General features: G+C 72.0%; 28 protein-coding genes, 1 tRNA gene, 24 pseudogenes and 1 riboswitch (1 of these 54 running past the window's edge). Of the genes and pseudogenes, 16 read left to right on the top strand and 37 right to left on the bottom strand.

Annotation, left to right across the window (positions count from 1 at the left end; translation table 11 throughout):
• Positions 1-155, bottom strand: partial view of a pyridoxal-phosphate dependent enzyme gene (locus tag RBJ77_RS04895; RefSeq protein WP_372343839.1) — the 5' portion only. It extends 28 nt beyond the left edge of the window; only the first 155 of its 183 coding nucleotides appear in the window; its start codon is at positions 153-155; its stop codon lies off the left edge, out of view.
• Positions 156-436: 281 nt separating this feature from the next.
• On the opposite strand from RBJ77_RS04895, the gene RBJ77_RS04890 reads away from it, so the two are divergent.
• From RBJ77_RS04890 to RBJ77_RS04875, 4 genes and pseudogenes are all read left to right on the top strand, one after another.
• Positions 437-1,447 (top strand): SGNH/GDSL hydrolase family protein, encoded by a 1,011-nt coding sequence (locus tag RBJ77_RS04890; protein WP_372343903.1) that lies wholly within the window; start codon positions 437-439, stop codon positions 1,445-1,447.
• Between the two features lie 304 nt (positions 1,448-1,751).
• Positions 1,752-2,618, top strand: a pseudogene (locus RBJ77_RS04885) (hypothetical protein); the annotation flags it as partial.
• A 136-nt stretch (positions 2,619-2,754) separates the two neighbouring features.
• A complete protein-coding gene (locus tag RBJ77_RS04880; RefSeq protein ID WP_372343838.1) occupies positions 2,755-3,075 on the top strand; it encodes a hypothetical protein in 321 nt (106 codons plus the stop codon).
• A gap of 259 nt (positions 3,076-3,334) precedes the next feature.
• Positions 3,335-4,131, top strand: a pseudogene (locus RBJ77_RS04875) (hypothetical protein).
• Positions 4,132-4,778: 647 nt separating this feature from the next.
• Here RBJ77_RS04875 and RBJ77_RS04870 read toward each other — a convergent pair.
• Positions 4,779-5,018: pseudogene (locus tag RBJ77_RS04870) on the bottom strand (hypothetical protein); the annotation flags it as partial.
• 88 nt (positions 5,019-5,106) lie between these two features.
• Between RBJ77_RS04870 and RBJ77_RS04865 the strand changes: the two are divergent.
• A pseudogene (locus RBJ77_RS04865) lies at positions 5,107-5,338 on the top strand (DUF4287 domain-containing protein).
• A 93-nt stretch (positions 5,339-5,431) separates the two neighbouring features.
• Here RBJ77_RS04865 and RBJ77_RS04860 read toward each other — a convergent pair.
• From RBJ77_RS04860 to RBJ77_RS04845, 4 genes and pseudogenes are all read right to left on the bottom strand, one after another.
• Positions 5,432-6,332, bottom strand: a pseudogene (locus tag RBJ77_RS04860) (Bax inhibitor-1/YccA family protein); the annotation flags it as partial.
• A 154-nt stretch (positions 6,333-6,486) separates the two neighbouring features.
• Positions 6,487-7,502 (bottom strand): annotated as a pseudogene (locus RBJ77_RS04855) (4-hydroxybenzoate 3-monooxygenase).
• Between the two features lie 49 nt (positions 7,503-7,551).
• A complete protein-coding gene (locus tag RBJ77_RS04850) occupies positions 7,552-7,665 on the bottom strand; it encodes an FAD-dependent monooxygenase (protein ID WP_372343837.1) in 114 nt (37 codons plus the stop codon).
• Between the two features lie 307 nt (positions 7,666-7,972).
• Positions 7,973-8,055 (bottom strand) — tRNA-Leu (locus tag RBJ77_RS04845).
• Between the two features lie 378 nt (positions 8,056-8,433).
• On the opposite strand from RBJ77_RS04845, the pseudogene RBJ77_RS04840 reads away from it, so the two are divergent.
• Together RBJ77_RS04840 and RBJ77_RS04835 are read left to right on the top strand one after the other, a co-directional pair.
• Positions 8,434-9,204: pseudogene (locus RBJ77_RS04840) on the top strand (ABC transporter ATP-binding protein).
• Positions 9,205-9,410: 206 nt separating this feature from the next.
• Positions 9,411-11,948 (top strand): annotated as a pseudogene (locus RBJ77_RS04835) (ABC transporter permease).
• 83 nt (positions 11,949-12,031) lie between these two features.
• Here RBJ77_RS04835 and RBJ77_RS04830 read toward each other — a convergent pair.
• The 15 genes and pseudogenes from RBJ77_RS04830 to RBJ77_RS04760 form a co-directional block, all read right to left on the bottom strand.
• Positions 12,032-13,312, bottom strand: a pseudogene (locus RBJ77_RS04830) (class I SAM-dependent methyltransferase).
• Between the two features lie 235 nt (positions 13,313-13,547).
• Positions 13,548-14,892, bottom strand: a pseudogene (locus RBJ77_RS04825) (NAD(P)/FAD-dependent oxidoreductase); the annotation flags it as partial.
• A 535-nt stretch (positions 14,893-15,427) separates the two neighbouring features.
• Positions 15,428-16,372, bottom strand: a complete 945-nt coding sequence (locus tag RBJ77_RS04820; RefSeq protein WP_372343836.1) for an exopolyphosphatase — start codon at positions 16,370-16,372, stop codon at positions 15,428-15,430.
• Complete coding sequence (locus RBJ77_RS04815; protein ID WP_372343835.1) at positions 16,369-16,893, bottom strand: DUF501 domain-containing protein; 525 nt, start codon at positions 16,891-16,893, stop codon at positions 16,369-16,371. Before RBJ77_RS04815 ends, RBJ77_RS04820 begins: the two co-directional genes overlap by 4 nt.
• A gap of 23 nt (positions 16,894-16,916) precedes the next feature.
• Positions 16,917-17,414 carry a septum formation initiator family protein gene (locus tag RBJ77_RS04810; RefSeq protein ID WP_372343834.1) on the bottom strand — a complete coding sequence of 166 codons (498 nt, stop codon included), beginning with the start codon at positions 17,412-17,414 and terminating at the stop codon, positions 16,917-16,919.
• Positions 17,415-17,505: 91 nt separating this feature from the next.
• Positions 17,506-18,786: a phosphopyruvate hydratase gene (gene eno, locus RBJ77_RS04805; RefSeq protein ID WP_372343833.1), complete on the bottom strand. Its 1,281-nt coding sequence runs from the start codon at positions 18,784-18,786 to the stop codon at positions 17,506-17,508.
• Between the two features lie 511 nt (positions 18,787-19,297).
• Positions 19,298-19,981 carry a transglycosylase family protein gene (locus RBJ77_RS04800; protein WP_372343832.1) on the bottom strand — a complete coding sequence of 228 codons (684 nt, stop codon included), beginning with the start codon at positions 19,979-19,981 and terminating at the stop codon, positions 19,298-19,300.
• 4 nt (positions 19,982-19,985) lie between these two features.
• A riboswitch (cyclic di-AMP (ydaO/yuaA leader) is annotated at positions 19,986-20,187 on the bottom strand.
• Between the two features lie 136 nt (positions 20,188-20,323).
• Positions 20,324-21,316: a transglycosylase family protein gene (locus RBJ77_RS04795; protein WP_372343831.1), complete on the bottom strand. Its 993-nt coding sequence runs from the start codon at positions 21,314-21,316 to the stop codon at positions 20,324-20,326.
• Between the two features lie 303 nt (positions 21,317-21,619).
• Positions 21,620-23,542 carry a recombinase family protein gene (locus RBJ77_RS04790; RefSeq protein ID WP_372343902.1) on the bottom strand — a complete coding sequence of 641 codons (1,923 nt, stop codon included), beginning with the start codon at positions 23,540-23,542 and terminating at the stop codon, positions 21,620-21,622.
• Positions 23,543-23,791: 249 nt separating this feature from the next.
• Positions 23,792-25,075 (bottom strand): cytochrome P450, encoded by a 1,284-nt coding sequence (locus tag RBJ77_RS04785; RefSeq protein WP_372343830.1) that lies wholly within the window; start codon positions 25,073-25,075, stop codon positions 23,792-23,794.
• On the bottom strand, positions 25,072-27,624 hold the full coding sequence (locus tag RBJ77_RS04780) for a hypothetical protein (RefSeq protein ID WP_372343829.1): 2,553 nt from the start codon (positions 27,622-27,624) through the stop codon (positions 25,072-25,074). The genes RBJ77_RS04785 and RBJ77_RS04780 overlap by 4 nt, the downstream gene beginning before the upstream one ends.
• Before the next feature lie 53 nt (positions 27,625-27,677).
• The gene (locus RBJ77_RS04775) at positions 27,678-28,655 is read right to left on the bottom strand and encodes a nucleoside triphosphate pyrophosphohydrolase (RefSeq protein WP_372343901.1); all 978 of its coding nucleotides are present in this window, start codon (positions 28,653-28,655) and stop codon (positions 27,678-27,680) included.
• A 68-nt stretch (positions 28,656-28,723) separates the two neighbouring features.
• Positions 28,724-29,401 carry a SurA N-terminal domain-containing protein gene (locus tag RBJ77_RS04770; RefSeq protein ID WP_372343828.1) on the bottom strand — a complete coding sequence of 226 codons (678 nt, stop codon included), beginning with the start codon at positions 29,399-29,401 and terminating at the stop codon, positions 28,724-28,726.
• A 140-nt stretch (positions 29,402-29,541) separates the two neighbouring features.
• Entirely contained in the window at positions 29,542-30,366 is an 825-nt protein-coding gene (locus RBJ77_RS04765; protein ID WP_372343827.1) for a glycoside hydrolase domain-containing protein, read from the bottom strand.
• Between the two features lie 93 nt (positions 30,367-30,459).
• Positions 30,460-31,935 (bottom strand): protein kinase, encoded by a 1,476-nt coding sequence (locus RBJ77_RS04760; protein WP_372343826.1) that lies wholly within the window; start codon positions 31,933-31,935, stop codon positions 30,460-30,462.
• A 486-nt stretch (positions 31,936-32,421) separates the two neighbouring features.
• Between RBJ77_RS04760 and RBJ77_RS04755 the strand changes: the two genes are divergently transcribed.
• Entirely contained in the window at positions 32,422-32,667 is a 246-nt protein-coding gene (locus tag RBJ77_RS04755) for a hypothetical protein (protein ID WP_372343825.1), read from the top strand.
• 1,190 nt (positions 32,668-33,857) lie between these two features.
• On the opposite strand, the gene RBJ77_RS04750 is transcribed toward RBJ77_RS04755, so the two are convergent.
• The 5 genes and pseudogenes from RBJ77_RS04750 to RBJ77_RS04730 form a co-directional block, all read right to left on the bottom strand.
• Positions 33,858-34,100 (bottom strand): hypothetical protein, encoded by a 243-nt coding sequence (locus RBJ77_RS04750; RefSeq protein WP_372343900.1) that lies wholly within the window; start codon positions 34,098-34,100, stop codon positions 33,858-33,860.
• 533 nt (positions 34,101-34,633) lie between these two features.
• Positions 34,634-34,945 (bottom strand): hypothetical protein, encoded by a 312-nt coding sequence (locus tag RBJ77_RS04745; RefSeq protein ID WP_372343824.1) that lies wholly within the window; start codon positions 34,943-34,945, stop codon positions 34,634-34,636.
• Between the two features lie 1,055 nt (positions 34,946-36,000).
• Positions 36,001-36,690 (bottom strand): annotated as a pseudogene (locus RBJ77_RS04740) (N-acetyltransferase).
• A gap of 77 nt (positions 36,691-36,767) precedes the next feature.
• The gene (locus RBJ77_RS04735; RefSeq protein WP_372343823.1) at positions 36,768-37,463 is read right to left on the bottom strand and encodes an HNH endonuclease family protein; all 696 of its coding nucleotides are present in this window, start codon (positions 37,461-37,463) and stop codon (positions 36,768-36,770) included.
• A 77-nt stretch (positions 37,464-37,540) separates the two neighbouring features.
• Positions 37,541-38,374: pseudogene (locus tag RBJ77_RS04730) on the bottom strand (hypothetical protein).
• 93 nt (positions 38,375-38,467) lie between these two features.
• Between RBJ77_RS04730 and RBJ77_RS04725 the strand changes: the two are divergent.
• Together RBJ77_RS04725 and RBJ77_RS04720 are read left to right on the top strand one after the other, a co-directional pair.
• Positions 38,468-39,233 (top strand): annotated as a pseudogene (locus RBJ77_RS04725) (SDR family NAD(P)-dependent oxidoreductase).
• Between the two features lie 28 nt (positions 39,234-39,261).
• A pseudogene (locus RBJ77_RS04720) lies at positions 39,262-39,694 on the top strand (MerR family transcriptional regulator).
• Positions 39,695-40,150: 456 nt separating this feature from the next.
• On the opposite strand, the pseudogene mfd reads toward RBJ77_RS04720, so the two are convergent.
• From mfd to RBJ77_RS04700, 4 genes and pseudogenes are all read right to left on the bottom strand, one after another.
• A pseudogene (mfd, locus tag RBJ77_RS04715) lies at positions 40,151-43,680 on the bottom strand (transcription-repair coupling factor).
• A 192-nt stretch (positions 43,681-43,872) separates the two neighbouring features.
• Positions 43,873-46,460: pseudogene (locus RBJ77_RS04710) on the bottom strand (ABC transporter permease).
• Positions 46,457-46,606 (bottom strand): hypothetical protein, encoded by a 150-nt coding sequence (locus RBJ77_RS04705; protein ID WP_372343822.1) that lies wholly within the window; start codon positions 46,604-46,606, stop codon positions 46,457-46,459. The pseudogene RBJ77_RS04710 and the gene RBJ77_RS04705 overlap by 4 nt, the downstream one beginning before the upstream one ends.
• Before the next feature lie 90 nt (positions 46,607-46,696).
• On the bottom strand, positions 46,697-47,116 hold the full coding sequence (locus RBJ77_RS04700; RefSeq protein ID WP_372343821.1) for an ATP-binding cassette domain-containing protein: 420 nt from the start codon (positions 47,114-47,116) through the stop codon (positions 46,697-46,699).
• A gap of 494 nt (positions 47,117-47,610) precedes the next feature.
• Between RBJ77_RS04700 and RBJ77_RS04695 the strand changes: the two are divergent.
• From RBJ77_RS04695 to RBJ77_RS04685, 3 pseudogenes are all read left to right on the top strand, one after another.
• A pseudogene (locus RBJ77_RS04695) lies at positions 47,611-49,129 on the top strand (MFS transporter).
• A gap of 121 nt (positions 49,130-49,250) precedes the next feature.
• Positions 49,251-49,550, top strand: a pseudogene (locus RBJ77_RS04690) (DUF485 domain-containing protein); the annotation flags it as partial.
• Between the two features lie 76 nt (positions 49,551-49,626).
• A pseudogene (locus tag RBJ77_RS04685) lies at positions 49,627-51,311 on the top strand (cation acetate symporter).
• Here the strand turns inward: RBJ77_RS04685 and infA are convergent.
• Positions 51,259-51,464, bottom strand: a pseudogene (gene infA / locus RBJ77_RS04680) (translation initiation factor IF-1). The pseudogenes RBJ77_RS04685 and infA overlap by 53 nt on opposite strands.
• A 128-nt stretch (positions 51,465-51,592) precedes the next feature.
• A pseudogene (locus RBJ77_RS04675) lies at positions 51,593-51,730 on the bottom strand (GNAT family N-acetyltransferase); the annotation flags it as partial.
• 795 nt (positions 51,731-52,525) lie between these two features.
• Between RBJ77_RS04675 and RBJ77_RS04670 the strand changes: the two are divergent.
• A complete protein-coding gene (locus RBJ77_RS04670; protein WP_372343820.1) occupies positions 52,526-52,816 on the top strand; it encodes a hypothetical protein in 291 nt (96 codons plus the stop codon).
• Positions 52,817-52,891: 75 nt separating this feature from the next.
• A pseudogene (locus RBJ77_RS04665) lies at positions 52,892-52,957 on the top strand (hypothetical protein); the annotation flags it as partial.
• A gap of 333 nt (positions 52,958-53,290) precedes the next feature.
• On the opposite strand, the pseudogene def reads toward RBJ77_RS04665, so the two are convergent.
• Positions 53,291-53,891 (bottom strand): annotated as a pseudogene (gene def / locus RBJ77_RS04660) (peptide deformylase); the annotation flags it as partial.
• A gap of 68 nt (positions 53,892-53,959) precedes the next feature.
• Here def and RBJ77_RS04655 point away from each other — a divergent pair.
• Positions 53,960-54,400, top strand: coding sequence for a winged helix-turn-helix domain-containing protein (locus tag RBJ77_RS04655; protein ID WP_372343819.1), 441 nt, complete (start codon positions 53,960-53,962; stop codon positions 54,398-54,400).
• Between the two features lie 15 nt (positions 54,401-54,415).
• On the opposite strand, the gene RBJ77_RS04650 is transcribed toward RBJ77_RS04655, so the two are convergent.
• The 4 genes and pseudogenes from RBJ77_RS04650 to RBJ77_RS04635 form a co-directional block, all read right to left on the bottom strand.
• A complete protein-coding gene (locus RBJ77_RS04650; protein WP_372343818.1) occupies positions 54,416-54,799 on the bottom strand; it encodes a hypothetical protein in 384 nt (127 codons plus the stop codon).
• Positions 54,800-55,476: 677 nt separating this feature from the next.
• On the bottom strand, positions 55,477-55,599 hold the full coding sequence (locus RBJ77_RS04645) for a hypothetical protein (protein WP_372343817.1): 123 nt from the start codon (positions 55,597-55,599) through the stop codon (positions 55,477-55,479).
• Between the two features lie 138 nt (positions 55,600-55,737).
• Positions 55,738-56,094 (bottom strand): hypothetical protein, encoded by a 357-nt coding sequence (locus RBJ77_RS04640; RefSeq protein ID WP_372343899.1) that lies wholly within the window; start codon positions 56,092-56,094, stop codon positions 55,738-55,740.
• Between the two features lie 475 nt (positions 56,095-56,569).
• Positions 56,570-57,671: pseudogene (locus RBJ77_RS04635) on the bottom strand (SUKH-4 family immunity protein); the annotation flags it as partial.

The following is a 57,671-nucleotide window of genomic DNA, read 5'->3' as shown; positions in this document are numbered from 1 at the left end:
ATCATGCGCAGCGCGATGCGGTCCTTCACGGAACCGCCGGGGTTGAAGTACTCGACCTTGGCCAGGACGGTCGCCTGCAGCCCTTCGGTCACCTTGTTGAGCCTCAGCAGCGGGGTGTTGCCGACGAGACTGATCATCGAGTCGTGGATCTGCACGTTGTCTCCGGGTCTCCTGCGTAGGGGATGTGGTCAGCGTATTGCGCGTGTACCAGGCCCTTCATCTCCCGTTGCGAGTGGCCGACGGGGATTGCGGGCAATGAGTTCATGCTGGCCGTAGGAACGGCGATCTTCGTACGTCGCTGAACAGAGGCAGGTGGCCGCGAACATGTCGAGCAGGGCGAGTGGCACGGCGGATCGCCGCGGGGCGGCGGCACGCGGCGGGCATCGGGCTGCGCTGCGGCGCGGCCGCCGTCGGCGTGGTTCTGGCCGAGGTCCAGATGGCGCGCCGCCAGGTCGGCAACCACGGGACGGACCGGTGCACGTCCCGTCGGCGGACGGCGCTGTCGCGGCAGGGCGTACGCGCTGTCGGGGCGCAGCCTGCGCTCACCATGCTCGGCGACTCCACGGCCGCAGGGGCAGGGCGTGCACCGCGCCGGCAGACGCCGGCGCGCGCTGCTCGCGTCGGGACTCGCGGCGGTGGCCGAGCGCGCGTGGAGCTGCGCAACGCGGCGCTGCCGCGGCGCCCAGTCCGACGACCTGGACCGCCAGGTCGCGCTGAGCTCGCCGACCCGGCCTGGCAGCCGGACGTCTGCGTGATCATGATCGGCGCGAACGACGTCACGCACCGCATCCCCGCCGCGCAAGTCCGTACGCCACCTCTCCGCGGCCGTCCGCAGGCTGCGCACGGCCGGTGCGGAGGTGGTCGTGGGCACCTGTCCCGACCTCGGCGCCGTCGAGCCGGTGCAACAGCCGCTGCGCTGGCTGGCCCGGCGAGGCGTCGCGGCAGCCCGCCGCCGCGCAGGCGATCGGCACGGTGGAGCAGGCGGGCGCACGTCTCGCTGGGCGATCTGCTGGGCCCTGAGTTCTCGGCGGCCCGCGCGGAGCTGTTCGGCCCGACAACTACCACCCCTCGGCGGAGGGTACGCGACGGCGGCGATGGCCGTCCTGCCGACCCTGTGCGCCTCCCTGGGCCTGTGGCCGGAGGAGAGCGCGGACGTCGCCCGCGCCGAGGGTTTCCTGCCGGTGGCCCGTGCGGCGGCCCAGGCGGTCAGGAGGGCGGCACGGAGGTCACTGCCGCGATGCCGACGGTCCGGGGCCCGTGGGCATTGCTCAAGCGACGCCGCCGCCGCCAACTCTCCGCAGGACGCGGTCGGCCACGTCCGGCGACTGAGACCACCTGCCCTCGACCGACCGCCGGCGGGCTGGTCGCGCGGTTCCCCGCGCCCTGGGTCGCAGATCAAGCCCTCCGGCGAGCGAGAGCGGGTCCGGCGGAGCCCCGAGGCCGTTGACCGGGTGAGCGCCGGTGGGGAGCTGGCGCAGCAGTACGCGCCCTGGCGCCCAGATCGAGCCCCTCCGGCGATTGAGGAGCGGGACCGGGCAGAGCCGAGGCCGGTGCCCGACCGACCGCCGGTGGGGCTGGTCGCGCAGTTCGCGCCTAGGGGCGCCCAGATCAGCCCTCCGGCGGTTGAGGAGCGCCGCGGAGCCCCGAGGCCGTTCGCCGGGTGGGGGCTGGGCGCGCAGCTCCCGCACCCCCGGGGGCTACCCGGATCACTCACCCGTTGGACGCAGAGCGCTGAGCAAGCGCTTAGAAAGATGCTGGCGGGGTCACACACCCATGCCGGTGACCTGAGCAGTACGTACAGGGTAACTTCCCAGACGGTCCCGCCTGAAAAGGTCAACGAACCCTCTGGAGCCGTGATGCCCGAAGCAGTGATCGTCTCAGCCGCCCGCTCCCCCATCGGCCGCGCCTTCAAGGGCTCCCTGAAGGATCTGCGACCGGACGACCTGACCGCCACGATCATCCAGTCCGCCCTCGCCAAGGTCCCCGAGCTCGACCCGCACGACATCGACGACCTGATGCTCGGCTGCGGCCTCCCCGGCGGCGAGCAGGGCAACAACCTCGGCCGCATCGTGGCCGTGCAGATGGGCATGGACCACCTCCCGGGCTGCACCATCACCCGCTACTGCTCCAGCTCCCTGCAGACCACGCGCATGGCGCTGCACGCCATCAAGGCGGGCGAGGGCGACGTGTTCATCTCGGCCGGCGTCGAGATGGTGTCGCGCTTCGCGAAGGGCAACTCGGACTCGCTGCCCGACACGCACAACCCGTTCTTCGCCGAGGCCGAGGCCCGCACCGCGGCCGTCGCCCAGCAGGAGAACACCACCTGGCACGACCCGCGCGAGGACGGCCTGGTCCCGGACGCGTACATCGCGATGGGCCAGACCGCCGAGAACCTGGCCCGCCTGAAGGGCATCACCCGCGAGGACATGGACGCCTTCGGCGTGCGCTCGCAGAACCGCGCCGAGGAAGCCATCAAGAACGGCTTCTGGGAGCGCGAGATCACCCGGTGACCACCCCGGACGGCACGGTCGTGTCGAAGGACGACGGCCCGCGCGCCGGCGTCACGCTGGAGGGCGTCTCGGGCCTCAAGCCGCGTCTTCCGCCCCGACGGCCTGGTCACCGCCGCCAACTGCTGCCCGCTGAACGACGGCGCCGCCGCCCTCGTGATCATGTCCGACACGAAGGCCCGCGAGCTGGGCCTGACCCCGCTCGCCCGCGTGGTCTCGACCGGCGTCTCGGCCTCTCCCCGAGATCATGGGCCTGGGCCCGGTGGAGGCGTCCAGCGCGCGCCTGAAGCTGGCCGGCCTGTCCGTCTCGGACATCGACCTGTTCGAGATCAACGAGGCGTTCGCCGCGCAGGTCATCCCGTCCGCCCGCGACCTCGGCATCGACGAGGACAAGCTGAACGTGAACGGTGGCGCCATCGCCGTCGGCCACCCCTTCGGCATGACCGGCGCCCGGATCACCGGCACGCTGATCAACTCGCTCCAGTTCCACGACAAGCAGTTCGGCCTGGAGACCATGTGCGTCGGCGGCGGTCAGGGCATGGCGATGGTCATCGAGCGCCTCAGCTGACCGGAACCGACCAGAGCTGAGCCGGAGCTGACCTCGAGATCCGTCTATGCAATCGTGATCCAATCTCCCCCAGGATGTGACATGCATCTCGGGGAGATGGACTTTCGCAGCGTCAGCCCGGTACCCAGAGCCATATCGGGGCTAAACGCCCGGCCAAAAGCCCTGTCCAATTCGTGACGTAATGCACTGACAGCTGGTTCGTCCAGGCTTCAAGCTGATGTAGGAAGTCGGGGGTCGACTTGAAACCGGGAGTACGTCAGTGAGCGCCATCCCCTCTGCATTGCTGCTCGCCACGGCCGCTGCCACGCTCGTCGGCGCCGCCACCCTGCACAACGTCCGGGGCCTGCGTCGGCAGATCGCGGACCTCGCAAGGAGCTGGCCCGTGATCGCGCGGATGCCGTGCGCCCGGGCGTGCCGGCGGCTCGCACGACTCCCGACACGGACGCCATACGCGGCGCCGTCGCCGACGCACTCGCCGAGGAGCGGGAGCGCGAGCTGGCGGAGGCGCGGGCGTTCTGGGCGGCGCAGGAGGCGCGCGACACGTCCGACCTGCCGCCGTTCCTGACCGGTGGCGGTGCGCTCGGCGACGAGTTCTTCATGCCGCGCGCAGGCCGACTTCGCCGGCCTCGAGCCGGTCGTCGATCGGCCGGCCCTGGAGCCGGAGGACGAGTTCGCCGGGGAGTCCGCCGAGCTGGCGCGGCCCGCCGCCGCCACCCCTCGCACCCGGACTTCGTCCCGGTCCAGTCGCCCGTCTCCAGCGACCACGAGCGCACGGTGGCGTGTCTGGAGGAGCTGGCGCAGGCGCGCACGGCGCTGTCCGACGTCCGCCCCGGCCCGCTCGGCACGCTCGACGTCTACGTCTTCGCCGACGGCACCACGCTCTGCATGACCCCGGGTCACCGGAGACCGCGGAGCAGCTCGCCGCGGCCCTCCGTGACGGCGACACCCCGGTCCTCCTCGGCGGCTCCGGCGTCTCCGGCGCGTACGCTCCCGACCTTCGAGTGCGCCGGCGCCAGCGTCTGCATCCTGGCGGACCGCGTCATAGCCTCCGCCTGACCCGTTCAGCCGACCGCGGCCCGGTGGGGGCCGGTCGCGCAGTTCGCGCGCCCCTGAGACGCGCACTCCGTGCGCCATCTCAGCGGCGCGCTGCCATGACGGCGCGGTATCTCTCGGGCGAAGACGCGGCAAAGCCGCGGCGCTCAGGCCCGCGAGCAACTGCGCACGAAGCCCCACCGGCCCGCAGCCGAGATCGGGTTTCAAGGGGCGCGAGGAACTGCGCGAGAAGCCCCACCGGCCCGCAGCCGAAATCGGCCTCCCAGGGGCGCGAGGAACTGCGCGAGAAGCCCCACCAGCCGACAGCCGAAGTCGGTTTCAAGGGGCGCGGGGAACTGCGCGAGAAGCCCCACCAGCCGACAGCCGAGATCGGGTTTCAAGGGGCGCGGGGAACTGCGCGAGAAGCCCCACCAGCCGACAGCCGAGATCGGGTTTCAAGGGCCGCGAGGAACTGCGCGAGAAGCCCCACCGGCCCGCAGCCGAAATCGACCTTCCAGGGCGCGGGAACTGCGCGACCAGCCACGACGAGACCCGCACCCGGCAGCACCACACCAGGCGCCACGGCGAGACTCCCGGAACCGCTCTACACCCGGCCCGCTTCATCGCCGCCTCGACCAGCTCCACGGCCTCCGCCAGCTCCCCGGCCCCCGCAGGGACACCGCCAGGTCCCGCCCGGCCACCGTGATCTGATCGGCCGCCGCGAACATCCCCGCGTCCGGCATCTCCCGGACGGCTCGAGGGTCGTCCAACAGCTGGGCCCGCGCCGAGAGTTCCCTGGCCAGCGCCAGCGCCTCCGCGGCGGCCCCCCGCTGCAGCCGACTCTGCGGCGCGGCTCTGAGCCGGTCCGCGAGCTGATCCACCGCTGCGGTCAAAGGCGTCGTATCAAGCACCCGGCGAACTGTAGCTGTTTACAAGGCCCCAACGCTCAGGCACGGTGGCGTGAAGCGACCGGCCACATCGAAGCGTTCCGAGGCGCCGATGTCCCAAGTCTTCTCCGAGGAGACCCACCGCAATCTGCTGGCTCGAATCCCCACTGCACCGGTCGTGAAGTCTCCGACTGGCTGCGCACCGTCGAAATGATGGCCCCTGCTTCCTTCGCTTCGAAGAGAAGGTCAGCTGGTTGCGCGGGGAGCACGATCTCGCGTACGGCCATGCCAAAGCGATCATCCACGAGTACGACCTGAGGCGCGCCGCCCGCCGATTCGGCTGAGGCGGGCCGAGCAGCGCCGCCAACTCCCCATGAAGCCAGGGCCCGCGCGCGAAGGGTGCGCGGGCCCGAGGCAGCTACCGGACGACCGGCTAGTCGTTGCCGCTGCAGGATCGCGATGAGCCGCAGGAACTCCATGTGAGATCCAGACCAGGGTCAGGGTCAGACCGAAGGCGGCGAGCCACGCCTCTTCCTTCGGGGCGCCGTACGCGATGCCGTCCTCGACCTGCTTGAAGTCCAGGGCCAGGAAGCAGGCACCGAGCAGGATGCCGATGATGCCGAACAGGATGCCGAGGCCGCCGCTGCGGAAGCCGAGGCCGTCACCGCCGCCGAAGACGGCGAACAGCAGGTTCACCGCCACGAGCAGGATGAAGCCCATGGCCGCGGCCATCACGAAGCCGTAGAGAGCGACGGTTGACGCGGATCCAGCCCGCCTTGTACGCGACGAGGACCGCGACGAACACGGCCATCGTGCCGAGCACGGCCTGCACGGCCGCACCGCTCGCTGATGTAGTTGTCGACGATGCTGGAGAGCACGCCGAGGAAGACACCTTCGAGGGCGGCGTACGCCAGGATGATCGGCGGGGACGCCTTGCGCTTGAAGGCCTCGCACGAAGCCGAGCACCATCGCGACGAGGCCGGCGCCGATCGCGATGCCGTACGACTTGTTGATGTTGGCCTCGTCGACCGGGAGCAGCGCCCAGGCGAGCGCGGCGGTCACGACGAGGAGACCGAGGGTGGTCGCCGTGCGCATGATGACGTCGTCCATCGTCATGCGGCCGGTGGTGGTGGGCGCCTGCGGAGCGCCGTACTGCAGATCCTGCTGCGCGTAGGGGTTCTGCGCGTACGGGTTGCCGGCGGGGGCCTGGCCGTACGGATTGGCCTGCGTCCCGACTGCGGGGCCCCCGGCCTGCGGCTGCTGCGCGGTGTTGAACTGCGCGTAGCCGTTGTCGCGGCTGAACCCCCGTCGCGAGAAGACCGGGTTGCTGCTCCTCATTTCACTCCTCCATGGCCACCGTGTATGGCCTTGCCACAAGAGTAATAGCTTGGCAAAGATCCGGCCCTAGTGCTCAGGGAGGATCTTTCTCATCCTGTTACCCCTTTCTGCTTCTACGAACGTGGCAGCCCCGTGATGTTCCGCCCGGCGGCGATCACAGCGGGAAACCGGTGTACGCCTCCGCGAGATCGGCTTCCGCGGCCTTCGACGTGGTCAGGCGGTCGAGCCGGGCGAGCTGGATCTTGTCGTCGAACGCGGTGGCGTCGGGCGCGCGGTGCAGCATCGTCGTCATCGCGTAGGAGAACCGCTCGGCCTGCCAGACGCGGCGCAGGCAGGTCTCCGAGATACGCGTCGAGGAGCGCGGTGTCGCCCTTCTCCGTGGCCGCGACGAGGGCGCGAACGCGCACGTGACGACGTCGCCGACGGCGAGGTTCAGCCCTTCTGCGCCGGTCGGCGGGACGATGTGCGCCGCGTCACCGGCCAGGAAGAGCCGGCCGTGCCGCATGGGCTCGTGGACGTAGGAGCGCATCGGGGTGACGGACTTCTGCGTGATCGGTCCGCGGGCCAGCCGCCAGGCCGGGTCGTCGACCGCCAGGCGGCGGTCGAGCTCGTCCCAGATCGCGTCGTCGGACCAGTCGGCGGCGTCCGTGCCCTCGGGGACCTGGAGGTAGGCGCGGGTGACCGAGGGCGAGCGCATGGACAGGAGCGCGAAGCCGCGGTCGGAGCGGGCGTAGACCAGCTCGTCGTGGGACGGGGCGACGTCGGCGAGGATGCCGAGCCAGCCGAAGGGGTACGTGCGCTCGTACGTCGCGGACTCCGGCGCCGGTATCGCGTTCCTGGCCACGCCCCAGAAGCCGTCGCAGCCGACCACGTAGGCGCAGTCGAGGACGTCCTCGCGGCCCTCGTGCCGGAACCGGACGCGCGGCGCGTCCGTGTCTCGCCCTCCACCGCCAGCGCCTCCGCCTCGAACAACAGGGGCCCGCCGTCGGCCAGTTGGGCCGCGATGAGGTCCTTGCAGACCTCGGTCTGGGCGTAGACCATGACCTGCTTCCCGCCGGTCAGGGCCGGGAAGTCGACGCGGTGGCGGCGGCGGTCGAAGCGCAGCTCGATGCCGTCGTGGGGCATTCCGTCGCGGTCCATGCGGGCGCCGACGCCGGCCTCGCGCAGCACGTCGACGGTGCCCTGCTCCAGGATCCCGGCGCGCTGGCGCTGTTCCACGCTACGCGCGGTCGCGGCTCTCCAGGACGACGGAGTCGATCCCCGCGTCGTGCAGGAGCCTGGCCAGGAGCAGTCCGGCCGGGCCCGCTCCGATGATGCCGACGGTGGTGCGCATACGGATCCTCTCGCGTCTGTGCGTTCGTTCCCTCGCGTTCGCCTGGTGAACTTTCGTTCATTGAGGCTCTGGCGGGATCCTCCGCCCCGGTCGCATCGGGTGTCAATGGTCCGGTGGCGGACGGGCGCGGGCGGCGGCGGCCGACGGGGTGCGTGCGCACGCCAAGACCCGCGCCCGGCAAGGGAGTTGGCGATCTTCGGCCCCCTCGCGCACGGCGGATCCCGCGCCGGGCACACATACCTGTGGCAAGGCCCGCAAAGGCGACGGGGCGGGAAACGAGGGGGAAACGGGGAGGAGAGGACGGAGGTGCCCGGAACCGGACTTGAACCGGTACGCCCGCGAAGGGCGGCGAGGTTTAAGCTCGCCGTGTCTGCATTCCACCATCCGGGCAGGCTGTGGGGCTCCGCGTCGACCATCCGAGCCTATCCGGCGGCATCCCCCGATCAGCGGAACAACAGCCCGATGTTGTCTTATTTTATTGACGTCTGAGGGTGCATCAGCCCACTACAAGCTCCATCCGCACTTGCCGGAGGCCTTGTCACGGCACGGGCGCGCTCCAGGGGATTGACGGGATTTCACCTCCGCCGGCGGTGTCCCGGCGGGCGCCCGGTTCTCAGGGTCCCGTGTCATCCCCAGGTGTATGACACAGCCTCCCCCGGTCCGACCCGAGTCGCCCCTCGGAACGGGAACTGCGACTGACTCCACGGCTCCGATCCGCCGGGACGATGGAACGGTCCCCGAACGCCGCACCGACAGGAGCACCCACCCGTGACCACCACCCCTCTCGCCGGCCGGACCACCACGGCGGCCGCCCGCGCCACGGATCTGTCGAAGGTCTACGGACAGGGTGAGACCCAGGTGGTCGCGCTCGACCGGGTCTCCGTCGAGTTCCGGCAGGCCGAGTTCTACCGCGATCATGGGCCCGTCGGGCTCCGGCAAGTCGACGCTGATGCACTGCGTCGCGGGCCTGGACACCTTCTCCTCCGGCTCGGTCCGGATCGGCGAGACCGAGCTGGGCTCCCTCAAGGACAAGCAGCTCACCAAGCTCCGCCGACAAGATCGGCTTCATCTTCCAGGCGTTCAACCTGCTGCCGACGCTGACCGCCCTGGAGAACATCACGCTCCCCATGGACATCGCGGGCCGCAAGGCCGACAAGCAGTGGCTGGAGAACGTGATCCAGATGGTGGGCCTCGCGGACCCAGCCTCGGCCACCGCCCTCGCAGCTCTCCGGCGGCCAGCAGCAGCGCGTCGCGGTCGCCCGCGCCCTGGCCTCCAAGCCCGACATCATCTTCGGCGACGAGCCCACCGGAAACCTGGACTCGCGCTCCGGCGCCGAGGTCCTCGGCTTCCTGCGCAACTCCGTGCGCGAGCTGGGCCAGACCGTGGTGATGGTCACCCACGACCCGGTCGCGGCGGCCTACGCGGACCGCGTGGTCTTCCTGGCGGACGGCCGGATCGTCGACGAGATGCACGCCCCGACGGCGGACACGGTCCTGGACCGCATGAAGCGCTTCGACGCGAAGGGCCGCACCAGCTGACGCAGGTGCGCCCCGGAAGGGCGCGGGGAACTGCGCGAGCAACCACGACGGCGCAGCACCCGCGAACGAATCATCGGCCCCCACGGCGCGTAGGTCACGGGGCTCCGCCCGGACCCCGCTCCTCAATCGCCGGAGGCAGTGATCCGCACCCGCAGCCCAACGGCCGCAGGGCTGATCTGCCCGGCCCAGACCTAGAAGAGACCCCCATGTTCCGAACAGCCCTGCGCAATGTCTTCGCGCACAAGGCCCGCCTGATGATGACCGTGCTCGCCGTCATGCTCGGCGTCGCCTTCGTCACCGGCACCCTCGTCTTCACCAACACCATCTCCTCCGCCCTGGAGAAGTCGTCCTCAAGGGCTTCGACCACGTGGACGTCGCCGTCACCCCGGCTCCACCAAGTCCGAGGGCGACAGGGTCGGCCGGTCCACGAAGCTGACCGACGCCACCCTGAAGAAGGCGCGGAGCGTGCCGGGGCCGCCGCCGCGACCGGCGTGGTCAGCGGCTACGCGGCCGTCGCCGACCAGGACGGCAAGCTCGTCGGCAACGGCTTCTCGACCAAGGGCGGCAACTACTCGGGCACCGCCGGCAGGCCGACGACCGCTACCCGCTCACCGACGGCGCCGCCCCGCGCGGGAGCACCAGGTCGCCCTGGACGCGGAGACCGCGAAGCGGGCCGGGTACAAGGTCGGCGACCAGGTGCGGATGTCCATCGACGGACCGGTGCTCACGCCCACCGTCACCGGCATCTTCACCACGGACGACGGCAACGTCGCGGCCGGCGGCTCCCTGCGCCCTGTTCGACACGGCGACCGCGCAGCAGCTCTTCCACAAGCAGGGCGCGTACGACGAGATCGACGTGACCGCCGCGGCCGGGACGAGCCAGGACCAGCTCAAGCGGAACCTCGACGAGGCGCTGGGCACCTCCGCGGTCGACACCGACACCGGCAAGCGGCTCGCCGACGACCAGGCCGAGATGATCTCGTCGTCGATGAGCTCCATGAAGACGATGCTGCTGGTCTTCGCGGGCATCGCCCTGTTCGTCGGCATCTTCATCATCGCCAACACCTTCACGATGCTGGTCGCCCAGCGCACCAAGGAGCTCGCGCTGCTGCGCGCCGGTGGCGCCTCGCGCCGCCAGGTCACCCGGTCCGTGCTGCTGGAGGCGTTCTTCGTGGGCGCCGTCGCCGCCGTCACCGGTCTGGGCGTCGGCATCGGCATCGGCGCGGGCATGCGGGCGCTGATGGACGGGACCGGCGCGATCATCCCGGACGGCCCGCTGGTCGTCTCCCCCGGCACGGTCGTCTCCGCGCTCGTCGTCGGCGTCCTGATCACGATGCTGGCCGCCTGGCTGCCGGGCCGCCGCGCCGCGAGATCCCGCCGGTCGCCGCGATGAACGCGGTGCACGCCGCCCCCACCGCCAAGTCCCTGGTGCTGCGCAACACGCTCGGCGCGCTCGTCTCGGCCGCCGGTGTCACGGCCGTGCTCGCCGCGACGACCATGAGCGGCGACTCCGGTCAGCTGCCGATGGGGCTCGGCGCCGGCCTGCTGGTGATCGGCGTCTTCATCCTCACGCCGCTGCTGTCCCGCCCGCTGATCGCGGCCGCCGCGCCGGTGCTGCGCGCCTTCGGCATCGCCGGCAAGCTGGCCCGCCTCAGCTCGGTCCGCAGCCCGCGCCGCACCGCCGCCACCGCCTCGGCCCTGATGATCGGCCTCACCCTCATCACCGGTCTGACGGTGATCGCGGGCAGCGATCCAGTCGGCGATCGACAAGATGGCGGCCGACTCCCTCAAGGCGGACTACGTCGTCTCCATGGCGAACGGGAACGCGCTCTCGCCCGACGTCCTCAAGACGCTCGACGGGACGCCCGGCGTCACCGCCACCAGCGGACTGTCGAACTCGCCCTCGCGCATCGACAACAGCACCGAGTACCTGACGGGTGTCAACGGGAAGACGATCAGCCGGCTCGCCGAACTCCCGGTGGACAGCGGCACGTTCACCGTGGGCGGCAGCGACGTCGTGGTCGACGATCGAGACCGCCGAGGACCACGACTGGAAGGCCGGCTCGGCCTTCACCGTCCACTACGAGGACGGCAAGGAGCAGCGGCTGACGGTCGCGGGCGTCTACGAGGGCAACGAGATGATCCGGGGATCATGCTCGACTCCTCGACCCTGAACCCGCACATCACCGACGGCGTCTCCGACATGCAGGTCATGCTGAAGACGTCCGGCGGCACCTCCGACGCCACCAAGGACAAGCTGACCAGGCGCTCGGCGAGAACCCCGCGGTCAAGATCCAGGACCGCCAGGACATCTCCAACGAGATCGCCCAGATGTTCACGCTGATGCTGAACATGCTCTACGGCCTGCTCGCCATGGCGGTCATCGTCGCCGTCCTCGGTGTCATCAACACCCTGGCCATGTCGGTCTTCGAGCGCCAGCAGGAGACCGGCATGCTCCGCGCGATCGGCATCGACCGCAAGGGCATCAAGCGCATGGTCCGCCTGGAGTCCCTGGTGATCTCCCTGTTCGGCGGCGTGCTCGGCATCGGCCTGGGCGTGTTCTTCGGCTGGGCGGCCGGTCAGCTCATCGGCAACAGCATGTCGACGTACGCGCTGATCCTGCCCTGGGGCCGGATGGGGATCTTCCTCGCGCTCGCCGCGGTGGTCGGCATCCTGGCGGCCCTGTGGCCGGCCGGCGCCGCGCGGCCCGGCTGAACATGCTGGCGGCGATCAAGTCCGAGTAGCCGTACGGCAGTCGTACGCGAAGGGGCCCGCCGGTGTGTCACCGGCGGGCCCCTTCGACGCTACGGCGTGGTGCGGACGCGGGTCAGACGTTCCAGGTACGGGCCCGCAGCGGCATCCCCGAGGCCCCGCTCACCGGTGTCTTCTACCGCGAGGATCTGGTTCACGCCGATGCGGTTGCGCTCGAAGCTCAGGGCGGAGGCCGCCATGTAGAGCCGCCAGATCCGGGCCCGGCCGGGGCTCACCAGCTTCGGGCCTCCTTCCAGCCTCCAGGTGCGCACCCAGTGCCGCAGCGTGAGCGCGTAGTGCTCGCGGATGGCCTCGACGTCGCGCACCTCGAACCCGGCCCGCTCCAGCGGCCGTGGTGGTGCCGACGGGCGCCAGCTCGCCGTCCGGGAACACGTGGCGTCGATGAACTCGTCGACCTCGTACGCCGACTCGTCCTCCTGGGGCCGCCGCGCGACGTCTGGTGGTTGAGCAGCCGCCCGCCGGGCTTGAGGAGGGCGTACAGGTCGGCGGCGTACTCCAGGCACCGCGCGGAGCCGACGTGCTGCCGGCCATGCGCGATGGAGGAGATCGCGTCGCACGGACCGTCGCGCACGTCGGTAGTCCTGGACGCGGATCTCGACGCGGTCGGTGAGGCCCTCGTCGGCGACGCGCTTCCCTGGCGAACGCGGCCTGTTCCTGCGAGAGGGTGACGCCGACGACGCTCACGCCGTGCTCACAGGCCGCGTGCACGGCCATCGAGCCCCAGCCGCAGCCGACGTCGAGGAGGCGCATCCCGGCTTGAGGTCGAGCTTGCGGGAGATCAGCTCCAGCTTGTCGCGCTGGGCGGACTCCGGCGTCGACTCCGGCGACTCCCGGTAGGCGCACGAGTAGACCATCGAAGGGCCGAGGACCAGCTCGTAGAAGTCGTTGCCGACGTCGTAGTGGTGGCTGATGGCCTGTTTGTCTGTCGCCCTTGGTGTGCAGGTGCAGGCGGCCTGCGGCGCATCTCCTCGGCGGGCGGGGCCGGCGGCAGGAACGGTCCTGCGAGCTTGACCAGCTCGCGGGCCGCGCGCGCACCTGGGTCCCTGAGCGCCTCCACGAGGCTCCTGCGCTCCTCTTCGGGGCGCTCCCAGATCGAGCCCGGCCAGTCGACCTCAGCGCGTCGCACAGATCGCCGTCCACGTCCAGGTCGCCGGCCACCCAGGCGCGGGCGAGCCCCAGCTCGCCCGGCTTCCAGAGCGAGTCGGCGCAGCGCGCGGCGGTTGCGCACGACGAGGGCCGGCGTGTCCGGGGCCCGGCCTCCGAGCTCTTCGATCCCAGGCGCGCAGCCACGCACCGGGAGCTCGGCGCCGAGCAGCTGCGTCGGCGGATTCTTCAGCCGCTGTGCGCGTGGCGTCCTGCGCGGCGCACACCTCCGTGACGAGGGAAATCCCGAACGGTCCCAGCGCCGACGTAAGAAGCACCGAACAGGGCGGTTGCGCGGTCGTTATCGCGTCACGGAACGGCAAAATGCTTGGCCAGGGCTTCACGTACTTTGGGCAGGAGAAAACCGAAGGGACCACTCGCACCACGGATGGCAGAGCAGCCCCTTCGCTGGCACTGAGCCGCAGGTCAGAGGCCTTGGCCTCGGCCTTCTTCTCCTCCACCACGGGCTTGGGCGCCGGCTTGGCGGCTCGTCGACCTCCTCGCGCGGAGACGCAGGCACCGAGCGCGGTGATGTCGCGCTTCTGAGACATGTTGATCGTCCGCTCGGCGATCACCCGGACCTGCGGTTCCAGGTCGGCATGGCCAGACCGTGGTAACCACGGTGCATGTACCAGGCGAGACGGCCCTCGAGCTTGATCTTCATCTTGCCCAGCTGACGATCATCGCGACGCCCTTGTGCAGGCCGAGACCCGCGACGGTTCGCCCTGTTGCTGTGGCTGTACCCTCTTCTCGCGGGAAGCCCTGCATGCCGGAGACCACGTTGTCGCCGAGCGACCTTGGCCTGGCGCATGGCGTGCTGCGCGTTCGGCGGGCACCAGTGCGCTCTGTCGTTGCCCGCCTTGCGGCGCCGACGAGGTCCGGCGATCTGGGCGTCGCCGCCCGCGCGCTCCAGATGCAGTCGCTGCCGGCGACCCGGAGTGGCCTGGAGCCACGTGGCCGCGCGGGCCGAGCGCGGGAGACCGAAGCGCGAGAGGGCTGCCCGGGTTCGGCTTGACGCCGGCGGTCCACACGCACGGTGTTCGAGCCTTCTGACCACCTCGAGCCCTGTTGGAGGTTAGCACGACGTGACCAGGCCGACGCAGGACGGCATGGTGGTCTTCAGGTAGACCTCGATGCCGCGGGACTCGGTGCTTGCGGCCGTACTGGCCGAGCTCCGGGCCGACCTCGGGCAGCACCTGTCGGCGGCGTCGACGAGCACGAAGCGCATGTCCTCGCGCTTCACGTTCCTTAGTAGAACTGGCCGCGAAATCGCAGCGCCAGGTCCTCGACCTCACCGATGTGTCTCGGCGCCCGCGAAGCCACCGCGATCGACGATCAGACGAGGTGAGCGCCTTGCGGCGATGATCTCCTCGTCGGTCGTCGATCTCGGCCTTGTCGCGAGAGGCCAGCTCGAGCATCGTGGCAGCGCAGGCCGATGGCCTCCTCGACAGCACCTTCATCACCGATGCCGACCTCAGCGGCGAGGCCCGGCGTCGGGAAGGTGCGGAGTACCGCGCCGAGCGCGATCGCAGGTAGGCGAAGGCACCTGCGTACGCCTCGCCGACGAGCGGGCGACCGTGGCGGCCTGTGCAGGTCCTGGTCGATGGTGGTGACGCGGCCGGTGAGAATCTCGGCGCCCGGCACAGCGCGTCGCAGCGGTACGACGACGTTGCGCGGCGAGATGCTGCCGGCGGCGGTCTCGGGGAGGAAGGGCTGGTACGTCATGTACGAGCGCGGGTCGACGACCGTGACGGTCGCTTCCGCGTAACGCATCTTCTTCAGGATGCGTCGCGCCGCGTACAGGCCTACGTACCCACCCCCGACAATGAGGATCCTGGGACGCTCCGTGGTGCTCATGCCATCGAGTATCCACCCGACTGGAGGGGGTCGCTCGTGCGCCCCTTCACAAGCACGGGTGAGGCCTCTGCTACACTTCGCCGCCCACGTGACCCATGTCATGGTCCACAGAGGGAACCACGGGGCACCCCCGGTCGTTGCTCACCCCTCTTGAGCAGCCACAGTGAGCATTCGGCGGCACTGGACCACTCACGGTTTTCATCCGCGCGTAACACGCGCGGAACCTCGTAAACCCCGGGCAGAAGTGTCCTGCGGCACCCCCGGACGGGCCCACGGGCCCGTAACAGCCGCCAATGGGACCGAATTCCTTGTGAAGAACTTCACGAACTTTCCCGACGGGGTGTCGCCGAAGCGTGTCGGGACCCCCGTTTCCGGTGCTCGGACGGGGTGGGACACGCTCAGGCGAGCCCTCGCGCCAGTCGATTCGTCAGGCGGATCGCCGGGCGAATCGTCAGGCGATGGACCAGGCGATCCCGTCGAGGATGTCGTGCTCGGAGACGACCACCTCGCGGGCCCCGGTCCACTCCATGATCAGGCGCAGCACGAGCGCGCCCGAGGCGATCACGTCGACCCGGCCGGGATGGATGACCGGCTTCAGGGCGCGCTGGTCGTGCGTGGAGGCCAGCAGCCAGTCGGTGAGCTCGGCGACCTTCTCGTAGGGGATCCGGGAGTGGTGGATCGCCGTCGAGTCGTACTCCTGGAGCCCGAGCGCCAGCGCCGCCACCGTCGTGACCGAACCGGCCAGGCCGACCAGCGTGCGGGCGGAGGTGATCGGGACGGTCTGCGTGACCCTGTCGAGGGCCTCGGCGATGTCCGCGCGGATCGCCTCGATCTGGGCCGGGGCCGGCGGGTCCGTCACCTTGCCGTCCTCGCCGACGAGGTGGCGCTCCGTCATGCGGACGCAGCCGATGTCGACGGAGAGGGCCGAGCGCACCGCGTCGTCGCCGACGACGAACTCGGTGGAGCCGCCGCCGATGTCCACGACCAGGTACGGCTTGTCCAGGTCGGCGCGGCCGGTCAGTTCCTTCGTCGCACCCGTGAAGGAGAACTGGGCCTCCTGGTCACCGCTGATGACCTCGGGCTCCACGCCCAGGATGTCCAGGACGCCCCGCACGAACTCGTCGCGGTTCTCCGCGTCGCGGGACGCGGACGTCGCGACGAAGCGGACCTTCTCCGCCCCGTGTTCCTTGATCACCGCGGCGTACTCGCGGCACGCCGCGAACGTCCGCTCCAGCGCCTCGGGGGCCAGCCGGCCCGTCCGGTCGACGCCCTGGCCGAGCCGGACGATCGTCATCCGGCGGTCCAGGTCGACGAGTTCGCCGGTCTGCGGATTCGCGTCCGCGACGAGCAGCCGGATCGAGTTCGTCCCGCAGTCGACGGCGGCCACCCGGGTCACTCGGCCACCTCCGCGGACACGCACGCGCCCCTCTTCCACCACTCGGGCAGCATCGCGATCGCCTCGTCGCCCAGCGGGTTCACGCCCGGGCCCGCGGCCAGCGAGTGCGCGACCAGGACGTGCAGGCACTTCACCCGGTCCGGCATGCCGCCGGCGCTCGGGAAGCCCTCCAGGACCTCGATGGCGTCACGACGCGCGATGTAGTCCTCGTGGGCCGCGCGGTACTTGGCCGCCAGGTCCTCGTCCGTCTTGAGGCGCTCCGTCATCTCCTTCATGACGCCGTTCGCCTCCAGGGTGCCGATGGCGGAGGCCGCCCGCGGGCACGTCAGGTAGAACGTCGTCGGGAACGGCGTGCCGTCCTCCAGCCGGGGGGCCGTCTCGACCACGTCCGGGTTGCCGCACGGGCAGCGGTGCGCGATGGCCCGCAGACCGCGCGGCGGGCGGCCCAGCTGCTCCTTGAACGCGCGGATGTCGGCGTCCGTGGGCGCGGTGGCTTCGGTCTGGGGCGGGGGCGTGTCCATGCGTCTCTTACGTGTCTTCCGTGTCAGTGGTCGGTCTGGTCGGCCTTGTCGACGCCGTCCCAGACGTTCGAGTACCAGGGGCGGTCCGTCTCGCCCTGCTCGGCGCGGCTCGACGCGGTGGCGCGCGGATCGGGCACCACGTACCCGGTCTCGCCCGGCATCACCATGTGCAGCCGCTCGCGGATCCGCTGCTCGGCGTACGCGTCGTCCTGCCAGCGGGCCTTCTCGTCGCGGAGCCGTTCGACCCGCTCCTCGGCCTCCTGCTGCTGGCGCTGGAGGTCCTCGATCTCGCCGCGCTGGGAGACGTACTGCCTTATCGGGTACGCGAGCGCGACCACCAGCGTGCACAGGACGAGGGCGAGGAGCGCCGCGCGGCCGGTGAGGCGGGAGCGGCGGGCCTGGCGCTTGTTCTGCGAGCGGTAGACGCGCTCGGCGGTCTGCTCGCCGAGCAGCCTCAGACGGGTGGCCGTGGAGAACGCGGCGGACCGGTCCTTGTTCCGGTCGCGGACCTTACCGGCCATCGCCTGCTCGCCTCCCCGATACGTACGTACGTCCCCGCACACGGTACGGGACCGAGTGCGGGGACGTACGTAACTACGGCGTCAGGGGAGGTCAGCCCTTGAAGCGGGGGAAGGCGCTGCGGCCGGCGTAGACCGCGGCGTCGTCCAGGATCTCCTCGATGCGCAGGAGCTGGTTGTACTTGGCGACGCGCTCGGAGCGGGCCGGGGCGCCGGTCTTGATCTGGCCGCAGTTCGTGGCGACGGCGAGGTCGGCGATGGTGACGTCCTCGGTCTCGCCGGAGCGGTGGGACATCATGCACTTGAAGCCGCTGCGCTGGGCGAGCTCCACGGCGTCCAGGGTCTCCGTCAGCGAACCGATCTGGTTCACCTTCACGAGCAGGGCGTTCGCCGAGTTCTCCTCGATGCCGCGGGCCAGGCGCTCCGGGTTGGTGACGAAGAGGTCGTCGCCGACGAGCTGGACCTTGTCGCCCAGCTTCGCGGTGATGACGTTCCAGCCGGCCCAGTCGTCCTCGTACAGCGGGTCCTCGATGGAGACGAGCGGGTACGCGGAGACGAGCTCCTCGTAGTACTCCGTCATCTCGGCGGCGGAGCGCTCCTTGCCCTCGAAGAGGTACTTGCCGTCCTTGTAGAACTCGGAGGCGGCGACGTCGAGCGCGAGGGCGACCTGCTGGCCGGGGATGTAACCGGCCTCCTTGATGGCCTCGAGGATGAGGTCGAGGGCCTCGCGGTTCGAGCCGAGGTTCGGGGCGAAGCCGCCCTCGTCGCCCAGGCCGGTGGCCAGGCCCTTGCTCTTCAGGACCTTCTTGAGGGTGTGGTAGACCTCGGTGCCCCAGCGCAGCGCCTCGGAGAAGGACTCCGCACCGATCGGGGCGATCATGAACTCCTGGATGTCGACGTTGGAGTCGGCGTGCGACCCACCGTTCAGGATGTTCATCATCGGGACGGGCAGCAGGTGCGCGTTCGGACCGCCGAGGTAGCGGAACAGCGGCAGGTCGCTGGCCTCGGAGGCGGCGTGGGCCACGGCGAGGGAGACGCCGAGGATGGCGTTGGCGCCGAGGGAGCCCTTGTTGTCGGTGGCGTCCAGGTCGAACATCGCCTGGTCGATCAGGCGCTGCTCGGTGGCGTCGTAGCCGACGAGCTCCGGGCCGATCTGCTCGATGACGGCGAGGACGGCCTTCTCGACGCCCTTGCCCTGGTAACGGTTGGGGTCACCGTCACGGAGTTCGATGGCCTCGAAGGCACCGGTGGAGGCGCCGGACGGAACAGCAGCACGACCCGTGCTGCCGTCGTCGAGGCCGACCTCGACCTCGACCGTGGGGTTGCCTCGGGAGTCCAGGATTTCCCGGGCTACGACGACGTCGATGGACGGCACGAGCATCTCCTTCTGGGATGTGACGCGGGCTATGCGGGGCCGCGATGCACGGCCTCGACCCCTTGAGCCTAACCGGCTCCGGGGCATCGGCCAGCCGACCGCCCGTCTCGTGGACACGGCCGTTAGCAAAATGTTCCCGACCTAAACAAAGCGGGGTGGTGGCGACCGGGTGACGGAATCCCGCCTGCCGGGTCGGCGACCATTGCCGGGTGCGGGCCGGTGGGGGCTTCTCGCGCAGTTCCCCGCGCCCCTGAAGGTGCGCACTCCGTGCGCGACCTTCATCAGGAGAAGGCCGCAGGGCGTTCAGGGGAAAGCGCGGCGAAGCCGCAGGCTTTCAGGGGCGCGGGGAACTGCGCGAGAAGCCCCACCGGCCCGCAGGCGGCGGGCACGCGAAACCCCCCACCTCCGGATTCCGGAGATGGGGGGCGCGCTGAGCGGCCCGTTGGGGGACGGGAGGGGATCTCGGCGTCCGCCGATGCCGGGTTCCCCTATATACGTGCGGCGGCGCTGCTTACTTCAGGTGCAGCTGCTGACCCGGGTAGATCAGGTCGGCGTCGGACACGATGTCCTTGTTCAGCTTGAAGACCTTCTGCCAGGTCGTCCCGTGCGCCTCGGCGATCTTGCTGAGGGTGTCACCGGACTTGACCTTGTACTCGCCGTCGCCCTTCTCGACCTTCTTGCCGGTCGGGGTGGTGACGGTCTCGCGCTTCTCGGACCGCGTGGTCGTCGAGGAGTCGGAGCGCTCCTGCTGCTTCGGCTGAGCCTGCTTCGGCTGGGCCTGCTGCTGCTGGGGCTCGGCGGCCGGCGCGGGGTTGGACGTGGAGGCGCCCGAGAGGCCCACACCACAGCTCGGCCAGGCGCCCTTGCCCTGGGAGGCGAGGACCTTCTCGGCGACCGATATCTGCTGCGCCTTGGAGGCCTGGTTGGCCGTGGACGCGTAGGCGGTGCCGCCGTACGCGGCCCAGGTGGAGGCCGAGAACTGGAGGCCGCCGTAGTAGCCGTTGCCGGTGTTGATGGACCAGTTGCCACCGGACTCGCACTGCGCGACCTGGTCCCACTCGGAGGTGGAGGCGGCGGAGGCGGAGGTGGCGCCCATCAGCGGGACGGCGACGGCGGCACCGGTGACACCGGCGAGCGTGGCGACACGGACGGCCTTGGACGGGCGGCGGTGCTTGCCCTTGCTGGAGAACAGCATGGAGAGATCCCCTCACCGACGCCTACGAGGTGAGCTGTCGGGTTCGGGCCAGTGAGTGCCCGGCCGCGCAACCTTGTGCGCGGCTTAACCCCAAGCCGTCTCGGTCTCCCTCGACGGCGCTTACCTGGGTCCCCCGCTCCTGCCTACGGCGCTGACGCGTCGACTGTTCCCGTACGGACGTTGGCAGGATTCGGCGTGACGTCCATCGGGGCCCGCAGTGGCGAGCGGTGACGACGTTAAGCAGTAGATCCGCCCGATTTCAAAGACGATCAGGGTCTTTGAGACTCATGTCTCACTCGAGCAAAAGTGGACATACGAGTCTCAACCCACCCCGAACTCCCGCTACTTTTCGCCCGATTCGACACCAAGATCCAGACTCTGACCAGGAAGGATGAGGTCCGGGTCGGAGCCGACCGTCCCCTTGTTCAGGTCGTAGAGCGTGGACCAACCGCCTCGCACGTCCTGGGCGTCCGCGATGTCCCACAGGTTGTCGCCGGAACGGACCGTGTAATCGCCGTCGCCGCGCTTCGTGTCGCGGGAGGCGTGACGCCCGTCCCCCGTACGGGAGTCGGCGGTGTCGTCCGGGGCGCGGTCGCCGCGGTGCCGGCCGCCGGTGGTGTCGTCCGCGGGGGCCGACGAGGGCGGCATGGCGGACTCCGAGGCGTCCGAGGCGTCCGGAGCAGCCGGGGAAGCGGAGTCGAGTCGACCCGACTTGTCCGTTTTGCCGCTCGCGTCGTCCGTCGGCTCGCCACTCTCCTTGTTACCGGAGGTATCTCCCGAGGCGTCAGCTGACGGGGTGTCGGACGCGTCGCCCGGTTCGCCGGACTCATCGGCCTTGCCGGACTCACCGGACTTGCCGTGATTCTTCTCTCCCGAGCCGTCCGATCCCTGGCCGTCACCCGCGGAGTCGGACGCCTGCGGGGAGGGGCTCGCACCCGGGTCGACATCGGCGGAGTCGTCGCCCTGGGTCAGGCCCGCCGTGATCGAGCAGCTCGGCCAGGCGAGGGGACCCCGGGCGTCGAGGACCTTCTCGGCGACGGATATCTGCTGCGAGCGGCTGGCCTGGTCGGCACGCGGGGCGAAGTCGAGGCCGCCGTACTGCTCCCACATCTCCTGCGAGAACTGGAGCCCGCCGTAGTAGCCGTTGCCCGCGTCCAGGCTCCACTGGCCACCGCTCTCGCACTCGGCGAGCTTGTCCCAGGTGGTGGTGGAGGCGGCGCTCGCGCTCGTCGCGGCGAGCAGCGGGATCGCGATGGCGCTTCCCGTGACGCCGAAGGCGACGACGAGAGCAGGAGCCTGACGGGGGCGACGGTGACGACCGTTCCCGGAGAGCATGCGGTTGCCTTTCGCGAGACTGATGCTGCACGCGACGGGTGGGAAGAGTGGTGCCTGTTGTGCATGTGTCGCGATGACTGGTGAACGTAGCGGGACTCGAACGCTTGTCACAAGTCGATGCAGCGCAGATCACGTGAAAGTCACAGCTTTGACGGACCGTCAGTTCCTTGGGGCTCGCTTAAGGTGCGAAACGGGACGTGACCGCTATGCCTGACGCGGTGTGAACTCGACCGGCAGGGTGCGCAGTCCACGCATGATGAGGCCGCCGCGCCAGCGCAGATCCGGGAGATCACGCCGCGAGGGTCAGGCCGCACGGCCGCGGGGAGCCCCCTCATCGCCGCCTGTTTCTTCGGCTCCTCCACCGAAGAGGGTCACCAGTCGGAAGGGCGGCAGGGTCGTACGCCGGTGTGCAGGGTCTCCCCGCAGGTCGGCGCCCAGGATCTCCATCACACGGGGCCAGGCCCCCCTCTGCCACCAGGCCAGCTGCCGCGCGCGGACAGCCTCCCTCTGCCCCCGTTCCAAAGGCATGTCGACCCATGCGAGCCCGGTACGAAGCCGGTGGAGCATCCAGTCGAACTGCTTCCGGATGTCGTACTTGCTGGTGAAGTGCTTCTTGGCGAAAAACGGGCGCACAGCCGCGACGACCGCCTCCCACTCCTCATCCGTCGGGTCCGGCGGCACCAGGGTGCCCGTCTCCCGATGCCATTCGGTGACAGGGCATCTCACCCCTGCTTTGCGCTCTTGTCCCCGCGCCACCAGGACGACCTCCACCTCGTAGGCGTCGCACAGGCGCGCCGCCTGCACGGCGGTCAGACGGGGGACGATGTCGGGTCCGGCGGCCACGACGTCGCGGAGGTCGGCCTTCAGGCGATCCTGTTCCGCCCTGACGGCCAGCCACTCGGCAGCCACCGCCCGTTGGCATCGCAGATCGGTCAGCTGCTCCTGCGCCGACGCGATGGAAGCCTGGAGGAACTCCGGGTCCATACCCGCCGCAAGGTACTCGGGCACCTTGGTGAGGAGCAGGTCCTCCTGTCGCGCGATCGCCTCACTGAACTCCGCCACCCTGCGCTCGTACCGATCGCGGTCCCCGGTCTCCGCCTCACGCCGACCGGCCCCGTGCACTACGGAGAGGTCCCTCACCGGCTGCCGGAGGACCACGAAGAGCTCCTCCAGGACGACGGACTCGAACTCGTCGGCCCTCAGATTGAGTTCACGGCAGGCTCCGGACAGCCGTCCGCGACAGCGATACACCCGCCGAGCGTCATCGCCTTCGGTCGCCCCGGTGTAGGTCTCGCCGCACTCACCGGTGATGCGCCCGGACAGGGGGTAGATCCGGTCCTGGCGTCGCCCGTTCTGGAAACCCGTCCTGCGCAGTGACTCCCACAACTCCCGGGCCCGCCCCTCCCCGAGAACGGGCGGCACGCCGATCCTCACCGGTGCCCCGTCATACGGATCGCCGCTCTCGGCCGTCCCCGTCCGGCTCCCCCCGCTCAGCTTGCGATACGTCACGTACCCCTTGTGGAGGGTCTCGCTGCTGAGGCGGGACCGCAGGTTCGCCGCACCCCACGGGCGCCCGCTCCGCGTGAGAAGCCCCCGCCGGTTCAACTCGGCTGCGGCCTGGGCGCAGTTCATGTCGTTGTCGACGAGCAACGCCGCGGCGACGGTGAGCACCATGGCTTCATGGTCGTCCGTCACCAGTACCGACAGGCGCTTGCGCCCCGTCTCCGTCTCCACGACGTCGGAGACGATCCGGTAGCCGTACGGAGCGGGCCCAGCGGGCCAGCCTCCGTAACCGATCTTTGCCTCGCGGCCGGCAACGGTTCTCTCCCGGATGCGGCGCCACTCCATCTCGGCGAAGACGACGTGCCGCCTGAACTCGGCCCAGCCCGATTCGGTACTGGTGTCGATCCCCTCGCGGACAGCGATGAAGTGGACGCCCAGGTCCGCCATGTCCCAGGCCCACTGGTACGCGGCACGCGCCGTCCTTCCCACGCGGTCGACACTCGCCACCAGAATGCGCTGGAAACCGCCGCCGCGGGCGTCACGCATCAATCGCGCCATCGCGGGGCGGCCGTCGAGGGAGCCGGACACCGCTCCGTCCACGTAGTCCCCCGCGAGGACAACACCCTCATGCGCGCCGAGCCATCCGGTGCAGAGCTCGTCCTGGTCCTCGAGTCCGAAACCCTCGAGCTGGTCCCTGGTCGACACGCGGCGGTACGTGACCATCACGTGCGGTTCGTCCCCGGGTGAACTCCCGGGTGCCACAATGGACATGTTCAGCCCTCCACGGCTGTTCCGGTCCCGGGGTGGTCGCACACCGCCGGGACTCTTCCGGCCCCGAGGTTCGCGTCTCGGGGCCGGTCCATTTCGCGCTGAACCTATGTCTGCAGATCTGCGCGCGTAGAGGGTTCAACGAATTTCCCTCGCATGTGGGACATGCAGGAACGATGCTTCGTGGTCCCGGTCTCCGGAAGTTCAGTGCGCCTCTCGCCCCGCCCCGCCGAGAACCGCTTGCGGCGTGAAGGTCACCGGCAGGCTGCGCAGTCCACGCATGATGAGGCCGCCGCGCCACCTCAGCTCGGCGGGCTCCTCGGCCAGCTTCAGGTCGGGCAGGCGGCGCAGAAGGGTCGCCAGGGCCGTTCGCCCTTCGAGGCGGGCCAGCGGTGCCCCCAGGCAGTAGTGGATGCCGTGCCCGAACCCCAGGTGCGGGTTCTCCTTGCGGGCCAGGTCCAGGACGTCCGGTTCCGCGAACCGGGACGGGTCCCGATTCGCCGCGGCGAGAACCACGAGAACCGGATCGCCCACAGCGATGTCCTGCCCGCCGATCTCCAAGGGCTGCGTGGCGAACCGCCAGGTGGCCACCTCGACCGGGCCGTCGAAGCGCAGCATCTCCTCGATTCCGGAATCAAGCAGATGCAGATCATCGCCGTCCACCGCATCCTGCAATGCGGCTCTTTGCTCTTCATCCCTCAACAGCGAATAGGTGCCGTTACCAATGAGGTTGATGGTGGTTTCGAACCCCGCGAAGAGCAGCACGAAACACATGGCCGCCACCTCGTTCTCAGTGAGGTGTTCGCCGTGGTCGGACGCCCGGACGAGGTCCGAGATCAGGTCGTCGCCGAGTGCCTCGCGCTTGCGGTGGATCAGCTCGGCCAGGTAGTCGCGGATCTTCTTGACACCGCGAGCGACACCGCCCCGCTTGCCCCCGCCGTGCCGGATCATCATCGCCGCCCAGTCCCGGAAGTCGTCCTGGTCCTCGCGCGGGACGCCCAGCAGGTCGCAGATCGCGTAGATGGGGAGCGGGAAGGCGAACTCGTGGATCAGGTCCGCTTCGCCGCGGGCCGCGAAGTCGTCGATGAAGCGGTCCGTCAGCTCCTGGACCCGGGGGGCGAATTCGGCCACCCGGCGTGGGGTGAACGCCTTGGAGACGAGGCGGCGCAGGCGGGTGTGGTCCGGCGGGTCGATGTTGAGGAGGTGGGTCATCAGGTCGGCCTTGCGCTCGCCGGGGATGCCCGTCTTGCCCTTGGCGTGGGACGGCTCGTCGTGGTGGTCCGGGTTCTTGCTGAGCCGCTGGTCGGCGAGGGCCTGGCGGGCGTCGGCGTAGCGGGTGACCAGCCACGCCTCGACGCCGCTGGGCAGCGTGGTGCGGTGCACGGGGGAGTGCTCGCGCAGCCAGGCGTAGGCGGGGTACGGGTCGGCGGCGAACTCCCAGGTGAAGAGTTCGGGCGCGGCGGGCTGCGGGGTGGGGCTCTCGGTCACCCGTCGACGGTATCCGGCGGGTCCGGCGCGATCGTCCCGGTGGTCCTGTTCGCGTCGTAGTGGCCCTGCTCCGCGGCCCTGTGCAGCCAGTCGTCCCGGACGGCCGGGTCGTCCGCCATGAGCGCGATCCGGTAGGCGGCCTCGGGGTGGCCCCCCTCGTCGCCCTTCTCGTAGTGGGTGAAGGCTTCCCGCCGGGCGCCCCGCTCCTCCGCGAGCAGGCCGAGGGCGGTCTCCGCCGCGGCGTGGCCCGCCTCGGCGGCGCGGGTGAGGAGGGTGTGCACCTCGGGGGTGCGGTCGCCCGCGTTGAAGAGGAAGACGCCCAGGTAGTAGGCGGCGAGGGTGTCGCCCGCGTCGGCGGCGCAGCGGTACCAGGGCTCGGCCTCCTGGGGTCTGCCCCAGTCGTGCAGCAGGCCCGCGATGCGCAGGGCCGCGTCGCCGACGCCGGCGTCCCAGGCGGCGATGTAGTGGCTCATCGATTCCTCGGCGCGGCCGGGGGTGCCGCTGATCAGGTCGCCGAGGTGCAGCGCCGCCCGCCCGGACGGCACCGACGCCTCCACCGCGCCGGTGAGCAGTTCCTCGGCGCGGGCCCGGTGGTGATCGGCGAGCTCGAGGGCCGCCCAGGTCCTGCCCGCCGCGGCCAGCGTCTCCAGGTAGGGGACGGCCGCGGTGAACTCGCCGTCCGCCACGAGCAGGACGGCGAGGTCCTCGACGGCCTCCTCGTGTCCGGCGTCGGCCGCCTGCCGGAACCACCGCCGTTCCTGCTGGGGGTCGCCGGCCAGCCGGGCCAGCTGGCCCATGCCGTGCGCCGCGTCGGCCTCGCCGGCCTCGGCGCGGGGCCGCAGCACGGCGGCGAGGGCGTCGCCGACGGCCGCCTCCTCGGGGCCGCGGTGCGCCGCCGCGTCGAACACCTGCCAGCGCAGTTCGTCCGTGGCGGGCTCGCCCGCCGTCCGCAGCGTGCCCGCCACGAGCGCCCCGTGGGCGCGCCAGGTCCCGGGCCGCTCCCCCGGCATCAGGAAGCCGACGTTCCCGATCCGCTCCCGGGCCGCCCAGCCGGTGTCACCCGGCGCTCCGAGCTTCCGCAGCAGCTCCAGCGGCACCGGGCCGGCGTAGCCGCACCGCGCCACGTCGAGCGCGGCCCGGACGAGCGCGACGCCGTCCGGGTCGGCGTTCCGCGCGCTCAGCCGGATCCACTCCTCGTGCAGGAGGTGGCCGAGCGCCAGGTACGCGGCCGGGTTCCCGCCGCCGGTCCACAGGTGGGCCTCGTACGCGCGCGGGTCCTCGACCTGCTCGGCGAGCCGGGCGAACTCGGACTCGCTCCAGGTGCGGGGCAGTTCAACGGTGTGCGCGTGGGCGATGACCCGGTCGCCGGGGGTCGATCCGGTCCGCCGCTCGTAGTAGGCGTCGGCGTCCATGGTGGCGAGGATGCGCACCCCGAGTGCCGTGAGCCGCCCCAACAGGCCCGGTTCCAGGCCCCGTTCGCCGAGGTGTCCCTCGATGTCGTCGAGCCACAGCAGGTACCGGCCCGGCTTCCCCTTGAGGCTGCCGAGCAGGGCGCGCAGGTCCGCGCCGCGCTCGGGGGCGTAGAGCTGGTGGCCGTCGAGGTGGTGGGCGGCGTGCCAGGCGGCGTACGACGTGCCGGTGACCGGTTTGCCGAGCAGCAGGACGAGCCCGTACTGGGTGAGGTTCGCGGCGAGTTCGGCGTCGCAGTCGCGGGGGACGTAGGGCGGGACGTCGGGGAGTCCTGAGACGCGGCGGGTGGGGCGCACGCCGAACTCGGCGGGGCCTATGTGGTGCACGGGGCGCCAGTCGGGGCCGTCGTGGGCGGCGCCGAAGTGCTGGTGGATCGCGCCGACGCTGCCGGCCTGGACGAGCGCCTGCTGGGTGCCGCCGGTGACGGTGTTCGTGGTGGTGGGCGCCGGTGGGGCGGGGGCGTCCGCCGGGGCCGTGGGCAGGTGGGGAGCGGTCGGGCGGGGGACGTCCTGGCCGTCGGGCCGGCCGGAGCGGGGGGAGCGCAGGGGGAAGGGGGGCGGGCCGGCGGCGTCCCGCAGGGCGGCGGCGGCCCGGTCCGCGACCTCCCGGGCGTCGGGGGCGGTGTACCACTCCCGGTCCCGGCTGTCGGCGGCGCGGAACAGGGCGTCCCGGGCGGCGTACCACTCCGGGTCCCGGCCGTCGGGCCGGTCGGCCGGGCGCTCGGTCTCCCGGGCCCGGGGCCCTTGCGCCGTCTCGCCCAGGTACCAGGCCGGTGGGCTGAAGTCGATGACCGGCTCGTCCGGCTCCGCGTACTCGTCGGTCAGGTCGCCCAGCCGCTGTTCGCTGCCGGGCCACCGCAGCAGTGCCTCGCGGAACCGGGCGGCCCAGGCGGCACGGTGCAGGCCGAGCGCCGCGTCACCCGTGCGGACGGCGCCCGCGAGCTCCGCCAGCTCGACGACGAGCGAACCGTCCGGGTCCCCGGTGCTCGCGAAGTACTCGACGAACCGGTCCTGGTCCCGTGCCGACCACTTCCCCGACCGCATCGCGGCGATCAGCGCATCGGCCGCCCGCTCCGCCAACTCCCGCTCCACACAAGCCCCCAGACGAGCCGACCGCACCTAGCGCAACGGTACTAATCCGCCAGCCCCTCGGCGGCGCGAACCGCGTCGCGGTAGGCCCGGGCCGCCGCCCTGAGCGCCGCCTCCGGGTCCACGCCCTCCGACTCCGCCCGCAGGGCCAGCGCCAGCAGCTCGTACCCGACGCCCGAACCGCCGGGAACCGGTACGTCGAGTCCCGCCGTGCGGACCCGGGAGCCGAGCTTCGCGGCGAGGGCGAGGCCGGGCTGGCCGACCGGGACGCCGTCCGTGACGGAGGCGCGGCGCTTGGCCTCGCCCTTCTTGCGCAGCCAGATCTCCCGGACCTCTTCCGGGGTGGTGGCGCTCTCGTCGCCGAACACGTGCGGATGGCGGTGGATGAGCTTGTCGACGATGCCGCCCGCGACGTCGTCCACGGAGAACGGGGCGTCGGCGTCCTCCTCGGCGATGCGGGCGTGGAAGACGACCTGGAGCAGCACGTCGCCGAGCTCCTCGCGCAGCTCGTCCCGGTCGTCCGTCTCGATCGCCTCGACCAGCTCGTACGCCTCCTCGATCGCGTACTTCGCCAGGTCCTCGTGGGTGCGCAGCCGGGACCAGGGGCACTCGCGGCGGATCCGGTCCATGACCTGCACGAGGTCGAGGAGGCGGGCGCCCGGCAGGTCGTACGAGCCGGGGAGCAGTTCGAGCGAGGGCATCGTCTCGCGGCCGGAGCCGGCCAGCGCGGCGAGTCCGTCGGTGAGGCGGCGGTCGCCCTCGGCCGTGGCGAGGACGACGACGGTGCGGGCCCCGTCGGCGCAGCGGTCGACCAGTTCGCGGGCGGTCGGGGTGTCGGCCGAGACCTCGACGCCCGCCTCCTTCAGGTACGGCAGCTGGGGGTGCGCGGGGTCGGCGCACAGCACCTCGTCGGCGGCGCGCAGCACCTCCCACGCCTGCCAGGACAGCAGTCCGGGGGCGACCCGGTGGCTGGTGGTGAGCAGGACGATGCGGCCGGCGGCGCCGGTGGGGGTGTCGTTCACCTTGTCGTTCACGTCTCGAAGCTAACGCAGCCCACCGACAGCCCGTCCCCGGGAGGGAGCTACGGGAGCTACGCCGTCTGCTGGGCGTCGGCCGGGGCCTGCCGCGTGACCTGCTTCAGCCACGGCGTCTTCGCCTCGACGAGACGGGCCCGCGGGGACACCGCCCAGGCGCCGTAGCGCGGGTTCAGGTCGATGTTCAGTTCCTTGGAGGCGGTGGCGAGCGCCTTCCAGAAGGCCGCCTCGCCCTGCTGGGTCTGGGTGTCGGCGCCGAGCGCGGTGGCCAGCTTCTGCGCCTCGATCTCGGTGCGCAGGCTCTCGGTGAGCCGCTTCGGCGGGATGTTGTACTGCTGGAGCCAGGCCACCTCCAACTGCTTGGCGCCGCCCGCCTGTTGTTCGAGGCCGGCGCGCATGCCCTGCATCTCCTTGCGGGAGACGGTGACGCCCGCGTCGGTGGCGGCGCGGTGCAGGACCCGGTCGAGGACCATGGTGTGCAGCGTGTTCCGGGTGAGGCCGCCGGTCTTGGCGATGGCCTGCTCGTACTGGGCGGAGTCCGCGGTGGCGTCCTGCTGGGCGTCCCGCACCTCGTTCACCCGGCTCTCCAGCTGGGAGACGGTGATGCGCTGGCCCCCGACGACGGCCGCGGCGCCGGGGTGGGCCTCGCTTCCGCAGGCGGTGAGGGCGGGGACCGCGGCGATGGCGGCGGCGGACAGGACGAGCGCGGTGCGGCGGCTGTTGCGGCGGTGCAAGGTGGGCCTCCCTGCGGCGAGTTTGTGCGTCGGTGCACAAAGTCCGGCGATGATCGATGTTAGGAGGTGGCCGCTTCCTCGGCCACCTATTCGACAACGATTCGCCGCGAGTTGAGGTATCGACGGGGCGGCACGCTCTCTCAGCCGACCACGGCCACCGGGGCGTCCCAGGCGTCGCGGTCCACGGTGATCGGGTAACCGCCGCGCGACTCCTTGCTGTTGACCATGTACTGGTGGCCGCGGTGGTGGCCGGTCCACAGGGTGGTGGCGAACGGCCAGTCGGTGGTGGTCGTGTTCACCTTGTCCCACTTGGCGTACCAGAGGTTGCCCGGCAGGTTGCTGCGGTCGGTCGTCGTGGCGACGGCCTTGGCGCCGGAGCTGGAGAAGCCGTACATGCCGGTGCGGTAGTACTTCGCGTGGACGGCCTTCTGCCAGGCGCGCACGTAGGTGAGGACGGCGGTGTTGCAGGAGGAGTTCGTGACGTCGTACGCCTCCACGTCGAGGTAGAGCGCGCTGCCCGCCTTCATGCCGAGCGCGGATGCCTTGTTCACCGCGTCGGCGCCGTCGGTGGCGCCGAGCGAGGCGGCCGTCGTGGACGTCATCTTCTCCGGGTTGGAGCCGCTCGCGCACGGCGGTTGTGCGCCTACGTAGAGCGGGATCAGCTTCCAGCCCTGGGAGGTGACGGTCTTCACCCAGGAGGCGGTGAGGTTGGGCTGGGCGCAGCCGCGGTTCCTGCCTCCGACGTAGACGGCGGCCGCTCCGTAGAAGCCGGTGTGCCAGGCCTTCATGGCGGTGGCGGAGGGCGCCGTGCAGGTGTCGAACGCGCGGCCCTTGTAGTACGCGGCGGCGGGCCAGGCCGTGGTGGCGAGGGACTGCTGGACGGTGATGCCGCCGGCGAGTACGGCGGCGCCGACCGCCGCCCCGGCGATCCTGCGACGTCTTCTCGACAGCTTGTGCCCTGCCATGTCCCCACCCCTGTCCTGCTGTGCGTTCCGCTGGTGCCGCACCTGCGCGGACGATCATGGCAGGCGCACCGCCAAGGGAACGCAAAGGGAGGGTCAGCCTCTGACCTGGCCCAGCCATTGCAGGGTGCGGCGGACCTCGGCGGGGAACGGGTGGCCGGGGCCGTGCAGCCGCTCGGAGTCGTGCAGGAGGCGGACCAGGGTCTCCTGGGCGGCGCCCCGGTCGCCGACGGCGAGCAGCAACTGGCCGATGCGGCGGCGTACTTCGAGGGCGAGACGCAGGTCCGTGGTGGCGTACTGGTTCTCGTAGTACGGCAGCAGGGACCGGTATTCGGCGAGGGCCGCGGCCGGTTCGCCGAGGGCTTCGAGGCACTGGGCCGACTCGTAGCGGAACTGGAGCGACTGCGGGTCGGCGTGGCCGGCCTCGGCGGCGCGCTCGTCGGCGAGGCGGCGCAGTTCGGGCAGGGCGCGGCGGTACTGGCCGTCGTCCATGAGCGTGGCGGCGTACTGCTTGCGCAGGGTGCGGACGACGGGCGAGTGCTCGCCGTGCTGGGCGGCCGCGGCGGGCAGGATCGCGCCGAGGATGTCGACGGCCTGGGTGATGCGGCCCTCGCCGAGGAGGCGCTTGACCTCGTCGACCGCGCGTGCCACGTCGGGGCGGTCGCCCTGGACGTCGGATCCGGCGGGCTGCGGCGCGGGGGTGACGGCCCGGTCGGGCCAGGGGGCGTGCGGGCGCAGGAAGGGGCGGGTCGGGTCGAGCGGGTGGCCGGTGGGCACGCCGCGTGCGGGCAGCAGCGGGAGCAGTTCCTCGTAGGTCTGCTGCGCGGAGGCGGGGCGGTGCTGCGGGTCCTTGGCGAGGAGGCGCAGGACGAGGTTCTCCAGGGCCTCCGGTACTTCGGGGCGCAGCTGGCGGACCGGGAGCGGGGCCTCGTACAGGTGGCGGTGGAGGATGCCGAGGGCGGTGGTGCCCGCGAACGGGACGTCGCCGCTGAGGAGTTCGTGCAGCAGCACGCCGAGCGCGTACAGGTCGGTGTACGGGCCGACGGCGCCGCCCATGGCCTGCTCGGGCGCCATGTAGGCGGGGGTGCCGATGGGTGAGCCGGTGTGGGTGAGGCGGGTGGTGTCGGTGTCGAGGACGGACGCGACGCCGAGGTCGAGGACGGTGATCGTGCCGTCCTTCTTGACCATCACGTTCCGCGGCTTGAGGTCGCGGTGCACGATCGGCACCGCGTGCACGGCGGAGAGCACGGCGCACAGCTGGGCGGCGATGGAGACGGCCCAGGGCCACGGGTACGGGTCGTGCTCGGCGAGGTGGTCGGCGAGGTCGGAGCCGTCGACGTACTGCATGACGAGGTACAGGAACGAGGCGCCGTCGGGGCCGCCGTCCTCGGTGCCCGCGTCGTGCACGGTGACCAGGCCGGGGTGGTCGACCTGGGCGGTGACGCGGCACTCGCGCAGGAAGCGGCGGCGCAGTTCGTCGGCCTCGGCGCCCGCGACCCGGTCGGGGCGGACCAGCTTGACGGCGACGCGGCGGTCAGAGCGCTGGTCGTACGCCGTCCAGACCTGGCCCATGCCGCCCTGGCCGATGAGCGTGGAGAGTTCAGTGGCACGATCCCGCGACGACGCGTCCTGCCGTGGTGGGCAGCCCTGCCGAACTGGTCACCGGCCGCCGTCCTGCTTGCGCAGGTAGTCGCTCAGCTCGTCCAGCTCGGCGACGGACCTGGTCGATGCGGTGCGGGGGCTGACCCTGCGTCTGACCGGGCAGATCTGGCCCTGGGTCTGGCTCGGTGCTGGCTCAGGTGGCGGCACTGACTCGGGTGCTGGCTCGGGTGCTGGCTCGGTGCTGGTTCTGCGGCGGCCGGCGGCGTGGGGCCCGCGGTCTGGTGGAAGCATCGCGTGCATCGGCGGCGGGGGCGTCTCTGCGGGCTAGGTCTGCGGCTGGGGCTGCGGGTAGCCGTACGAGGCGCTGCGGCGCTGCGGCATGCCGTACAGGAGGCGGGACCGGCCGCACCGAGCTGCTGCCGGCGGCCGTGCCGGATGTCGGCGACCAGGTAATACGTGACCGACACGGCGAGGTTCTACCAGCATCAGGCCCATCGCGGCATTGCCCCACCAGGTGGCGAGACTCCTCACCGCCGGATCGCTGAAGGCGCCGACCCAGCAGACGAGAGCTGGACTCCGGCGACGGCGCCGAAGACCCGCGTCGACCTTGCTGCGGGTGGTCGGGCGAGCCGGAGCGTCGTGGCACGAGACGAGGAAGCCGACCGTCAGGACGGCGATCGCCACGAAGAGCACGCGCAGTGATCTCTGCCTGCTGCTCCGGGCGGCGGAAGCCTGGGCGGCGGCGCATAGCCGTGGCCGTGCATGGCTCGCTCCTGCTGGGTGGGTGCCTGCGTTCGAACTGCGTGCTCCATCGGGCGAGCGTATGGCCGACCGGGACAACAGGCGGGTTGTATGCCGAACCGTTGTCTACCTGGATCGCGCAGAGCCTCACTCGGTTCCAACAGGGCCGTCGGTGAGGCCGTCGTGCAGGCCCTGGACGAGCGCTGCTCGCCGAGCCGGCTCGCGCGCGCCTCAGCGCGCCTCCTCGAAAGCGGCGATGGCCCTCTGAACCGCTCGCCGTATCCGGCCTGTTCGGGCAGGGGAGGCGGGGCGGCTGGAGGCGGCGCACGTCGAGCCGGGTCGCGGTGGCTGCGTAACTGCTGGCCTGCCGGTTGTTCGCGGTGCCGCGCAGGAACCCGGCGAGGAACCGCGGCAGGTCGAGCGCGGCCGGTCGGGAGCTGCAGCAGCGCGAGGCCGCGCCGAGCGCGGCGCCCGCGGTGGCCTCGTCGACGACGCGGGCGGTCGCGCCTGCTCTGCCGGCGACGGGCGCGACGACGTCCCCGGTCGCCAGGAGCACCGGATCCTCGCCGGCCGAACCGGCAGAACCGGACGGACGGCGCCGGTGAGCACGTCGTGGTCGGTGAGCGCGGCACGCGCGCGGAGCCCGCCGGTGCCGCTCGCGGTCGCGGCGGTGTGGAGCGTGAGGGCGCCCGCGCGCGCGAGTTCCCGACGGTGGTCTGCGGCCAGCGCCCCGCCGAGTCTGCCGGGCGGGCGTCCTCGGGGTGAGCTTCGTGGCCAGGCGCAGCGTCTCGGTGAGCTCCTCGCGTACGGAGACCAGCTCGGCTTGGCGCCGCCGTCGCCCGCGGCGGGCGGGGCAGCCGGCGCGCGGGCGCGAGGTCGACCTCGTCGTCGAGCAGCTCGATGACCGGCACGGAGCGGGCGAGTCCGGGCCGCTCGGCGAGACGTCCGTCCCGGTCGAAGGCGTGCCAGGCGTCGAGTGCCGCCTGCTGCACGACGGCCCACGCCTGCTGTTCGCGGACGTCGCCGGACGCGGTGCCGGTGAGTGTCGACGAGGAGCAGTTCGGGGGCGGGCGTGGCGGCGGCGGGGCGGCGCAGGACCCACAGGTGCAGCGGGATGTTGTTCGGCGGGACGGCGCCCGCGGGCAGGGCGATCACCGCGCGCAGGGCGCCGCGGCACGCAGCAGGTCGGCGCGAGATCCGGCGGCGGAGCGGCGGAGGCGACGGTGGGCGGCATCAGGAGGACGGCGGTGCCGCCGTCCTTCAGGCGGCCAACGCGTGCTGCACCACGCCAGTTCGGACTCGGTGCGGGCCGGGAAGCCGTACTCCCAGCGCGGGTCGTAGGCCAGCTCGTCGTGGCCCCAGCCCCGCTCGTTGAACGGCGGGTGGGCGAGCACCACGTCGGCCCGCACGTCGTCGGCAGCGCGTCGCCGCGCAGGGTGTCGGCGGCGGCGGTGCGGAGGGTGGGCGGCGGGGTGCTGCCGAGTCGTCGAGCGCGAGGCGCAGGGCGGTGAGCGCCGCGAGGTCGGGCGCTTTGCAGTCCTGGCCGTACAGGTGCTGGTCCGCGCGCGGGTCGAGGGTGCGCACGGCGCGCAGCAGGAACTGCGCCGGTGCCGCAGGCCGGGTCGAGGCGGTGTCGGCGGGTCCGGCGAGGGCGGCCATCAGGGCGGCGGGTCCCGGCGGGGTGAGCGTGTACTGCCGCGGGTTCGCGTCGAGGTGGCGGCCGAGCAGGAACGCGAAGGCGCGGCGGGTGCCGAGGTCGGCGGCGAGCTCGGCGGCGCCGCGCAACGCAGGGGCACGGACGGAGCAGGGCGGCTGCCTTCGGGGTGGCGAGGGCGCGCTCGTGGGCCGGTCCGAAGCGGGGGCGAGGACGCGCCTTCGAGGGCGGCGGGCAGGCGCTCGGCGAGGAGGCGGTCGTCGCTCTCGCCGTTCAGCGCGAGCCACTCCGTGGAGCGGTCGTGGACGAGCAGGAGGACGGCTCCGGCGTGCAGCAGCGCGGTGACCGGGCCCGCGTGGCCGGCGAGCTGCGCTGCCAGACGCGCTCGCGCAGCGGGACCTCGGCGAGCTTTCGCCCTGCGCGCAGCCGCTCCTCGACCTCGGCGAGCGCGAAGGAGGGCTGGTCTCGGTGCCGCCCACCGGCTTGAAGTCGGCGTGCCGTCGCCGCCAGCTGCTGACCGCGGCCCGTCCGACCCTCGGCGAGCCGGGCGATTCCGGCGGCCGTCACCTCTGTCGCGTTCTCCATGCGCCCGACCCTACCGACCTCGACGTAAGAACCGGTCCACAACTGTTCACACGTCGATCTCCGTGAACGCGGTTGACTCGGTTCACAGGCAATGGTGTTCTTGACCCAGCCAACCGCCGGATACGGAGAAAGCCGGGGGAGGTTGGCGTCTCTCATCTCGGAGAACAGACATGTCGCAGGCCCAGCAGCACCCCAGTACCCGCCGGAACCCAGCCGCCGCAGCAGCAGCCCCAGCAGCAGATCGCGCGGAACGGACTGGGGACGGCGGCGCTGATCCTCGGCATCATCGGCGCCGTGTCGGGCCTGATCCCGTTCATGTTCTGGCTGGCCGGCATCCTCGGTGTGGTCGCGCTGATCCTGGGCCTGACAGGGCCGGGGCCGCGCCAAGCGCGGCGAGGCGACGACAAGGGCGTGGCGCTGGCCGGGCGATCCTCGCGCTGGTCTCCCTGGGCCTCGCGGTCTTCGGCGCGTGCACGACGTTCAAGGCCGTCGACGACGCCGTGGACGAGATCAACAAGTCGGTGTCGGACGCAAGGCGAAGAGACACGAAGCCGTCCGGCGGCGCCGACGCACAAGGACAGTGGCAAGGACAAGGGCGGCAAGGGCGACGAGAAGCCGGACGGGCAAGGCGCTCGAGGCGGGCGACTCGGTGGTCTACGACGACGACCTGACCGTCACCGTGTCGAACGCGGTCGCGTTCAGCCCGAGCGAAGTACGCGGCGGGCCACAAGAGCGGCAACCACGCCTACAAGGTGACCGTGACCGTCACGAACGACAGCAGGAGAAGTTCGACGCGAGCCTGCTGTCCGCCGACGCCCGCGCCGGCGCCGACGGTGTGTCGGCGCGGAGCAGATCTTCGACGACAAGGTCGGCACGGGCTTCGAGGGCACCATCACACCGCCACGGCAAGAAGGCCACGGTCGTCTACGGCTACGGCAGCCCGGCCGCCGCCAAGAACCTGACGGTCGAGGTCGCGCCGAGCTTCGAGTACGACGCTCTGCGCAGTGGGACCTCAAGCTGTGCAGGGCCACCGAGGGTGGGGACGCGGCACGCGCTCACAGCGCGTGCCGCACCCACACGTTCGGCTCGACGTACGCGGCGAGGTCCCGCTCGGAGCAGACAGTGCACCGGCACCAGACCCGAAGGCGCTCGGCGGCGCCGGCTCGTGTCGAAGGGGAGCCCGGTCCACTCCGCCACTCGGCGGGCGAGGCGGACACGGTCATCGAGGCGGGCGCCACCTTCTCGATGACGCCGCCGGCGCACGTGCACCCGCAGCAGTCCGCCGGCAGCCCGTCCGGCTCCCGCACGCGGTACGCGTACTCGCTCATCGGCGTCGCCGGCTCCAGGTGCTTGGCGCTCGGCCGCACGGGCGCGACGACCTCGCCGAGCCGCGGGCCCGCGCGTTCTCCCGCATCGCGGCGAGCATCCGCCCCGACAGGCCGCGGCCCAGGAGGCCCGGCCTGATCGTGATCTCGATGGCGCTGACGGTGTCGGGCTCGACGCCCGGGCGCGGTCGGTGAACGCCCACTGGAGCACCTGGTCCCAGCCGCCGTCGGGCAGCGCGCCGCGCCCTCGGCGTGCAGCGCGACACGGCACGCTGTACGCCTTGGCGACCACGGTCCCCACGCGGTGTCCGTGGCGACGAACGCGTAGTCGCGCAGCTCCTGCCAGGCCCACCGCAGCAGGGCGGCGCCCACCCGGTCGTGGGCGATGAACTCCGGCCAGGTGTCCGGCATCGTCCACATGTCCACGGCGAGCTCGGGGCGCTCGGCGAGCGTGGTGATGAGTGAGGCCGGTGTCCCGGTCGGTCGTCGTCATGCGCTCATCGTGCATGGAACCGGGGCGGCGCCGCAGTCGGATTTCCCCCGGTGGGCAGCTTCTGGTCCGGGCAGCCGCCCAGCACCCGCTTCATGGCGTCGCGTTCGGCGCCGGTCACCCACACGTACTTCTTCTTCACGGCGACCTGCCCGGCGACGTAGGTGCACCGGTAGCCCTTGTTCGGCGGCAGCCAGGTGGCCGTGTCGCCGTCCCCCTTGCTGCGGTTGGGCGTGGCGCCCACGGCGAGCAGGTTGAGCGGGTCGTTGGCGAACGCGATGCGCTTGCTCGGCTCCCACTGGAAGGCGCCCTTCTGCCAGGCGTCGGACAGCGCGACGAGGTGGTCGATGTCGACCTGGCTGCGGCCGCGCACGAGCGCGATGTCGCCGCCGCCGTACGGATCGGGGGCGAGGGACCCGGCGGAGACCTTGCACTCGCCGTCGGCGAACCGCACCCCGTCCAGGTCCCGCTTGAGGATGTCGTCGCGGGTGTCGCAGCCGTTGGAGTCGGTGTCGGCCCAGGCGCTGCCGAACCGCTCGCGCGCGTAACCGGTCTTCGGCGCGCGGCTCCTGACCGTGAGCGCGTCGACGGCGGCGAGCGCGCTGCCCGTCGCGCCGTGCGGCTCGGGCCCCGACTCGCCCCCGCCACCGGTGGTCGCCTCGCACCCGGTGACGGCCACGACGGCCGCCAGCACGGCGACCACGGCCCGTCCGGCCCTCGCAGCACGGCACTACCTCCCATTTGGTGTCGTTCGGCCCGCTCACCGTACCTGAAGCATGATCACACTTTGCCGATGCCCAGACGTCGTGACGGACGGCAGCAGTCCGGAGCCGAGGACGCTCACCCACAACGGGCCGAGCAGCTCCGCGAGTTCGGCCGTGGCGTCTCGCGCCGAGGGACCGCCAGGGGCCCGTGGCGAGCCGGTCCGTCATCGTCTCGACCTCGCGCGCAGCGCGCGGCCCGCGTCGGTGGCGATCCCGTCGTCGTCCAACAGGCCCCGGCCGGCGAGGAGTTGGTGCGAGGCGTCCCACTGGTTCCGGGTCCAGCCGCGGCTCGCGAACGTCTCCAGGGGCGCCGCGCCGATCGCCGCGAACGACACCAGAGTCGGCCGGCCGAGCCGCCGTCAGCAGCGCCGCGACGTGGCCGTCGCCGCGGTGCTCGCGCAGCACCGTCGCGGCCTGCCACAGCACCAGGTGCGGGCGTCGGGCCAGGGCAGTTCGGCGTTGGCGGCGGCCAGCGGACGGCCCTCGACGTGCACGGCCTCGGCGGCCCGGCGGGCCAGATCGGCGGCGCGGGACAGCTCGGGCCCGTCCAGAACGTCACCGAACAGCGCCCGGTAGGCGCGGTCGACGCCGCGCAGCCGGGCGGCCAGGACGTCGTCGGGCGACGCCACCTCCCAGGCCGCGGGCACGTGCTCGGCGACCATGGCCGGGTTGAAGCTGTAGAACGCGGACGCGACCCGGGTGGCGCCGGCGCGCGCCCAGCGGGGCGGCCCGCCACGCGAAGTAGTCTCGGCCACCGCTCCCCCACCTCGTAGCCGAGCGCGGCGGCCTCCTCGAAGGCCTCGGGCGCGTAGTAGAGCACCGCGTGCAGCGGCTCCAGCAGGTGCCACATCTGACGGACCTTGGCGTCGGGCACGGCGTGTCGGACATGGTGGTGGCCCTCCCTGTTTGACCTTGCCACTGGCGTCAGGGTCAGACGATCGGTATGGACACCATGAACGCCACCGTCGAGCGCGGAACAGTCGTCGTCACCGGAGCGGGCACCGGCATCGGCCGCGCCACCGCCCACGCCTTCGCCGCGGTCGGCCACCCCGTCGTCGCCGTCGGCCGCAGGCCGGAGCCCGCTCGCGGAGACCGCCGCGTACGCCCCCGGTCTGATCACCCCGCTCAGCGCCGACGTCACCGCGGCCGACGGACCCGCGCGCATCGTCCGCACCGCGCTGGAGACGCACGGCCGCATCGACGTCCTCGTCAACAACGCGGGCGTCACCGGATCCGAGTCCTGGAGACCTACACGCGCGACTCCGCGCGCGCCCTGCTCGGCACGAACCTGGTCGCCCCGGTCCTGCTCACCCAGGCGGCGCTGCCCGCGCTGTCCGCCGCGCGGGGCGTCGTGATCAACGTGACGACGGCCGTCGGGCAGCGCGGCTGGCCCGGCAACTCCCTCTACGCGGCCGGGAAGGCGGCCCTCGACTCCCTCACCCGCAGCTGGGCCGTGCAGCTCGCTCCGCGCGGCGTCCGGGTCGCGGCGGTCGCGCCCAGGGGCGATCGAGACGCCCATCGCCGACCACGCCGCGTTCACGCCCGAGGAGCGAGCCGCGATCCGCAGGTGGCAGCTGGACCACACGCCGATGGGCCGCGTCGGGCGGCCGGAGGAGGTCGCCGCCACGATCCTCCATCTCGCGTCGCCGGCCGCGTCGTTCGTCACCGGGGTGATCGTTCCGGTGGACGGGGGTGCGGTGGTGGCGTGACGATGCCCCCATGGGGACCACGCAGACCATGCGGATCGGCGAACTCGCCGCGGCCACCGGGGCGACGCCGCGCGCGTTGCGCCACTACGAGCAGGCGGGTCTGCTCACGCCCTCGCGGGCGGGAACGAGGTACCGGTGTACGACGACGCTGCCGTGACCCGCGTCGGCAACATCCGCATGCTGGTGGAAGCGGGACTCACCGTGGACGACGTCCGGGTGTTCCTGCCGTGCCTGGACGGCGACATGCTGGCGGGGCGCCTTCGCCCGGGTTCTTGCGGTCGCCCGGGAGCGGCTCGCGGTGATCGAGCGGCGGATCGCGGTGCAGATCGCTCTGCGACCGCCTGACCTCAGCACTCGACGCATCCGCTGGGGGTCGGTCTAGCGCTTCGCCGTTGCAGGTTTCGGGTTCTTCGGCGGGTGCGGGTGGGGTGGGGCTGATCCGACTGCGTCTGCCGGGCTGACCATTCGTCGCGGGGTGCACCACCGTCGCGGCTGGATCGCTGCAGTTCCCCGCGCCCCTAAAAACCGGATGCGTCTGCCGGGTTGAGCTGTCATCGCGGGCTGCACCACCGTCGCGGTTGCTCGCGCAGTTCCCCGCGCCCCTAAAAGCCGGTGAGGGCTGTCGTCGCGAGGTGCACCACCGTCGTGGCCGGTCGCGCAGTTCCCCGCGCCCCTGAGATGCGCACCTGCGGTGCGGCATCTCCCGGCGGGGAAGGCTGCGCGTCAGCGCATGCCTTCCAGGGGCGCGGGGAACTGCGCGAGAAGCCCCACGCGCCCGCAGTCCGCGACGAAGGCCCAACCGGCAGACGCAGTCGGTCTTCAGGGGCGCGGGAACTGCGCGAGACGCGCCCACCGGGCCGCGGTCGAGGACGTTCCGGGGCAGCCCCCACCCCACCCGCACACGAACCAGCGGCTCCCTACGAACCCAGGATCGACGTCAAGAACTCGCCCACCCAAGCCAGCAGCTCGCGGCCGACCAACGGCTTGCCGCCCACCTTCGCCGCCTTCGGACGCGGGACGAGGATCTGGTGCGTGGCCGGCTTGATGACAGTGCCCGGGTAGAGGCGCTTGAGCCGCAGCTCCTGCGACTCCCGCAACTCCACCGGCGCGAACCGGATGTTGCTGCCCTGGAGGACGATCTCGCCGACCCCGCAGGCGCGGGACGGCATGCGCAGGCCCGCGACCAGCAGCAGGTTCTCGACGGGCTCGGGCAGCTTGCCGTAGCGGTCGGCGAGTTCCTCGCGGACGTGCCTGACGTCCTCCTCCGTGTTCGCGGAGGCGATGGCCCGGTACGCCTGGAGACGCAGCCGCTCGCCGGGCGCGTAGTCGTGCGGGACGTGCGCGTCGACCGGCAGCTCGATCTTGACCTCCAGCGGCGGCTCCTCCTCCACGCCGCCGTCAGCGAGGCCCGGTGGTCCGCACGGCCTCGCCGACCATGCGGACGTACAGGTCGAAGCCGACGCCCGCGATGTGGCCGGACTGCTCTCCGCCGAGGAGATTTCCGGCTCCGCGGATCTCCAGGTCCTTCATCGCGACGTGCATGCCCGCGCCCATCTCCGTGTGCTGGGCGATCGTCGCGAGGCGTTCGTGAGCCGTCTCCGTCAGGGGCTTCTCGGGCGGGTAGAGGAAGTACGCGTAGCCGCGTTCCCGGCCACGGCCGACACGGCCGCGCAGCTGGTGGAGCTGGGAGAGAGCCGAGGTTGTCGCCGCGCTCGACGATGAGCGTGTTGGCGTTCGAGATGTCGATGCCGGACTCGACGATCGTCGTGGAGACGAGGACGTCGAACTTCTTCTCCCAGAAGTCCACGACGACCCGTTCCAGGGCCTGTTCCGACATCTGGCCGTGGGCGGTCGCGATGCGCGCCTCGGGCACGATGTCGCGCAGCCGGGCCGCCGCCCGGTCGATCGACTCGACGCGGTTGTGGATGTAGAAGACCTGGCCCTCGCGGAGCAGTTCGCGGCGGATGGCCGCGCCGATCTGCTTCTCCTCGTACGGTCCGACGAAGGTGAGGACCGGGTGGCGCTCCTCGAGGCGGGGTCGTGATCGTCGACATCTCCCGGATGCCGGTGACCGCCATTTCGAGCGTACGGGGGATGGGGTCGCGGACATCGTGAGGACGTCGACGTTGGCCCGCAGCTTCTTCAGCTGCTCCTTGTGCTCGACGCCGAACCGCTGCTCCTCGTCGACGATGACCAGGCCCAGGTCCTTGAACTTGGTCTCGGAGGAGACAGGCGGTGCGTGCCGATGACGATGTCGACGGAGCCGTCGCGCAGCCCTTCGAGCGTCGCCTTCGACCCGGTGTCCGTCTGAAGCGGCTCAGCGCCTCACGCTGACCGGGAACTGGGCGTACCGCTCGGAGAACGTGCCGAAGTGCTGCTGCACGAGGAGGGTCGTCGGGACGAGAGACCGCGACCTGCTTGCCGTCCTGGACGGCCTTGAAGGCGGCGCGGACCGCGATCTCGGTCTTGCCGTAGCCGACGTCGCCGCAGATCAGCCGGTCCATCGGGACCGTCTTCTCCATGTCCTCCTTGACCTCGGCGATGGTGGTCAGCTGGTCGGGCGTCTCCGCGTACGGGAACGCGTCCTCCAGCTCCCGCCGCCACGGGGTGTCCGGGCCGGCAGGCGTGGCCGGGCGCCGCCATGCGCGCCGAGTACAGCTTGATCAGGTCGGCGGCGATCTCCGCTGACCGCCTTCTTGGCGCGCGCGCCTGAGTCTTCGTCCAGTCGGCGCCGCCGAGCGGTAGCCGCGGGGTCGGGCCTCGCACGCCGATGCGTACTGCGATCTGCTCCAGCTGAGCCGGTGGGGATGTAGAGGCGGTCGCCGGGCTGGCCGCGCTGGCGCGCGTACTCGACGACGAGCACTCGCGGGTGGCGCCTGGACCGTGCGCTGCACCATCTCGATGTAGCGGCCGACGCCGTGCTGCTCGTGCACGATGTAGTCGCCGGATTCGAGGTGAGCGGGTCGATGGTCTTGCGGCGCCTGGCGGGCATCCGCTGGCCGTCCTTGCCGGCCGTCTTCTGCCCGGTGAGGTCGGTCTCCGTGAGGACGGCGACCTTCAACTCCGGGTGCACGAAGCCGAATTCGAGGCTGCCGCGAGGCCATGCCTGGACGACGGAGGGCGCGAGTTCGGCGAGGTCCTTGTCGAGGCGGGCCGCGATGCCCTCGCCGCCGAGCACCTCGACGGTGCGGGTCGCGACCGTGGCCCTCGGTGACGAACACGGTCCGCCAGCCGTCCGCGAGCCAGCCCTTGGTGTCGGCAGGGCCTTGGCGGTGTCGCCGCGGTACGTCTCGGGCGCGTGCATGCCGAGCTGCAGCGTGTCGCCGTCGAGGTCCGCGTCGGCGGCGAACAGGGGACACCGACCACCACATCATGCCGAGCTCGCGGGCCCGGTCGCGGACGTCCGCGATGGACCACAGCGACGCGGCGCCCACGTCGATGGGGGCGTCGCCGCCGGTCGCGGAGGCCGCCCAGGACGCCTGGAGGAACTCCTGCGAGGTGGCGACGAGGTCGGCGGCCCGGGTCCGTACCCGCTCCGGGTCGCAGACCACGGCCATCGATCCGGCGGGCAGCACGTCGAGGAGCAGTTCCATGTCGTCGACGAGGACCGGCGCGAGGGACTCCATGCCCTCGACGGCGATGCCCTCGGCGATCTTGCCCAGCAGTTCGCCCAGCTCAGGGTGCTGTTCGGCGAGGGCCGCCGCTCTGGCGCGTACGTCGGCGGTGAGCAGCAGCTCCCGGCAGGGCGGCGCCCACAGGCCGTGCTCGGCGATCTCCAGGGACCGCTGGTCGGCGACCTTGAAGTAGCGGATCTCCTCGACGTCGTCGCCCCAGAACTCGACCCGGAGCGGGTGCTCCTCGGTCGGCGGGAGGACGTCGAGGATGCCGCCGCGGACCGCGAACTCGCCGCGCTTCTCGACGAGTTCGACGCGGGCGTACGCGGCCGCGGCGAGCGCCTCGACCGTCTCGTTCAGATCGGCGCTCCGCCCGGTGCGCAGCGCGACGGGCTCCAGGTCGCCGAGCCCCTGCACCTGCGGCTGCAGCACCGAGCGGACGGGCGCGACCACCACGGACACCGGGCCGGTCTCCGGGTCGTCGGTGCTGGGGTGGGCGAGGCGGCGCAGCACGGCGAGGCGCCGGCCCACGGTGTCGGAGCGCGGGGAGAGCCGCTCGTGCGGCAGCGTCTCCCACGACGGGTACTCGACGACGCCGTCCGGCGGCAGCAGCGAGCGCAGCGCCGCGGCAGGTCCTCGGCCTCGCGGCCGGTGGCGGTGACGGCCAGCACGGGCCGCTTCGCCTCGCGGGCGAGCGCCGCCACCGTGAAGGGGCGCGACGCGGGCGGGCCCACGAGGTCGATGTGCATGCGGTTGCCGTCGCCCGCGGCCTTCACCGCTTCGGTGAGGGCCGCGTCCTTGACGACGGCGTCGAGCAGTCCGTGCAGGCTCATGGGGGCCTTGACCTTCCCGGTCCTGGGGTGGGCAACGCAAAGGACCCGACACGTGTGACGGGCCGGGGGTTCCAGGGTACGTCGGCGCGCGCCGGGGCGCCGACCGTGCCGGTCCACCACGGAGGAGCCCCACCGGCGGGCCGCGGTCGCGGCCGCTCGGCGGGCTCCTCGGTCCGCTCGGACCGATCGGGTCTAGTCGGTGGCGATGGCGTTCGGACGTTCATCCGGCCCGCCCGGAACGCGCCGGGATCAGGGCGGCGAACAGGCCCACGAAGGCCGAGCCGATGAAGACCGAGACGATCGTCGGCCAGGGGATCTCCAGGACGCCGAGGCCCTCCAGGGCCAGCAGCTTCTGGGCCGTCGCGCCCCAGCCCATGCCCAGGCCGAGGCCGAGCAGGGCGCCGAAGAGGGCGATGACCACCGACTCCAGGCGGATCATGCGGCGCAGCTGGCGGCGGGAGAGGCCGATGGCCCGCATGAGGCCGATCTCCCGGGTCCGCTCGACCACGGAGAGCGCCAGGGTGTTCACGACGCCCAGGACCGCCACGATGATCGCGAGGGCGAGGAGCCCGTAGATCATGTTGAGGAGCTGGCCGACCTGGTCCTTCAGGGTCTCCTTGTAGTCGGTCTGGTCCTTGACCTTGACGGTCGGGTCGGCGGCGACGGACGACTTCAGCGCCTTGTAGGCGGCGGCCTCGCTGCCGTCGGCGGCCTTCGCGAACATCATCCCGTTGAGCGGCACCCGGTCCTTGGGCAGGTACTGCTCGGCGGTGGCGATGTTGGTGTACATCGCGCCCTTGTCGAAGGCGGTGTCGTCCGAGGTGATCGCCGCGATCCGCAGCTTGGCCGTGGAGCCGTGGTGGAAGGCGACGGTCATGGTGTCGCCGACCTCGAGATGGTTGCGCTCGGCGAAGCTCGGAGCCGACCGACATCGCGTTCTTCCCGTACGCCGCCGAGAGCTCGCCGGAGGTGGCCTCGCGCCGCGAGGTCCTGGGCGTAGCTGGGGCTGGCCGCGGAGCGCTCTTCCTCCTCCTTGACGCCGCCCGGGGTGGTCAGCGTGGTCTTGACCCACTGACCTCGGTGACGTGGGAGACGAGCCCGTCCTCCTTGACCTTCTTCAGGGCGTCGGCGGCCTGCGGCATGATGCCGCCCTGGCCCTCGACGATGAAGTCGGCGCCGACCGACTTGTCGAGCTGGTCGGTGGCCGAGGCGACCATCGAGGAGCCGACGACGGAGAGGCAGGCGACCAGGGCGAGGCCGATCATCAGGGCCGCGCCGGTGGCGCCGGTGCGGCGCGGCGGGTTGCGCAGCGCGTTGCGCTCGGCCATCCGTCCGACGGGTCCGAAGAACCGGAGCAGGACGGCGCTGATGACGCGGACCACGAGGCCGGCGAGCAGCGGGCCGACGACCACGAAGCCGATGAGCGAGGCGACGATGCCGACGCCGAGCCACAGCGAGCCCTGGCTGGCCTTGTCGGCCTGCGTGGCGAGGTAGAGGGCGAAGCCGCCGCCGCCGGTGAGCAGCAGGCCGATGATGCCGCGGACGACGCCCGCCTTGGTGTCGGCCGGGGTGCCGGCGTCGCGCAGGGCGGCCATCGGGGAGACCTTGCCGGCCCGGCGTGCGGGCAGGTAGGCGGCGAGGACGGTGACGACGATGCCGAGCAGCAGGCCGACCGCCGGGGTCGTCCACTTCACGGTGAGGTCGTTCGTGGACAGCTCCATGCCCGCGGCGGACATCAGCTTCATCAGGCCGACGGCCAGGCCCACGCCGGCGCCGACGCCGACCACGGAGCCGACGACGCCGAGCAGCAGCGCTCGACGAGGACGGAGCGGTTGACCTGCTTGCGGGAGGAGCCGATGGCCCGCATCAGGCCGATCTCGCGGGTGCGCTGGGCGACCAGCATGGAGAACGTGTTGATGATCAGGAAGATGCCGACGAGGAAGGCGATGCCGGCGAAGCCGAGCAGGGCGTACTTGATGACGTCCATGAAGGAGCCGACGTCGGCGGAGTTGGCGTCCGCGGCCTGCTGCTGGGTCTGGATCTTGTACGTGCCGTTCCCGGAGAGTTCCGCGGCGACGTTCTTCTTGAGCTGCGCGTCGCTCACGCCGTCGGCGGCGGCGACGTTGATCTGCGTGAACTGCCCGGTCTTCCCGATGAGTTCGCGCTGGGCGGTGGCGGTGTCGAAGTAGACGACGGCCGCACCCGGGTTGGTCACGGTGAAGGAGGCCACGCCGACGATCTTGGCGCGATGTCGCCGGTGACGGCGATCGTGCGGAGCTCGTCACCCAGCTTCAGGTGGTGCTTCTTCGCGGTGTCGGCGTCGACCATCACCTCGGTGGGGCCGCGCGGGGCGTGCCCGGAGGTGATCTCCATGGAACGGAGGTCGTTGTCCGTCCAGTTGCCGGCGATGGTCGGGGCGCCGGTCTCGGAGCCCATGTTCTTGTTGTCGGCGTTCACGACGGTCACGTTCATCGAACTGACCGCGCCCTCGGCCGACTTGACGCCGTCGGCCTGCTTCACCGTGGCGAGCAGGAGGCCGGCAGGGCCTCGGGGCGGCCGGTGTCGCTGCCCTCCGCCTCGGAGTCCTTGGGGCTGACGGTGACGTCGGACGCGGTGGCCGTGAACAGCTTGTCGAAGGTCTTGTCCATCGTGTCCGTGAACACGAGGGTCCCGGTCACGAACGCGACCGACAGGAGGACGGCGATGGCGGAGAGGGCCATCCGGCCCTTGTGCGCGAGGAAGTTGCGCAGCGAGGTCTTCATGACGGTGTTGGCACTCATGACGTGCGCCCCCGCGCGTCGAAGTCCTTCATCCGGTCCAGGACGGCGTCGGCGGTCGGCCGGTGCATCTCGTCGACGATGCGGCCGTCGGCCAGGTACAGGACGCGGTCCGCGTAGGAGGCGGCGACCGGGTCGTGGGTGACCATCACGATGGTCTGGCCGGCTCGTCGACCGAGCGGCGCAGGAAGCCCAGCACCTCCGCTCCCGCCCGGGAGTCGAGGTTTCCGGTCGGCTCGTCACCGAAGATGATCTCGGGGCGGGCGGCCAGCGCGCAGGGCCACGGCGACGCGCTGCTGCTGACCGCCGGAGAGCTGGGTGGGCCGGTGCTTGAGGCGCGCTCGGCGAGGCCGACCGTCTCGACGACCTGGCGCAGCCACGCGGCGTCCGGCTTGCGGCCCGCGATGTCCATCGGGAGCGTGATGTTCTCGATGGCGTTCAGGAGTGGGCAGCAGGTTGAACGCCTGGAAGATGAAGCCGATGCGGTCGCGGCGCAGCTGCGTCAGCTTCTTGTCCTTGAGGCCGGTGATCTCGGTCTCGTCGAGATGGATCTGACCGGAGGTCACGGTGTCGAGCCCGGCCAGGCAGTGCATCAGCGTCGACTTGCCGGACCCGGACGGGCCCATGATCGCGGTGAACTGACCGCGGGCGATGTCCACGTCGACGTGGTCGAGCGCGACGACGCGGGTCTCCCGACCCGTACGCCTTCACCACCTGGCGTGCCCTCGCGGCAACAGCCGTTCGCCCGCCAGTGCCCCGTGCCTGGGAATCGTCACAGCCGTTGTCACGGTTTTTCTCCTATGTCGGTTACCTGCGCCCGCAGCTCTCTGCGGCACGTTCAGAGTCTGGTGACGCGGGGGCCCGGGCGCGCTGGTGGAAGTCACCGTCTTTCCCTGGGGAAAACCCCACCCCTCGAAGGTAGGAGGAACCCCCCTGCGGGCTCGTCCTCCAAGGGGACGAGACCGTCCCCTGTCCGAAGTACGGAGGTCCCCCTAGGGAGGTCCACCCCTCGGTGGAGCCCTACTCAGGGTCGCCTCCACCCGCATAAGCTCGGCGGCGGAGATAGGTGCAGGGGGAACACATAAAGGGGAGGGGCCCGGTCGTGACCGACATCGCCCATGACCGGCGGCGCGGCGCGGTCGTCGCCGCGCTGATGCTGTCCATGGCGCTCGCCGCCCTGGACTCCACCATCGTCTCCACCGCCGTCCCGCAGATCGTCGGCGACCTCGGCGGCTTCTCCGTCTTCTCCTGGCTGTTCTCCGGCTATCTGCTCGCGGTGACGGTCACGCTGCCCGTGTAGCCGGCCGGCTGTCGGACTCGCTCGGCCGCAAGCCGGTCCTGATCGCGGGCAGCGTGCTGTTCCTGATCGGGTCGCTGCTGTGCGCCTGCGCGTGGGACATGGGGTCCCTGATCGCGTTCCGGGTGGTGCAGGGGCTGGGCGGCGGCGCCATCCAGGGCACGGTGCAGACCCTGGCCGCGGACATGTACCCGCTGAAGGAACGCCCCAGGATCCAGGCGAAGTTGTCCACGGTGTGGGCGACGTCGTCGGTGCTCGGCCCGGCGCTCGGCGGCGTCCTCGCCTCCACCACGGGCTGGCGCTGGATCTTCCTGATCAACCTGCCGATCGGCGCCGTCGCGCGCTGTTCCTCGTGGGCCGCCACCTGCACGAGCCGCGCCGCGCGAGCGCCCGCGTCCGAAGGTCGACTGGGCGGGCGCCCTCGCCGTGTTCGCGGCGGGCGGCGTGCTGCTGACCTGGCTGGTCCAGGGCGGCGTCGCCTGGGCCTGGACCTCGTCGTCCTCGATCGCCCTGCTGGGTACGGGAGTCGCGCTGATCGGCGTCGTCGTGGCGATCGAACGGCGGGCCGCCGAACCGATCCTGCCCGGCTGGGTGTGGCGGCGCCGGACGATCGCCGCGGTCAATCTGGCGCTCGGCGCGATGGGCCTGCTGATGGTCGCGCCGACCACGTTCCTGCCGACGTACGCCCAGTCCGTCCTCGGCCTGTCCCCGACGGCCGCCGGGTTCGTGCTGTCGGTGATGACGCTGAGCTGGCCGGTGTCGGCGGCCCTGAGCCAGCACGTCTACCGCAGGATCGGCTTCCGGAACACGGCCGCGCTCGGCATGACGGCGGCGCTGGCGCTGCTCGCCGCGTTCCCGCTGCTGCCGTTCCCCGGCGCGGTCTGGCGGCCGACGCTGCTCAGCCTGCTGCTCGGCGCGGCCCTCGGCCTCTTCCAGCTGCCGCTCATCGTGGGCGTGCAGTCCACGGTCGGCTGGGCGGAGCGCGGCACCGCCACCGCCTCGATCCTCTTCTACCGGCAGATCGGGCAGACCATCGGCGCCGCCGTGTTCGGCGCCGTCGCCAACGGGGTGATCTCGGCCCGCCTCGGCAGCGGCACCGACCTCGACGCGGTGGCCCGCGACCCCAGGGGCGGACGGGGTGCGGCAGGCGATCGACGCGGCGGTCGACTCGGTGTACGTCGGGGCGGCGTGCGCGGCGGGTCTGGCGCTGCTGGTCCTGCTGACCCTGGCGCCGCGCCGGTTCCCCGTCCTGGAACCGGAAACCGTGGCGGACCCCCTACCGGACGGGACCGCGCAGGAGAAGTCATCCACGGCACAACTCCCCCACCAGCAACACTCACCCCGGACACAAGACAACCCCCACCGAACCGACTGATCAGTTCGTCGAAACCCTCGCCCAACTCACCTACCTGCGAGTAACGTTCCGGCTCCCCCACCTCACACTCCCTGCGGTCCGCTCGTCCCCGGCGGACCCGAACCGTGCAAGGAGCCCCGGGATGACCCAGCCGTACCCGCAGTACCCGCCTCCCCAGCCCCACGCCGCCCGGTCGCACCGCCTCGTCACCCCGACCGCGGCCCGGTCGACCCGGCGAGACGGCCCCGCGGGCGAACTGAGACTGCTGCGCACGGCCTACCGCTGGCAGCGCCGCGTCTCGACGCTCACCGCGATCGGCTACTTCTTCACGTTCCTGCTCCTGTCGGCGTTCGCCCCGTCCCTGATGACCCGCGCGGTCACCGGCGGCCTCTCCTTCGGCCTGCTGATCGGCGTGTGCCAGTTCCCCGTGACCTGTCTGGCGCTCTACGTGTACGAGCACACGGCACGGCGCCGCGTCGACCCGCTCGCCCACCGGCTGCGCCGCCGGGGAGGACGCGATGAACCCCGTCGCCGCGACGTCCGTGTCCACCGAGTCGATGGCCCTGGTCGCGTTCACCGGCGTCGCCTCGGTCATCCTGCTGCTGTGCATCGTCACCGGGCCCGAGCGGGACGACCTCGCGGAGTTCTACACGGGCTTCGGCCGGCTCGGCCCGATGCGCAACGGGCTGGCGATCGCCGGTGACTACATCTCGGCGGCGACCGTCCTCGGCACCTGCGGCGTCGTCGCCCTCACCGGGTACGACGGCGCGGTCCTCGCGCTGGCCACCGCGCTCTCCCTGACGCTCCTGATGTTCCTGCTGGCCGAACCCCTGCGCAACGCGGGCCAGTTCACCATGGGCGACGTGCTCGCCCGCCGGATGCCGGGCCGCGCCGCGCGGCTCGCGGCCTGCCTGGTCACCCTCGCGGCGCTGCTGCCGATGATGCTCGTCCAGCTCGCGGGCGCGGGCGACCTGCTGGGGTTCCTGCTCGGCTTCGACAGCGCCGGGTTCAAGACCGGCGTCATCGTCACCGTCGGCGGCCTGATGATCAGTTACGCGGCGATCGGCGGCATGAAGGGCACCGCCGTCATCCAGCTCCTCAAGATCGTGACGCTGCTCGGCTCCGGCACCGTGGTCTCCGTGCTGATCCTGCGCCGCTTCGACTGGGACCCGGGCGCCCTGCTCGCCGCGGCGGTGGCCAACAACGGCGCGGGCAGCGCCTATCTGAAGTCGGGGCTGCAGTTCGTGCACAGCGGCAGTCCCCGCCTCGACATGATCAGCGCGTATCTGACGGTGATGCTCGGCGGCGCCGCGCTGCCGCACGTCACGATGCGCATGTACACGGCGCGGCACGCCCGTGAGGTGCGCCGCTCGATGTCCTGGGCGGTCACCTCGACGGGGGTGTTCGCGCTGATGATCTCGGTGATCGGGTTCGGGGCGACGGCGCTGATCGGCAGCAAGGCGATCGCCGCGGCCGACCCGCAGGGCAACACGGCGTTCCTGCTCGGCTCGCGCGCCGCGTTCGGCGCCGAGCTGAGCACCGCGGGCGCCCTGGTGTTCACGACGGTCACCACCGCGCTGTTCCTCACGCTGCTCGCCTCGGTCTCGGGCATGATCCTGGCCTGCGCCAACTCCCTGGCCCACGACGTGTTCGCGCACTGGGGCCGCACGGAGCCGACGCCCCTGCAGGGAGATGACGCTGGCCCGCTGCTCGGCGCTCGCGGTCGGCGCCCTCACCATCGCGCTCGCCACCTACTTCCAGCACCGCAGCCTGCAGCCGCTGGTCTTCCTCGCGCTCGGCATCGGCGCGTCCGCGCTCGCCCCGGCGCTGGTGTACAGCCTGTTCTGGCGCCGCTACACCCGTACCGGGCTGCTCTGCACGCTGATCGGCGGCACGCTCGCCGCGATGGTCCTGATCACCGGCACCACGCTGGTGTCGGAGCAACCCGGCGTCGCTCTTCCCCGACCGGGACTTCACCTGGTTCCCGTTCACGACGACGGGTCTGGTCTCGATCCCGCTGGGCTTCTTCCTCGGCTGGCTGGGCACGGTGCTCACCGCGCCGCGCAAGGCACAGGCCCAGCGGCAGCTCTACGAGGCGGTGGAGGGCTGGATCCTGGCGGGGGCGCCGGTGACGCCGCCCCCGCCCGCCGCTACGACCGGTAGCGGAAGAGGATCCGGCCCCGGGTCAGGTCGTACGGGCTGATCTCCACCAGGACCCGGTCGTACGGGAGGATCTTGATGTGATGCTTGCGCATCTTCCCGCTGATGTGCGCGAGCACCACGTGCCCCTTCTGCATCTCGACCCGGAACGTCGCGCCCCTGCGGGTCACTCGACGACGACGCCTTCGAGCTCGATGCCCGCTTCGCCACGCGTGCCATGGTTATCGATCGCTCCAACTCGACGTTGCCGCCGACCCGTCGGGCACCGACCTCCGCCAGCAGGGACAGCGCGGCCCGGTTGGACTCCTGGGCCTCGGCCCAGGCGCCCGCGACCCCGGCGGCGTGCAGCGAGCCGAGGACCTCGGCGAGCAGGGCCCGGGCGATGCCGCGGCGCCGCACGTCCGCGCGCACGGCGAGCAGCCCGATCCGCGGCCTGCGCGGCACGGGCGCGATCCTGAGCATCCCGACGTACCGGCCGTCGAGGACGGCGACGGCGTACTTCGCCGGGTCGACGACGGTGACCCCGGGCGGCAGCGGCACCACCTCGGCGGGCATGGTGTGCCAGCCGCCCGCGGCGCGCCACCTCGTCCCGGACCGCCCGGTCGAGATCGCGCAGCGGGCCCTCCTGCGCGCGCGCCGAACGGCACGATCGTGACGCCCTCGGGCACGGGCGCGGCACCGAGCCGGTGACGCCGGGATCGGTGGGGACGACGTACTCGCCCTCGCGGCGCCCCGGCGTGAAGCCGGCCTGCCGCCACCGGGCGACGAGGTCGTGTCGTCCTCGTCCACCACGGTGTGCAGCGGCGTGGGCAGCGCGGCGGGCATGACGCGCGGGCGAGCCGGTCGAAGGCGGCGTCGTCGCCAGGCGTCGATGCTGACGTAGGCCCGGCCGCCGGCCCGGTGCGAGAGGTCCCCTGTACCGACGACGCGGTCGCCCTCCAGGGCCTGCCACTGGTCGTCGGCGACCCGCGTGACCTCGATGGATGGGGATGCCGGTCCTGATGCGTGTGTGGTCATGGTGTCCGTCCTTCGGAAGTGCGGTCCTGGCACTCCCGGCGACACCTGCGTCAGTCGCCCGACCGTGAAGGACAGGGGGAGCACCCATGCGATACAGCGTTCACGGGACTCACCTCCTGGGCCGGCTTCACGATCACCGGAAACCTAACACCCACCGCCCGCCCGGCCAACCGAATTACGCTGCGGGAGTTCTCCGACGACCGGCGACCGGCGACCTGCGACCGGGGAAGGCGGCACGGCATGACGGACGGCGAAGCGCTGCCCGGCGGGTACGTGCGGCAGGTGACGCGCGTGGGCACGACGGTGCGCAGGACGCCCGCACCGCGCTCCGCGTACGTGCACGAGCTGCTCGCCCTCTTCGAGCGGCGGGGCTGGCGGGGCGCGCCCCGCTTCCTCGGCGTCGACGACCTCGGCCGCGAGGTCCTGGACCACCTGCCGGGCCGGGCCGCCCTCGCTCCCGGGGAGCAGCGGTCGGCACGCACGGACCGAGGCGCTGACTCAAGTCGCCGTCCTGGTACGGGAGTTCCATGACGTCACCGCCGACTCCGGGCTGGCCGCTGGGACACAGAGGTCGTCTGCCACAACGACCTCGACCCCCGCAACACGGTGTACGCCACCGAGGCCGGCGAGTGGCGTCCCACCGGCTTCATCGACTGGGACCTGGCCGCCCCGGGCCGCCGCGTCGACGACGTCGCCCACGTGTGCTGGCAGTACCTGGACCTCGGGCCCGCGATCGACGACGTGCCGGAGGCCTCCCGCCGCCAGCTGCGCCTGCTCTGCGACGCGTACGGCCTGACTCGACCGGACCCCGCTGCTGCCCGCGGTCCTGTGGTGGCAGGACCGCTGCCTGCGCGGCATCGACGCGGCCGCCGACGCGGGCGACCCGGCGATGCGCCGGCTGCGGGACCGGGGCGTGGTGACGCGGATCCGCGCCGCCCACGCGTGGGTGACCCGGCACCGCGCGGAACTGGAGCGCGGCGCTGTGACCCGGGGCGGCGGCGCCTGCTTGCCGAGGCGTTCCGCCGTCGCCGCCCTGCGGGCCAGGACCCCGTCGCTCAGTTCCGCCATCTCCCGCAGCGCGTCCCGGCGTTCGCGCTTGGCGAGGCGGTCGAGGTGGAAGCCGGCCGTAGAGGTGGTCGGTCTCGTGCTGGAGGCAGCGGGCGAAGTAGCCGCGGCCCTCGACGACGAGCGGGTTGCCGTCCTTGTCCTGGCCGCGGACGACCGCGTGGTCGGCGCGCGGCACCGGCTTGTACGGGCCGGGGACGGAGAGGCAGCCCTCCATCTCGTCGACGAGCCTGCGGGTGGCGAGCGGCTCCTCGTCGAGGACCGGGTTGGCGATGTGGCCGACGTGCCGCACGCCCCAGTCGTCCTCCATGTCGTACACGAACAACTGGAGGTCCACGTCGACCTGGTTGGCGGCGATGGCCGCGCCGTGCGCGACGTGGTTCGTGGCGAACATGTCGTCGATCAGCCGGGACAGCTCCGGCGTACCGAAGTGCGCCTCCGTGACCGGTGCGCAGCGGCGGCGCAGCACCTCCTCGCCGACCACCGTGATGCGCCGCACCGCACCCCGCTCGACCTCCGGTGACATCCCGCTCCCGGCCATGTCCACCCAACTCCCCTCCGCCTCACGTCACTTGACCAATCCCTTTGCAAAGTAGCACCCTTTGCAAAGTGACCGAGGAATCCACGGAGAACGACCCGTCCACGGCCGCGGCGCCCGGCCCCGCCCGCCGGCTGCCCGACCACCCCGTGCGCATCGCGCTGCTCGACCTGCTGGCCGAGGCCGGCACGGTCACGTCGACCCAGGCCGCCGCCCGGCTCGGATACAGCTCGGGCCTCTGCTCGTTCCACCTGCGCCGGCTCGCCGAGCACGGCCCGATCGAGGAGGCCGCGCACGGTGGCGGCCGGGCCAGGCCGTGGCGGCTGCGCTGGGACGACCCGCGCCAGTCGCTGCGCGCCGCCGACCGCTCCATCGGGACCACCGTGCACCTGACGCCGGAGGAGATCGACGAAGTGGCGCTGGCCGTAAGGGAGTTGCTCGCTCCCCTACGAGCGCCGCCGGTCCCACGAGGGCGCGGTCCCGTCGCGGCGGTCACCCGGCTGCGCCCCTGACCGGAGCGCCGGCGCCTACTCGGCCGCGGCCCGCCCGGTGAGGGCCGCCAGCGAGCTCCGTACGTGATCCATGTGCGCCCGCACCTCGTCCCAGCGCCTCCCCGTGCTCCCGCAGCACCCGCTCCGTCTCCTGGCCACCCGCTCGTCCCGGGCGCGGGCCTGCGCGAGGAGTTCCGCGGCGGTGGCGTCCGCGTCCTCCTGGCCGTGCCGGGCCGCCTCCTCCGCCTCCGCGAACGCCCGCTTGGCCTCCGAGAGGCGGGCCTCCGCCGCCGCCACCGCCGCGGCCTCCCGCTCCTCCGCGGCGGCGGCCCGCTCGGCCGCCTCCCGCTCGAAGGCGTCGAACCGCTCGGCGTGCTCCTTGGCCTGGTCCGCGAGGACGCCCTCGCAGCGCCGCCGCATCTCCCGCAGCGCGGCGAGCGCCTCGCCCGCGTCTCCTTCACGTCGCGTCGCGCAGGCGGCCGGGTCTCGTCCGCGGTGGCCCGCGCCGACGCTCGCGCGCCGCTCCGCACGCTGCTCGGCGCCTCCGCGCGCACCTCGTCGGCACGAGGCCTGCGCCGCGTCGCGCAGTTCCCGGCCCGCGGCGCGTCCGCCGCCTCGGTCCCGGCCGCCGCGTCGGCCCGCCCCGCGTGCTGGACGGCGACGGCCTCCTCCTCGGCGAGTTCCAGCAGGTACTGGGCGCGTTTGCCGAGCGTCTCGTAGGTCTGCGGGGCGAGGCGCGCGCCGGCCTCGCGCAGCCGCTCGAGCCTCCGCCTCCATGTCCTTGGCGAGGACGGTCAGCGCGCGGCGCGCTCCCACGCCTCGTCGCGGGCGCTCGGACGAGACCGGCGGCGCGGGCGCCACCTGCTCGGGACGGTAGCCACGACTCGTACGGTGACGAAGCCGTACGGCGACGCCGCTGCACCTGCACCGCTCATCACGTTGATCCCCTCTCCACCGGTCTGCACCGGTCTCCGCCCGACGAAACCGACGGAAACCGACGTGCGACGTTCTGCGCGATTGGCGCACATCTTTATGGATCAAGCGGAACCGCTCATAACGCGACACGCCGCCCGACCCGCTCGGTCAAGAGAGTTGCGTCAATTGGTGTCGAAAGTCGGAGTCGCGGTGTCGTCGCGGAGCGCGGCGAAGAGCTGACCGGCCTCGGAGGGGTCCCACTCGACGACGTCACCGACCCCGGGCACGGACGGCTCGCTCGCCACCGGCGCGGTCGTCGTCGCGCCAGGTCCGACGTCTGCACACGCCCATCGAGGCGAGCGATCCGATCGCCGGTGTCGGGTCGACCGCGTGAGCGCGCGTCGAGGGACGCGCTCAGGAACGGATCAGCTTCCACGGCGGGATCAGGACGCGCCCGCGCTGAGCGCTTGTCGGCGATGGCGTCGACCAGCTGCCGCTGCCGCTCTGTGACCCGGCCCAGGTCGCCCGCGGTCGGAGTAGCGGGCCCGCGCGTACTGCAGGGCCTGGACCCCGTCCATGTGCTGACAGCCCGCGTCGAGTCGGCCCCGGACTTCTCGTCGTGCAGCCCGCCCTCCGGTACGCGGAGAGGGTGACGCCGCCGAGCGAGTCGACGCGACGTCGACCAGGCCCAGGAAGCTGATCTCCGCGTAGTGGTCGAGCGCACGCAGGCCCGTCGCGCCTGCTCCACGGTCCGGGTGAGCAGCGGCGCGCGCCGCCGAGCGCGCGTACGCCGAGTTGATCTTGCTTGCCGTGGCCGGGAATGGACACGTACGAGTCGCGGGGACGGAGAGTCAGATAGGGCCCGCTGTCCCCGTAGTGCAGGATCATGATCGTGTCGGTGTTGAGGCGCTGGTCGTTGCCGACGTGGAGCGCCTTGCGCTGTTCGGGCGTCAGGTCCGCGCGCGAGTCCGAGCTCGACGGCAGAGCAGCCAGTCCGTGCCGCGCTGCCCGCCGCCGGGCGGCGATCGTCGGGCGGTGAAGGCGTCCGTGGTCCGCAGCCGGAGTCCGCCCAGACGCTGCGAGGGCCGTGCCGTATCCCAGCAGCAGGACCAGGACGACGAGCAGAGATCAGCAGGACCCTCTTGGGCCAGCGCCGCTTCGTCTCCCGCTGCCGCTGCGGAACGATGTCGCCTCGCTGCTGCATGAGCGCACGATCGGGGCGCCCGACCGGTCCCGCAGGTCGAGCGCCCCGTCGTCAGCGCCGTGCACTGACGGTTACAGCAGGCCGTCCCACATCTGCTCCAGCAGCACCGACCACCAGGTCTCGGCGAACCGAGGGCGGCCGGGTCGGTGGCGCTGAGCTGGGCCTGGAAGTCGACCGTCCAGCGGCCCGCCTGCTCCGGGTTGAGCCCGAAGCGCAGCCACGCCACATCCGGCCGAGCAGGGCCAGCGAGCGCGCGAACTCGCAGCCCGGTGTTCACGGCCGCGTGCGGCACCGGCGCACCGCCGGAGCTCCAGCCTCGACCGGCACGGCGGCCACGATGTGCGCCGTGCCGTGCTGGACGCAGACCGCCTTGCCGAAGTCGCCGCCCATGACGAGGTACGAGCCACGCGTCCGACGCCTGGCTGCACCCCGCGCTCCTGCGCCAGCTCGGCCAGCGTCGGCGCCGGGCGCCCCGGCTGGGCCTGCGCCCAGAAGAACGGCCCGAAGTCGGCGGGCGGTCCGCCACGACAGAGCGTGCGCGCGACGCGACGTCCGGGACGCCCTGGCGCGACACGGCCCGCTGGTCGAACCGGAACACGCCGGGCCCTCGAACGCCGCGGCCAGCTCCTGCGCGATGGCCTCTCCGGCGGGATCCGGCGGCGAGGGCTACTGCGCGGGCGGCAGCGGCGCCGCGCACCGGTGCGGGCCGCGCGCGGACCGTCGGCGCACCTGAGCAGGTCGCCCTGGTGCGCGATGAGCTGGTGCATGCCCTGCTGGCGCGCGAGCGTGATCGGTGCCGTACGGCGCGAGTCGACGTGATCCGGGCCTGCGGCCTACTGCGCCTGGATCATGCGGGAGCAGTACGCGCGCCGGCGGGCAGCGAGCAGGACTCCAGCTCCGTGTGGAGTTCGGGACCTGGTCCGGCGGATGTTCATGCCGCGCAGCTCGAGGAAGACGATCTGCCACTCCGGGTGCGGCACGCCGGGCGCCGACCGCCGGACGACGCTGCTGCTGAGCCGCCGGGCGCGCGGTAGCTGAGCACCGCCTGGTGGCCGCCCACGGTCGGCGACCGGCGGGCGCCCGCGGATAGCCGGCCCGCACGCCGCCGGGGCGGCCGCGCGGACCTGCTGCCGCGCGGCGCGGGCGGCGGCATGGCACCGGGCGCAGGCGGGG

This window comes from Streptomyces sp. KL116D (genome assembly GCF_030766975.1).
In the GTDB taxonomy this organism is placed as follows: Bacteria; Actinomycetota; Actinomycetes; order Streptomycetales; family Streptomycetaceae; genus Streptomyces; species Streptomyces longispororuber_A.
This window is presented reverse-complemented; position numbering and strand designations above follow the sequence as displayed.

Bases quoted from the DNA above. Each gene is read 5' to 3' on its own strand.
- RBJ77_RS04890 (WP_372343903.1), top strand. From the start codon at position 437: ATGGCGCGCCGCCAGGTCGGCAACCACGGGACGGACCGGTGCACGTCC.
- RBJ77_RS04880 (WP_372343838.1), top strand. From the start codon at position 2,755: ATGGGCCTGGGCCCGGTGGAGGCGTCCAGCGCGCGCCTGAAGCTGGCC.
- RBJ77_RS04850 (WP_372343837.1), bottom strand. From the start codon at position 7,665: ATGCGCACCACCGTCGGCATCATCGGAGCGGGCCCGGCCGGACTGCTC.
- RBJ77_RS04815 (WP_372343835.1), bottom strand. From the start codon at position 16,893: ATGGACACGCCCCCGCCCCAGACCGAAGCCACCGCGCCCACGGACGCC.
- RBJ77_RS04810 (WP_372343834.1), bottom strand. From the start codon at position 17,414: ATGGCCGGTAAGGTCCGCGACCGGAACAAGGACCGGTCCGCCGCGTTC.
- RBJ77_RS04800 (WP_372343832.1), bottom strand. From the start codon at position 19,981: ATGCTGTTCTCCAGCAAGGGCAAGCACCGCCGCCCGTCCAAGGCCGTC.
- RBJ77_RS04795 (WP_372343831.1), bottom strand. From the start codon at position 21,316: ATGCTCTCCGGGAACGGTCGTCACCGTCGCCCCCGTCAGGCTCCTGCT.
- RBJ77_RS04790 (WP_372343902.1), bottom strand. From the start codon at position 23,542: ATGGTCACGTACCGCCGCGTGTCGACCAGGGACCAGCTCGAGGGTTTC.
- RBJ77_RS04765 (WP_372343827.1), bottom strand. From the start codon at position 30,366: ATGGCAGGGCACAAGCTGTCGAGAAGACGTCGCAGGATCGCCGGGGCG.
- RBJ77_RS04760 (WP_372343826.1), bottom strand. From the start codon at position 31,935: ATGGGCCAGGTCTGGACGGCGTACGACCAGCGCTCTGACCGCCGCGTC.
- RBJ77_RS04745 (WP_372343824.1), bottom strand. From the start codon at position 34,945: ATGGAGAACGCGACAGAGGTGACGGCCGCCGGAATCGCCCGGCTCGCC.
- RBJ77_RS04705 (WP_372343822.1), bottom strand. From the start codon at position 46,606: ATGGTCACCCACGACCCGGTCGCCGCCTCCTACGCGGACCGCGTCCTG.
- RBJ77_RS04670 (WP_372343820.1), top strand. From the start codon at position 52,526: ATGACGGACGGCGAAGCGCTGCCCGGCGGGTACGTGCGGCAGGTGACG.
- RBJ77_RS04650 (WP_372343818.1), bottom strand. From the start codon at position 54,799: ATGCGGCGGCGCTGCGAGGGCGTCCTCGCGGACCAGGCCAAGGAGCAC.